Origin of the sequence: Mesorhizobium sp. M00.F.Ca.ET.216.01.1.1 (assembly GCF_004010325.2) — a bacterium.
In the GTDB taxonomy this organism is placed as follows: Bacteria; Pseudomonadota; Alphaproteobacteria; order Rhizobiales; family Rhizobiaceae; genus Mesorhizobium.
Genome location: NZ_SADR02000014.1, coordinates 1 through 57,671, shown reverse-complemented (window position 1 = coordinate 57,671; position 57,671 = coordinate 1). Strand labels below are relative to the sequence as shown.

The following is a 57,671-nucleotide window of genomic DNA, read 5'->3' as shown; positions in this document are numbered from 1 at the left end:
CCGCGACGGCGAGGCAATGCGCGAAGCGGTGGCGACCCTGCTGCCGATCGCAGCTGACAATGTCGCTGCCTCTGGTCCGGCTTTGGTCTCACTGATGATCGCCGTGGCGGCCCTGGGGCGGGAAGAGAGTCGAGGCGCGCACTGTCGGTCCGATTTCCCGCTCCACGATGCCGACGCGCGCCCATCACGGCTGACACTGCACAGCGCAATGCGGGCCGCGGCCGCACTCGATTGCCGGGCTACCATACGGAGCACCTGATATGATTTCATTCTCCCCCCTCCCCGCGACCCTGATCGAACCGATTGTGCGCGGTGCGCTCCTCGAAGACCTGGGCAGATGCGGCGACCTGACCAGCGATGCGGTTATCCCGCATGATTGCACTGCCACGTTGGTGCTCAAATCGAGGCAGGCGGGCGTCGTTGCCGGGCTCGATCTGGTCTCGTACGCCTTCCTGCTCGTGGAACCCGCGATCAACATCCAGATCTGGCGCCCTGATGGCAGCGATGTCGGGGCCGGGGAAACCATTGCAAAATTGTCCGGACCCGCGCGAGGCCTGCTCACGGCCGAACGCACTGCCCTCAATTTCTTATGCCGGCTGAGCGGCATTGCCACTGCCACAGCGGCGATGGTTGAGGCCGTGCGCGGTCACAAGGCGAGGATCGTATCGACGCGAAAGACGACGCCCGGCCTGCGGGTATTGGAAAAATACGCCGTGCGCGTCGGCGGCGGTGCCAATCACCGCTTCGGCCTCGATGACGGCGTGCTCATAAAGGACAACCACATCGCGATCGCCGGCGATATCCGCACAGCAATAGAGCGGGCGCGCGCCGCCGCAGGGCATATGGTGAAGGTCGAGGTTGAGGTCGACACGCTGAAGCAGCTCGATGCAGCGCTCGCGATTGGTGTTGACGCGGTGCTGCTCGACAATATGTCGGTCGAGGATCTTGCCCGCGCGGTTTCTATAGTGGGTGGCCGTACGATCACCGAGGCTTCCGGTCGGGTGACGCCGAAAACGGCGGCGGCGATTGCGGCGACCGGTGTCGATCTCATCTCCATGGGATGGCTGACGCACAGCGCCCCGATCCTCGACATCGGCCTGGACATGCCGGACCACCAGAACATCTGCAAGCATTTGAACTGAGGATTACGGCATGAGGAGCAACATCAGCTCGGCAGGCGTAGGAAGGCGGTGGGAAGACGTGCCGCAGCTCGCCTTTTAGCGAGTGCGCTCCAAAGCCAAGTCGGACCGGGCTTGCCGGTCGACAGACTCCTGAAGGCGTACCGGACTAGCAACAAAGGTTTGACGATGACGGTTGGAATGAACTCGGAGTTCGACGTGAACCAGACCATGCAATCGGTCGATGGAACGCCTCCGCGATGGAACCGCAAAGAGGCTGAGGCCATCTACGGCATGCCATTCAACGATCTGCTGTTCCTAGCTCAGACGATCCACCGCCAGAACTTCGATCGAAACCGAGTGCAGCTGTCGCGGCTCCTTAGCATCAAGACCGGCGGCTGCCCCGAAGATTGCGGCTATTGCAGCCAGTCTGCGCATTACGAAACCGGGGTGAAGGCGTCGAAGCTGATGAACGTCAAGCATGTCATCGACGAAGCGGCCAAGGCGCGTGATGGCGGCGCAACGCGCTATTGCATGGGCGCGGCGTGGCGAAGTCCCAAGGAGCGCGACATGGACGTCGTGGTCGCCATGATCGAGGGCGTCAAGGCGCTCGGCATGGAGACCTGCATGACACTCGGCATGCTCGATCTTGAGCAAGCTGCTCGCCTGAAGCAGGCCGGTCTCGACTACTATAACCACAACATCGATACCTCTGAGGGCTACTATGGCGAGGTTATTTCAACCAGGACTTTTGCCGACCGGCTGGAAACGCTTGGGCACGTGCGCGCGGTTGGGATGAAAGTCTGCTGCGGCGGCATCGTCGGGATGGGAGAAGAAAAGACCGATCGCATCGACATGCTGGTCACGCTGGCGAACCTGCCCGAGCCGCCGGAAAGCGTGCCGATCAACATGCTTATTCCCATCGAAGGCACGCCGCTTGCCGCGGCCGACGCCATCGATCCGATCGATTTCGTCCGCATCGTTGCGCTCGCGCGGGTGATGATGCCGAAATCCTGTGTAAGGCTGTCCGCCGGCAGGACGGCGATGAGCGACGAAACGCAGGCGTTGTGCTTCTTTGCCGGCGCTAACTCGATCTTTGTCGGCGACACGCTGCTGACGGCGGACAATCCCGGCGAGGACAAGGATAGCCTTCTGTTCCAGCGTCTCGGCATCGAGCCGATGGAACTCGCCACGCAATGAACGAGGCAATTCTTGCCCGCTATGACGCATCCTTGCGCGGACTGGCGCGCAAGGACCGGTTGCGGACGCTCGCACCGCGCGCCGGTCTCGACTTCTCGTCGAACGATTATCTCGGACTTGCCGCCTCCAAAAGACTTGGCGAAGCGGTTGCGGCGGCGATTGCGCGGGGCACGCCGGTTGGCGCCACCGGGTCGCGGCTGTTGCGCGGCAACGCACCGGAACATGAGCAACTGGAGGCGGACGCCGCGGCATTCTTCGGCGCCGACCGTGCGCTGTTCTTTGGCAGCGGCTACATCGCCAACTTCGCCCTGTTGACCGCGCTGCCGCAGAAAGGCGACCTGCTGGTCCTCGACGAACTCGCCCATGCCAGCATGCATGAGGGCGCGCAGGCCGGGCGCGCCGAGTTCAAGCTGGCCGCGCACAACGACGTCGACGCTGTCGAGGACGCAATCACCCGCTGGCGCGCCGAAGGCGGCATGGGGCGCGTGTGGATCGCCGTCGAAAGCCTTTACAGCATGGATGGCGACCGCGCGCCGATGGAGAGCCTGGTCGCGATGGCCGATCGGCACCAGGCATTCATCGTCGTCGATGAAGCGCATGCCACCGGCATCTGGGGACCGGACGGCCGGGGACTGGCCGCCGCGTGCCAAGGCCGCGACAACATCGTCACGCTCCACTCATGCGGCAAGGCGCTCGGCGCATCCGGTGCACTCGTCACCGGGCCGAGGACACTGTGCGATTATCTCGTCAATCGGTGCCGGCCGTTCATCTACGCCACCGCGCCCTCGCCGCTGATGGCGGTCGCGGCGCGCGAAGCGCTGACTATTCTGTCCGACGAGCCCATGCGCCGCGCTCAGCTGCAGGAACGCGTTGCCTGCGCCGGCCGCCAATTGGCCGAGCGCTGCGGCGTCGTACCCAGCGGCTCGCAGATCCAGCCATTTGTCATCGGCGACGTTGGGCGCACCATGGCGGTGGCGGCGGCCCTGCAGGCACGCGGCTTCGACATACGCGGCATACGTCCGCCGACGGTGCCCGAGGGCACATCGCGCCTGCGCATTTCGCTGACGCTCAACGTCGACGAGACCGACATTTCCGCCATGGTCGAGGCTCTCGTCGAGGTGTTGGCCACAGCATGACCAAACGCATCGTCGTCACCGGAACAGACACCGGAATTGGCAAGACAGTATTTTCGGCCGGGCTCGCCGGCCTGCTCGACGGCTTCTACTGGAAGCCGGTGCAATCGGGCCTCGACGAGGAGACTGACAGCGAGGTCGTTGCCCGGCTTTCCGGCTTGCCCGACGGACGCGTGCTGCCCGAAGTCTATCGACTGGCGATGCCGCTGTCGCCGCATCGATCAGCCGAAATCGACGGCGTCGCGATCGAGGCCGACGATCTTTCATTTCCGGTCCTGCCGACACCGCTCGTCATCGAAGGCGCCGGCGGGCTGATGGTGCCGCTCAATCGACAGACAAGGTTCATTGACATATTCGAACAATGGCGGCTGCCGGTCATACTGTGCGCCCGCACCGCGCTCGGCACCATCAATCATACGCTGTTGTCGATCGAGGCCCTGAGAGCCCGCTCCATCCCGCTCATCGGCATTGCCTTCATGGGCGAAGAGGTGGCCGATACGCAAAGGACAATCGTGGAATTCGGCGGCGTGCCGCAGCTCGGCAGGCTGCCGCACCTCGGTCCGCTGACGGGTGAAACGTTGAGAGATGCAATGATTTCCGGCTTCGACCTGGCCATGATTGCCGGAGGCGACTGATGGCGCAGTCTCGAGTCTGGCATCCGTTCACGCAGCACGCGCTAGAGCCCTCGATCCCTGAAATCGTGCTGACTGAAGGCGCCTATCTCCACAAGGCCGACGGCTCCCGCATCCTGGATGCGATTTCTTCCTGGTGGGTCGTCACTCATGGCCACCGCCACCCCCGCATCATGAAGGCCATCGAGACGACCGCGTCGAGCCTCGACCAGATCATCTTCGCGGGCTTCACCCACGAGCCGGCCGAGCGCCTGGCCGAGGCGCTTGTCGGCCTCGCACCCGCCGGCCTCGACCGGGTGTTCTATTCCGACAGTGGCTCGACCTCAATCGAAGTCGCGCTGAAGATGGCGCTCGGCTATTTCCGCAACATCGGCGCGCCGCGTTCGCGCATCGTCGTCATGGAGCACGGCTATCATGGCGACACGATCGGGGCGATGAGCGTCGGCGCCCGTGGCGTGTTCAACGCCGCCTACGAGCCCTTGCTGTTCGAGGTCGACACCATCCCCTTCCCGGCCGCCGGGCGCGAGCAGGAAACGCTGGATCGGTTCGAGGCACTCTCCCGCGACCGGCGCGCCGCCGCGCTGATCGTCGAGCCGCTCGTGCTCGGCGCCGGCGGCATGCTCATGTATCCGGCCTGGGTTCTGACCGAATTGAAGAGGATCACTGAGGCCGCCGGCACGCTGTTGATCGCCGATGAAGTGATGACCGGCTGGGGGCGCACCGGAACCATGTTCGCCTGCGAACAGGCGTCCGTCTCGCCGGACATCCTGTGCACCTCGAAAGGTCTGACCGGTGGTACCATCCCGCTGGCCGCCACGATCGCCACCGATGCCATCTTCCAGGCTCACTATTCCGAGGATCGCAAGAAGACGTTTTTCCATTCGAGCTCCTACACCGCCAATCCGATTGCATGCGCGGCGGCACTTGCCAATGTCGAGATCTGGCACGACGAGCCGGTGGCCGAGCGGATCGCGGCCTCGAGCGCGATGCAGGCCGCTGGCCTCCAGCGCTTTCGCGACAACCCCCGCTTCACCGATTGCCGGGCAACCGGCACCATCGCGGCACTCGACCTACGCACCGGCTCAGCCGGTTATCTGGCCGAGATCGGGCCAAAACTGCGCGCTTTTTTTCTTGAGCGCGGCCTGCTCGTGCGCCCGCTCGGCAATGTCCTGTACCTTCTGCCGCCCTATTGCATTACCGGCAACGAGTTGGATGGGCTCTATGACGCCATCGAGGAGGCCGGCGAACGCTTCGGCTCAAAGCCATGAGCCGATCATCGCGCATTCTCGGGTTTGGCCATCATGCGCCCGCGCGCAAGGTGGAGAATCCGGAAATCGAAGATCGTCTCGGGCTTGAACCCGGCTGGATCGAGCAGCGCACCGGGATACGGTCGCGCTTCTGGGCAGCGGACGAAGACACGCTGTCGGCCCTTGCCGCGCACGCCGGCGACATGGCGCTGACCAATGCCGGTATCGACCGCGGCGACATCGGCCTACTGTTGCTCGCTACCTCCACACCCGATCATCTTCTGCCGCCAAGCGCGCCCCTGGTCGCACATCGGCTGGGACTAGGTCGCGCCGGCGCGATCGACCTGACCGGCGCCTGCGCCGGCTTCATCTATGCGCTGATGTTCGCCGACGGGTTCACCCGCCTGCACGGCAAAGCGAGCCTTGTCATCGCCGCCAACATCCTCAGCCGCCGCATCAATTCGGCCGAGCGCGCCAGCGCCGTGCTGTTTGCCGATGCCGCCGGCGCCGTGGTGATCGGCCCGTGCGAAGACACTGACCGGGGCATTCTTGGTGCTTCGGTGGATTCCGACGGTTCGGGCTACGGGCTGATCCAGATTCCCGCCGGCGGAAGCAACACGCCGTTCCATGGCGACCTCGACCTCGCGCAGACACGGATGACGATCACTGACGGCCGTGAAGTATTCAGCAAGGCCGTGGAGATGATGACCGCCTGCTCGAGAGATGCGCTCACTGCTGCCCGACTGAGGCCGCAAGACCTCGATCGTTTCGTGCCGCATCAGGCCAATGCTCGCATTTTCGACGCGGTCGGCAGGAACCTCGGCATCACAGATCACTCGATGGTCAAGACGATCGCCGAATATGGCAACTCTTCCGCCGCGACGATCCCGCTCTCATTGTCGCTCGCCCATCGGGCGCAGCCGTTTCGGCCTGGCGAGAAAGTCCTCTTGGCGGCAGCGGGTGCGGGTCTCAGCGGCGGCGCGCTTGTCGTGGGAATTTAGCAAAGCAACGCTTGCGCATAGGACTGCTCATTGAATGAGACTATGAGAATGGCTCAATACGTAAATAGTCGCCGGCAAGCTCCATAGAGCTGGTTCCGTGCGGTGCTCCGCGATGTCTAAGTACCGAACCGCTTGCTCAAATCGCAGCGCTCATCGAAGGCCAGCAAAACCTCATGCAGAGCGAAAATCCTCAACCGCCCGTTTCAAAGACGCTGGCTCCATTTCGAAACAAGGTGTTTCGCTCAATTTGGACGGCCACCCAGATTTCCAGCCTGGGTTGGCTAGTGCAAACGGTCGCCATCAGTTGGCTTATGGCAACGATTTCTGCGTCCGACCTTATGGTTGCACTCGTCCAGGCCGCATCTACATTGCCGGTGTTCTTCCTCTCAGTTTTCGCCGGAGCCATTGCCGACAACTTCAGCCGCCGGTGGGTGATGTTTGCGGGACACTGCCTGATAGCATCGGCGTCGATGACGCTGATGATTTCTGTGGGTCTGGGATTTGTCAGTCCTTGGCTGATTCTCGGGTTAGGTTTCCTGGCCGGCTGCGGCTTTGCCTTGAATGATCCGGCCTGGCACGCTTCGGTCGGCGATATCCTTCACAAACGCGACATTCCGGCCGCAGTGACGCTTATGTCCGTCGGATACAACATTGTGCGCAGCGTTGGTCCGGCCTTAGGGGGCGTGATCCTGGCCGTCTTTGGGCCGCTGGCCGCTTTCGCCTTGGCTGCGGTGAGTGATCTGGCGCCTATAAGCGCGATATGGCGCACCAAATGGGAGGTCCGCTCTTCGCCTCTCCCTCGTGAGAGAATGACGACGGCAATTCATGACGGAGTGCGCTTTACGGCGATGTCTTTGGAGATCAGGGCAGCGACCGCCCGAGCAGCTCTTTTCGGATTGGCAAGCATCTCCATTCTGGCGTTGCTCCCTCTCGTCGTCCGGGATCAGTTGAAGAGTGGGCCAATTGTCTACGGTATCTTATTGGCCGGCTTCGGCATGGGTGCTTTCATCGCGGGCATGGGCAACGGCTTCTTGAGGAAGGTCACGTCTCAAAACAGGCTGGTGGCCTTCGCCTCTGTGGCTTGTGCAGTCTGTTGCCTCTCCCTTGCCCTGACATCGTCGGTTCCTGTGGCGGCCATTTCGCTGGCGCTCGGCGGAGCGGGTTGGCTTATCACCTGGACGGGCATTGACGTGTCGGTGCAGTTGGCAAGCCCAAGGTGGGTTGTAGGCCGCACGCTCTCCATTTACTACGCCTTGAGCGCAGGCGGTATGGCTGCTGGCAGCTGGATCTGGGGTTCTGTCGCGCAAAACTATTCCTTGACCTCAGCATTGGAGGGCGCCGCGGGCGCTCTGTTGCTGGTTGCAGCAGCGGGGATCGTGTTGCCGGTCCGTCCCTGGGAAGAAACGGATCAAGAAAGTTCAGTTTTTCATCCGCCGGACGTGGCTCTCGATCTGAAACCCAGAAGTGGCCCTATCGTGGCCAAGGTCGAGTATTTGATATCGGAGGAAAATATCGAGGCCTTTCTGGGCTACATGCGCACGCGGCGACACGTCCAGAGCCGTGCCGGTGCACGAAACTGGACGCTCCAGCGAAATCTGCAAACACCGTCACTTTGGACGGAGACATTCCGCACCCCCACCTGGATGGACTTTCTCCGCCTAAATCATCGACTCACCGCAGCAGATAAGGAAGTCGGCCAGCATCTCCTGTCACTGCATGAAGGAGAGGTGCCTCCGCAGACAGTGCTTTCGATTGAACGAACGACCGAGGCAATTCGTACCCGTACCTCGACAATCTTTTCTCGTCCTCCAAGATGACGCCATCAAGCTGCTATCCAGGGACAGGGTGGATCACCGGTGCTTTGCAGAGCACAGCCTCACACCGAGAGCAGCGTGCTCCGAGTTGTGCGATCGAGCGCACCCAGGCGAGATGATGATGAACGCGGCGTCAAGTGGAAGTCCCCTGCATGCGCTTGCGGAGTCTTCTGCGAGAGCCCATGCCGACGAGCGCCAAACAAGGTCTGATGCCTTCGGAGTCGTGGCCTCAACTCATCGATTCGCGAGAAAAGCATCGAATGCAGCAGCAACGGCGCGAACAACAAAGCGGTGCTCCGGCCGCACGCGGATGAAGCCGTTTTCGACGTCCACGATCCCCTCCTCAGCCAGCGTCACCAAACGCTCAACTGAATCGAGAAAACGAGCTGGTTCGATTTCGTGGGCGGCACAGATGGTCGGCACGTCGGCCTCCAAATCGCACATCAGTCGCTCGATGATTGCTGCGCGCACCCGGTCATCGTCGGTCAGACGGTGGCCCTTTGATGTCGCCAGACGTCCACTTGCGATGTGCCGGGCGTAAGAATCCCGTGTTACTTCGTTCTGAACGTACCCCTCGCCGACTCGGCCAATAGCCGACGCGCCGAAGCCGATCACGGTTTTGCAAGTATCGGCCGAGTATCCCAGCGAATTACGCCGCAGGCGCCCGGTCTTCTGCGCTAGCGCGAGTTCGTCGTCCGGCAGAGCGAAATGATCGAGCCCGATCTCCCGGTAGCCGACGCCAACCAGTGTCTCGGCGACAGCTGCAGCCTGTTCGGCGCGAACATCGCCGTCCGGTAGACCTGCCTGCTCGATTAGGCGCTGATTCTTTATCACGGAAGGAATATGCGCGTAGCCGAACACCGCAAACCGGTTGGGGCGCATGGCGACCGCAGCCATCGCGGTCTGGATGCAGGACTGCACAGTCTGTTTCGGGAGACCGAAGATGAGATCGAAGTTGATATGGCCAACGCCATGCCGGCGGAGATTTTCGACGGCAGCGGCCGTCTGCACCTTACTCTGGATCCGATTGATCGCCTTTTGCACATCGGGATCAAAGCTCTGCACGCCGATGCTCGCGCGGTTGACACCGGTAGCTGCCAAGGCTTCGGCCATTTCCGGTGTGAACGTTCGGGGATCGACTCCACGGCGATCGCAGCAGTTTTGCTGAAAGCGAAGTGGCGTGTAGAAATTCCATCAGCGCTAAGTGCTCGGCTGGCCCGATAAGGTGAGGCGTTCCGCCGCCGAAATGCACATCGCTCACCGGCAGCCCTTGCCGCGCTTGCTCCGACACCAAACTGATCTCCTGACGCAGCACCGCCAAATAATTAAGGATCGGGCCGTTGCGACGGGTGACCGCGGTAGGGAAGCCGCAATACCAGCACATGGATCGGCGAAACGGAATGTGGAAATAGAGCGACACCGATTCGTCGGCCGGGAGGCCCCTCAGCCATTCCTCATAATCGTCAGCACCAACCGCCGCAGAGAAGTCTGGCACAGTCGGATAGATGGTATACCAAGGCGGCCGGGGGTCCCGGTACTTTGTCAGGATTGAGGTGTGCAAGGAGCTGTCGTCCCACGTCGCTGATCCATCATTGTTTCGTTGCGCGCTCGTCCTGTCTCTGACCTAAGTCAGTGCGTCCCGCTTTCTCCGCGTTTTCAAGGCGGAGGCGGCGATGTCGCAGTCTCGCTTGGACAGGACGGTATCAACCGAGCGCGCGTGCCATGGTCCGCCTGAGGTGATGGTGCGGTGCCGCATTCAACGTTTGAGTACGTGACGCCGATGCAGTGTGCTTGAGGCGTCTGCGGAAGAACTTTGCAATGCGAAATTCATGTCCGACGCCAAACGTCGCAACGCACCTGTCAAGCCTCGTTCAGACGCCATCCAGGTCCAGCCAGCGGCCTTCCCTGCCGGCCGAAAAACCATACCGGCTTTAGCCACCGAGACGCTCTAAAGCTGACGTCCGCTCATTTGATGAAAGGAAGGCGCCGCTAGGGGGTGCACAAGGCTCCCCAGCTTGACGTCGCTTCGAGCGATGAGCGGCGGTGTGGCTTGTCGTCAAGCGCCGGGCAGCGTGCCCCCTACCGATATCCCGAAAAGATCGACCAAGATCGCCATCCCGACGCCACACGCGGTCTGGATGAGGCCGACCATGAAAATGCGATTGGCGCGTTCGTAGATGGGGCGGCGCAAGGAACTCATGTCGAGCAGCATGGACAGCGCTCTCATCTGCAGTGCGATGCCGAGCAGGATCGGCACTACGGCGAACAGATCGTAGAGTTGCCATGGCAAGGGGTTCGCCGCCCAATGAGTGAGGAAGCCGAGCGAAAAGGCAAGCAGGATACCCACGGCAGTGATTGTGCCGTTGCGGAAAATGGTCTCGATCAGTTCTTCCTTCGGATCGTGCTCGTCCAAGCGGCTTCCTTTCGTTGCTCTTTCCGTCGAGACTAAGTTCTCGAGAATGCTGTTCATCGCCAATTACTCGAGGCGAGCCGTAGGCAACCGTTTCAGGGTGCGATCCCTTCTCGCTATCGGCCGCGCAATGTACCTGCACGGCGAACTTACAGCGGCGAAAAGGTGCTTCGGCCACCATGCGACACATCGGACGTGGACGCCCTCTGTTCCTGGCGCAGCCCTTGCGGACCGCACGCGCGCAGTAATCCTTCTCGGTAGCGCATGAAGCGGCCTCCGTTGCGGTCAGACGGGAAGCCGTCGCTGTTAAACGAGACTGTCACATATCGAACATGGCGAACCGTGTCGCACATTGCTTTTCGCAGTGACCCTCAAAAAAAGTGATTCCAGCGAGACGAAGGCGCGTCGGCCCAATTTTGGTGTCGGCCGCATCTACGCTTCAGGTTGGCATGTCGCTTGCTGCTCTATTCCGAGGCTGCAGCGGTCTGACCGGAGTGTTTCACATATAAACGATAATGAATCTCCTAGCAGAAAACACTATTCTAAGTACATGTGGCTTCTACGCTGGATAACCTCCCATGTCAAGCGCTTTTACGTCCACAAATTGGAGACAACACGCACAAAATTTAGAGTAAAGCTTTCTCTTACGCCTCTATCCTTTTTATTCCTTCATGGAGATCTAGACATGTACATCAAGAATCGTCTTCTCGGCTTAACTGCTCTGATCGCCGCCTCCGTCGTTCGAGCAGCTGGCGCCGAGCGGGAACCGGCCGAGTACATCAAGATCTGCGACGTCCTCGGCTCGGGGTATTTCTATATTCCCAACACCGACACCTGCCTGCGCATCGGCGGCTATGTCCGTTATGATATCGGCCTGGGTGATGTCCGATCCTATGACAGCGCAAGAACCTCGGATGTGAGAACTGGCGAGGACCAAGGCACTTGGCGAAACAACACACGCTTCACGTTCAAAACTTGGAGCGGCCAGCAGACCGAGCTCGGCGCGTTGACGACCTATACCGAAACCCACGTGAATTTTGGCAATAGCGCTAACTCGCGTGACAGTCCTCAGAACTATGATTTCAACAGCGGCCTCGCACTGGCTTCTGCCTGGGTCGAGCTGGGGGGCCTGCGAGTTGGCAAGGACGGGTCGGCCTTCGATACGTTTGTAAGCTACGCTGGCAACGTTCTCGATAGTATGCTCGTTCGGTCGGCCGGCTTCGACACCAACGTGGCTCAGTACTACTTCGACGCCGGCAACGGCATTTCGACCGTGATTTCGCTCGAACAAGGATCGGGCTCAGCCGGTACTATCGACAGCTATATTCCGCACGTTGTCGCCGGCTTGAAATACACGCAAGGCTGGGGCTCGATCACCGGCGTCGCGGCTTATGACAGCAACTACGAAGCTTTGGCCGGCAAGATCCGTGTCGACGTCGCTGTCACAAACCAGCTGTCGCTGTTTGGACTGTTCGGCTACGGTTCCAATGGCAGTCTCAACGAGGACTCAAACGGCGCAATCGCCAATCATGTGCGCGGCTCGTACAAAATCTGGAACGGCCAGTGGGCTTTCTGGGCGGGCGCCACCTACGAGTTTGACGAGAAAACTTCGTTCAACTTTCAGGTCTCGAGTGATCAGCTCAAGAATTCTGGTTTGGCTGCAAACGTCGTCTATATGGTCGTTCCTGGCTTCACGGTCACAGCCGAGGTCGATTACGACCACTACGGCAACTTTGGCGTCGGCCCTGCCGACCCTACCACCGTCAAGGGCACGAGCAAGCCGAACAGCGTCGGCGGCATTCTCCGCTTCCAACGCTCATTTTGAAATCTCTCCAGCCGCGAGCATCTCTGGCAAAGGCACTTGCCTCGACAACGCACGCATAGAGAGCTTCTTTCGCCATCCTTGAAGTCTGCATCGACCGTCCACGGCCCATCGTACCAACTTGAGACTGAAAGGGGTGAGCCCTGTGTAATACAGCCTAGCCCTTGACCTGCCCAATGAACCGGCCAGGGGTGGTCAGTTCAAATTCGGGGCCGTTTAGAGGGCAGTGTGAGGCCGTGTCAGGTAAGTGCCACTGCTATGTCGGGACCGCGACACGCCTGTCGCTGTGGATGGCTGGAATTGCCCTTCGCGGCGCCATTCATTCTCTCAACATTTACGTGATAATGCACGCTTAGTCCGATCCGCGTGGCAGCACCCATCCTAGGTCGCTATCGGGTGGCCTTAAACCTGAACAGCTCCATCGTCGCGGCTGCTGCCGAAGCAGGAGCAATCACAGGGACCCGCACTGGTGCTTGTCAGCCGTCTGACCCGCTACTTCGTCTTAGGAAGAGCATTGTCTTTGCCAAAAGCCGGCCAGTATTTCGAGATTGCCAGTGTGGCGCCGGCTGAAGAGAAATGACCATAGTCGAAATACATAAACTCTCCTCTGTCGGAATAGGGGCAGCGTCCTGCGCTGCACAGGAATTTCAGCGGATCGATGAATGTGGCGCCTTTGGTAAATGAGCGCACACGTTCGTTGATGCCGGGGTCCATCGCCATCGGCCAGGACGTATCGTCCAGATTTTGGCGCTTGGCGAAGAACGCAATTTTCCGGACGTCAGTTGGGAACTGCGGAGACTGGCCGATGACAAACACGCGCACGCCCAGGGCACGAAGCGTATCGATTGTTTGCTGAAGACCGTCGAAGCCTCTGACCTCATAGTCACTCCATTTACCGCTGAGGATAACCGTCTTGATGTCCGCTTCCAAGATGATGTCCAAGGCCTTGCGATTGAACCGGACACAATCAAGACGAGCGTAAGAGTAGTAAGAGAGTATCGGTGGGCAGCCGGCGTACGTATATTCCACGATGTTCGCCTGCAACCGATTTATGTTAGCACCCAGGCCGGAAACATAGTGCGCGGCGAAGGAGTCGCCCCACAAAAAAACCGTTGTTGGAAAACCGCGAGTGCGCGTGCAATCCTCCATATTCCAGCTTTCGATCCGGCTGGTGCCCTCGTTGAAACAGATGCCATTCCTCCAGTCCCCGACGGAAATGCGCCGCTGGACATAGTCCGGAAACCGTTGCGGAAAGCCGTTGCCGAGCGCCCCCGCCGCTCCGCCGGCACAAAGAACAACGATCGCGAGCGCTGAAAAGGCGAAGATAGGCCCCGGGGCGGTGAAGGCCCTCTTCTGTCGAAACGGCTGCTCTACAAACTTCCAGGAGAATGCAGCCAATGCGAGGCTTGCTACCAACATCGCACCGGTCATCAAAGGATCGAGTTTTTGGAACGAAAGATAATGCGCGAACGCATTGAGCGGCCAGTGAACAAGATACAAAGAATACGAGATGAGCCCAATCCAGACCAGCGGCCGGATTTCGAGCATGCGGCTGGCGACCGTCGAGGGGGAATTTTGGCCAACATAGATCAGAAGGGCCGTTCCGATGCATGGATACAAGGCGTTGTAGCCTGGGAACGGGTCGCTCTCCGAAAGCGCGAAGAACCCGATGGCGAGAAGGCCAAATCCGGCCAACCCCACCGACTCCATCAGGAATCTGTTGCCCAACGGCGGGGGGCGTTTGAGCATGAGCAGGGCGCCCAACATGAGTTCCCAGATTCGGGTCGGCAGCAGATAGAATCCGGCGGTGGGCGCCAGCGATGTCGCCATCACCGCCATTACGAAGCTGCAGAGAATTATCGGAAGAAGTGTCGTCAGCCAGCGCTTCCCGATGTAGCGATAGATTAGGAACATCAGGATTGGGGCGAAGATGTAGTACTGCTCCTCTACGGAAAGCGACCAGGTGTGCAACAGTGGTCGAAGCGCGGCATCGATCGAGAAGTAACTTGACGTTTTCCAGAAAAAAACGTTCGACCAGAAGGTCGAGGCAGCTATGATGCTAAGACCGAATTCGCGCAGATCCGATGGCAGAAGAATGAACAATGCGGCAATGCAGGTGAGAAGCATCACAAAGACGAGAGCCGGCAGAATGCGCCGGGCACGGCGCCAGTAGAAGTTGACGATCGAAAATTGGCCGCGTTCAAGGTCATCCAAGAGGCTTCCGCTGATCAGGTAGCCGGAGATGACGAAGAAGATATCGACCCCGCTAAAGCCACCCGGGATCGCCGAAATTCCGAAATGAAAGAGTACGACCGGAAGTACAGCAACAGCCCTAAGGCCCGCGATATCGCGCCTATATTGCATCCAGCGGTTCCTTTGATTTTAGATCAGGACGAGATTGGAAGCTTTCAATCTCCGGTAGGAGTGCTGCCAAGATAAGGGCCGGTATCAGCCACCTTTATCCGTCCCGAATGTTCTGTAAGTGGCAACTGGTACAGAAGCACGATCGCCATCGCCGGACTTGACGGCCTGATTGTCGAGCAGATCGCGCGGATCGTTGACCATCACGGCCAGGTTAAATCCTGTCGAACAACCAAGCGGCTGTTTGAAGGATTCTTCATTGGGTAAGGCACCATATGAGGGACAGACCGGCGGACGGGCGTGATAGACAATCGCCTCAATTCGCACTGAGCCGGCGTCGTGTTGATCGAGCAATTGAATGTTGTCTGCTTCGATTGCCAACTGCCTGGCCTGATGGGCTACCCCTGCGCTGAGCTGGGGCGAACCGCTGATGAGGAGGTGGAGGGCATCGAATCGGCCGCGACTGGCCTTGTTTAGGAAATCACGCAAACGCTGCCGTTCGGAAGCGCGCAGGCTTTGCAACGTCAGGAGGGTGGTCTCCTCTCGGACAAGCATTGATGCCGATGGTTCGACATCAACTGGCGTAGTGCTTGTGCAGCCACTTACGCTTGGTGCCAGAGCGACAAAGAGGACTATAAAACGCAACATCATTGGACGACACTATTCGATGATGAAGCCGAGACCGCCCTGGGCGCTTGGCGCGCCCGCACGGATAGCAGCGCGGTCTCGCGGGGGACTTGCCACGGAATTCGTCGGAGCGCCCCCTCCGTTCAAAGCCGGTGCCGCCCGCTCCGTAGGTGCGCTCATCTGGTTTGGGTTGGAGCCTGGTCTTACAATGTAAGGCGTAACTAGAATGACCAGTTCTGACTCCTCTTTTTGAAACGAGGACGAGCGAAAAAGCGGTCCCAGGATCGGCATTTCTCCGAGCCAGGGAAAGGCCCTGACATCATTGTTGACGTTCCGCCTGATTAGACCGCCGATTGCGAAGCTCTGCCCACTGGCGAGTTCGACGACCGTATCGGCTCGGCGCGTGGAAACTGCCGGCACGGAAATTCCGTTGATTTGCACGGCACCTTGCGTCGACAGTTCACTGACTTCGGGCGTTACGTGAATGTTGATTTGATTGTTGCTGAGAACTGTCGGCACAAATTCCAGACTGACGCCGAAGTGACGGAATTCAACCGATACCTGCCTGTTTTCCTGCAGGACAGGAATGGGAAATTCGCCGCCAGCTAGAAAGCTGGCTTTTTCACCCGACATAGCGGTGAGGTTCGGCTCAGCCAGGACGGAAGCTATATGCTCCTTGGCGAGCGCGTCGAGAACCGCGCTGACGTTGACGACACCGTTGTCGAATCCGATTTCTGCTGTACCGCCACCCTGGGTTGAACCAGATCCAGCGCTTGCACCGCTTCCGCTTAGAACGCCCACTTTGAAATTGCCGATTTGACCGAAGGCGGACAGGTTGACGCCAAGTGACTTCATGGCGCTGCGTGAGACTTCGGCTACGCGCACGCTGAGGTTAACTTGCAGGGATCCAGCGACCTTGATGTTGTTGACGACTTGCGCTCCGTCGCCCAGATATTGCTCAGTGACTCTTTTTGCGGTGTCGGCGACCTCTGCGTCGGGCGCCGTCCCGCTAAGGATTGCGCCGCGCGGCGTATAGTTGACGCGGATGGGATAGTCGCCGACCTGCTCCCGCAACATGGCGCGTAAATCCCCGATCGGTTGCGTGACAACGATACGCAATTCGGCGAGAGGCTCGCCGTTGCCGTCCAAGGCGAATAGGCTGGTCCGCCCCGATTTCTTGCCAAAGACGAAGATTGTTTTGCTCGATGGTGCCTGAAAATCCGCGATCGTCGGGTCAGCAACAAAGATGGTCGTGGCTGGCGCGGGCAGATGAACGGTCTCCCCGAGCGAAGAGGAAAGGGTCAGCGTGGCATTGATGCTATTCGAAGCCGCACGCGGCGCGCCTTTGTCCTGCTTGTTTTGCGCCGCGACACCAAGTGGGAAAGTCACAATAAGCGCGCAGAGGAGATGGCCCAGGTAACGGGGCACTGCAGGTCTCGGAACCTTGATGGCGATCGCCCGCCAATTGAGCGCAGGGCAAGGATGTTGAAGGATCAGCAAAATAGATCTTCTTTCGATTCGACAAACTATGCGGATGACGCGTCAGTCAATTCTAGAATGTAGCCAATGCCACGGATGGTCTTGATCCGTGGCGTTGCACCTGATCTGGTCAGATGTCCACGTAAACGATAGATTCCGACTTCAAGCGCGTTGGCAGACACGTCGTCGTTGAACGAATAGAGGTGATCTTCCAACTGCGCACGGGGCACGATGCGGCCTGCCCGGTTAAGCAGATGCTCTAGAATACAGAGTTCGCGACGTGCGATCATCATTGGGTGCCCAGCAACGAAAACCTGCCGGGCGACCGGATCGAAGTTGAGATTGCCAAATACGAGCCTCAGGTCGGTCATCTGTGACGCCCGGCGCAGAATGGCTCTCATTCTGGCGATAAGCTCATCGGTAGAGACGGGTTTGAGCAGAAAGTCGTCCGCACCACCGTTGAAGATCGCAATTCGCTTATCGAGATCGTTAAGGCTGCTCATAATGACGGCAGGAACTGAATGCCCGTGGGTCCTCAACTGCCTCAGCCAACCCAAGCCATCGCCATCTGGCAGAGCCAATTCCAGCAGGAGAATTTCGTAGCTGGCGCAAGAAAATGCACTCGAGGCCAGTTCCAGAGTACCAACGACATCAACGACGAAGCCGCCATCCCCGAGCGCAAGTCGCATGGCGCGCGCAAGATCCGCATGATGATCCACGAGCAGCGTTCGCATTTCATCTCCTATCGAAGAGAGACGCGTCACCGGCGGCCATCTGATCGGAGCACACGGCGCGCAACTCGTCGCATCTCTCGGAACAGGTCCGAGTTGGAGGGACATGCAAGTCGCTCGGTGGCAATAGGCGCGGGTGAGGACCAACTGACGGGCTCAAATACGCCGGTCGGCGAACCCACGACGCCAGCAACCCGCGTGCGATTTCTCGTTGCATCATCTCTCCTACGTGCAGCCCCTGCGCTCGCAAGGCAGCGTCGCGGCCCAGAGCCCGATTCCCACAGAGGGTAGGGTTAGCTTTCGAGAAACTGATTGAACAAATCGATTATTTGGATCGAATGCATCCACGGTATGGATGCAGCGCCGCATCTTCAACGACTGCGGCTTCCTGATGGATTGTTGTGTCTGTCGTGCTATGCTATTTTCGCTGTCCTTCAAGGCTGGCGAGTCTGGTGGAACCTGCGCGTCATTGGCTGTGGTAGCTTGATGCTCAAAAATGGAGCGCCCCGCGGAAAGCCGCTCTCAGATTTCCAAAAAGCCTTGCTGGTCCAAAAGAGCACTTCGCGTCTCGACACCAAAATGGGCGAGGAAAACTGACGTCTGACAGGGATGTGTATGCAACAGCCGATTTGCGGCACCAGGAAACGACCGCGTTCAGGCTGGAGATCGACGACCAACGGCTCCTCGATTTCCGCATTCAGGCCACGACGATCGACCGCTTTCCAAGCTCTTCCTGTGCGGGCGGATGCCGGCAAACAGCAGCACAGGGTCAGGGAAACCGCGAGCGGGCCTGCTTGATCGCCATGATCACATTGCCGCTGTTGCGCGTGCGGACCGGAATGCATTCGGTCCAGCCGGTGGCAATTTCGGTCAGCACCATCGTCTGCACGAAGCTCCCCGACCAAGACGTGCCCGAATGCGCTCAACAAAGCCGGGCGGCGGATCTTTCCAATCGCCGAAGGTGCGGGCTTGCACCGAGCGGCGAACTGCCGAACTCATTCCTGCCCGGCGGCGCTGGCCGCCGCGAGCGACGATGCGGACCTCAGCCGCTCCGAAGCCTCCCACAACACGATGAGCGCCTCGCGGGCATCGCTGCCGTAACAGCGGCTGCGGCTCTTGCCCGCAGACGGCCTCTGCTCACGACGGTTCATAAGACGGATCGCGCGCGCTTGCGATAATAGCCGATTACCGCCCCGAACTCATTCAGAATGCGCCGCTTGTCAACGCCGCGATAACGCTCCACGATCGCCGCTTCAGTTCCGACCGTGTCGCCATGCTGAGCCGCGCCATACTTCCCCCGAACCGGAATGGCACGACCTGTCCAATGCGGCTCGTTGCCTTCCTTAATTCGCTGACCGGAAAGGTACCGGAAGTCGTCTAACGCATCTTACCCGCTGAAACGGCGGCAACACCTCGACCTCAATCGCAGATCTTAGGAAATAGACGATCGCGTGGGGGCCTGTGAGCATCCGTTCACCGGGTTTCCGTCATCGGCTGAGGCGAATTGCCACCATCGACCGTTATCGGATGGGCCGCGATACGTCGCCGTATCATGATTAGGGGGCGCACCTAGCGGAGCCATAGCTCTCCACCCAGCCATGTTCCCCTCGTTGGAAGATGTCCGGCGGACCAGAGGGGTGCTGTCCCGTCAGCTTTTCCTGAAGAGCGGCCAAGGCAATCCCTACCAATCCATCACCACCTTCCCCGAATTGCCGCTCTTCATCGCCTCGAAACCGTCGAGGTAGTCATCGACCCCGATGCGGTGTGTGATCAGGCCCGATACGTCGAGAGGACCCTGCACCAGCGCGATCATCTTGTACCAGGTCTCGAACATCTCGCGGCCGTAGATGCCCTTGAGATGCAGCATCTTGAAGATGACCTTGTTCCAGTCGATCTCGAAGCCGGTCGGCGCAATGCCCAGAATGGCGATCTTGCCGCCATTGTTCATGGTATCGATCATGTCGCGGAAGGCGGGGGCTGCGCCCGACATTTCGAGGCCGACGTCAAACCCCTCGGTCATGCCGAGCGCCGGCATGACGTCGCGCAGCTTTTCCTTCGAGGCGTCGACGACATGCTGGACGCCGAGCTTTTTCGCCAGTGCCAGCCGCACCGGGTTGATGTCGGTGATGACCACTTTTCGCGCGCCGACGCACTGCGCCACCAGCGCACCCATGATGCCGATCGGCCCGGCGCCAGTCACCAGCACGTCCTCGCCGACCAGATCGAAGGACAGTGCGGTGTGAACGGCATTGCCCAAGGGATCGAAGATTGCGGCGATCTCGTCGGGCACATCGTCGGGAATCGGCACGACATTGTGCTGCGGGATCGCCAGATACTCGCCGAAGGCGCCCGGCCGGTTGACGCCGACGCCGAGTGTGTTGCGGCACAGATGCCCTCGCCCGGCGCGACAGTTGCGGCAATGGCCGCAGACGATGTGGCCTTCGCCCGATACACGCTGGCCGACCTTGTATTCGGTGACCGCTGCGCCGAAATCGGCAACGGTGCCGACGAATTCATGGCCCGTCACCATCTTCATGGCCCGTCACCATCGGCACCGGCACCGTCTTCTGCGCCCACTGGTCCCAATTGTAGATGTGCACGTCGGTGCCGCAGATCGCCGTCTTCTTGATCTTGATCAGCACGTCGTTGGGGCCGATTTCCGGCACCGGCACCTCTTCCATCCAGATGCCCGGTTCGGCCTTGGCCTTCACAAGCGCCTTCATCATGTTCGACATCAGGATTTCCCTATTCCGTGATTGCGCTTCTGGCGAGATAGCCTGCACAACGGGAAGGTAGGCCACTAACTCGTTTGAACGTCCGGAATGGTCAGCCCCGCCTGCTCGGCCTCGCGGCGCAAATTCTGACGGGGCCTGGGGCCGATCTGCTGGATCACCAATCCGGCTGCCAGTGAGCCAAGGTCGCCGCAGGTCTGCAAGTCACGGCCTTGCGTGTAGCCATGCAGGAAGCCGGCGGCATAGAGATCGCCGGCGCCCGTCGTGTCGATCAGCTCCTTGATGGCGGTCGCCTTGATCACCACGGTCTCGTCGCCGCGCACGATCACCGAGCCTTTTTCCGATCGGGTCACGGCGGCGATGCGGCAATCCTTGCGAATCTGCGCCAGCGCTTCGTCGAACGACGCCGTCTGGTAAAGCGATTTGATCTCGTGGCTGTTGGCAAAGACGATGTCGACGGTACCCGAACGCATCAGCTCGAGGAACTCGTCGCGGTAGCGGTCGACGCAGAACGAATCCGACAGGGTCATCGACACTTCGCGGCCTGCCGCGTGCGCCAGCATCGCCGTCTGGCGGATTGCTTCCTTGGCGCGCGGCGGATCCCACAGATAGCCTTCGAAATAGGTGACCTTGGCGCCAGAGGCCTTGTCCGCCTCGACATCCTCAGGCCCGAGCTCGACGCAGGCGCCGAGATAGGTGTTCATCGAGCGCTCGCCGTCGGGCGTGACGAAGATCATCGAGCGCGCCGTCGGCGGTTCACCCTTGAGCGGCGTGGTGTCGAAGGCGACGCCTTGCGCATGGATGTCGTGGGCGTAGATTTCGCCCAGCGCATCGTTGGAGACCTTGCCGAAGAAGGCGGCGCGGCCGCCAAAGCTGGCGACGCCGGCCGCCGTGTTGCCGGCGCTGCCGCCGGAGGCCTCGATCGCCGGACCCATGCGGCTGTAGAGCAGCTCGGCGCGCCTTGTGTCGATGAGGTTCATCGCTCCCTTGATGATGCCGTTGGTCTCGAGGAATGCCTCGTCGCACTGGGCGATGATGTCGACAATGGCATTACCGATGCAGAGCACGTCATAATCCGCATCAAAATCTCCGCCAAAAACCCGAGCCGGCTTCTTGCCATGCCGGCCGGGCGTGGTCTCGCGAGTTGAAATGGGTTGCCGCATGCGCTTGATCCAGCCGCCCTCACGCAGCTGCCGGTCCTGCTTCACGCAGCAAATCGTCAGCTTTGTCCGTCTTCTCCCAGGTGAACTCAGGCTCTTCACGCCCGAAGTGTCCGTATGTCGCCGTCTTGCGGTATATCGGGCGTAAGAGATCAAGCATCTTGATGATGCCTTTCGGTCGGAGATTGAAAACCTCGAGAACAAGGCGCTCGATCCTTTTTTCCTCGATCCTTGCGGTTCCGAAAGTATTGACCATGACAGAAACCGGACTGGCCACGCCGATCGCGTAGGCAAGCTGAACCTCGCAGACCTCCGCAAGGCCGCTGGCAACGATGTTCTTCGCGACATACCGGGCGGCATAGGCCGCCGAGCGGTCAACCTTGGATGGGTCCTTGCCCGAAAAGGCACCGCCGCCGTGACGCCCGGTCCCACCGTAGGAATCGACGATGATCTTCCGTCCTGTGAGGCCGCAGTCGCCGGCAGGCCCACCGACCACGAACCGCCCTGTTGGGTTGACCAGAAATCTGATCCCCGAAGTATCCAGGTGGGCCGGCAGGACCGGTTTTATGATCTCCTCAATGACGCCTTCGCGGACCGTGGCTTGTGAGACCGCTTCGTCATGCTGCGTCGACAGGACTATGGTATCCAGCGCCACCGGGCGGAGCCCTTCGTAGCGTACGGACACTTGAGATTTCACGTCCGGACGCAGCCAGCCAAGCTGTCCCGCTTTCCGGACCTCGGCCTGTCTTTTCGTCAAATGGTGAGCGAGTTGGATCGGCAGGGGCATCAATGTATCCGTCTCGTTGCATGCGAATCCAAACATGATGCCCTGATCCCCTGCCCCCTGCCCGAGATCCTGCCCTCGTCCTTCATCAACGCCCTGGCTTATGTCGGGCGACTGCTCGGTGAGGGCCAGAACGACGGCGCAACGTCGACCATCAAAGCCAATCGCATCATCGTCGTAGCCAATATCGAGTATCGTATCGCGGGCGACTTGGCTGTAATCGATGTGGGCATGGCTGGTGATCTCGCCAGCCACAACGACCATCCCCGTCTTCACCAACACTTCACAGGCGACGCGCGCCTTCGGATCGGTGCGCAGGACCGCATCGAGAATGGCATCGGAGATGTTGTCTGCCATCTTATCGGGGTGTCCCGCGCCGACGGATTCGGAAGAGAACACGAACTGCCTGGTCATAAAAATGCCCTCGCTTCAAGTGCTGGAGTTAGTGAGGAGTTTCTGGATTGGGGTGGCTTATCGGTCGGGGATGCCGGGAACATCGAACGCAGTGCAGAAGTCGGCAACGTCTCTTCGTACGCTCGCATGAACTTCCTGGTCATCGGGCTGGCGGCAGACCGAGTCGATGAAAGCGGCGATCTGCACCATCTCCGTTTCGCGCATGCCCATGGACGTCACCGCTGGTGTCCCTAAGCGGATGCCGCTTGTCAGCGCCGGATGCCGCCGGTCGCCCGGGACCATATTGAAATTCGCAATGATGCCTGCACGCGATAAGCGCTCCGCATAGGCTTTGCCTGACAGCGGCCGGTCCCGAAGATCAAGGATCAGCATGTGATTGTCAGTGCCCCCGGTGACGAGTTCATAACCTCGCTCCAGAAGCGCCTGGGCCAGAGCCTTGGCGTTGTGGACGATCTGCTGACCGTAGACACGAAAGGACGAGTTCGCTGCTTCCTGCAAAGCGACGGCAAGCGCGGCGATAGTATTCATATGCGGTCCGCCTTGCAGAAGAGGGAACACGGCGCGGTCTATACGTTTGGCCAGATTGTGTTTGCTCTTCGGATGATGGAGGGGCTGATAACGGTCTTCATTCCTTGATAAAATGAAGCCACCCCGGGGACCGCGGATCGACTTGTGAGAGGTGCTGGTGACCACATCGCAATGGGGCACGGGGTTCGGATGCACTCCTGCGACAACCAGGCCGCTGATGTGGGCGATGTCAGCCACCAGATACGAGTTCACCTCCGAAGCAATTTCGGCCATTGCCGCGTAGTCAAAAATACGCGGATAAGCAGTTCCGCCGACCCAAATTAGCTTCGGGCGTTCCCGCTTGGCGGTCTCGCGCAAGTGGTCATAGTCAATTTGCTGTGTCTTTTCGTGCAGCCTGTACGGGACGCGCTGATAATCGCTGCCGGAAAAATTGACGGACCAACCGTGAGTCAGATGGCCGCCTTCGGGTAAAGGCAAGCCCATCACTTTGTCACGGGGGCTCAAAAGCGCGCGATAGACAGCCTGGTTGGCTGGCGAGCCTGAATAAGGCTGGACGTTGGCGTGTTCACTGCCAAATAGCGCTTTCAGGCGCTCGATCGCGAGGGTCTCAAGCTCATCGACGATCTCGTTTCCGGCGTAGTAGCGCGCACCGGGGTATCCCTCGGCATACTTGTTGGTGAAAATCGACCCGGTCGCTTCCAACACCGCCGAGGAGGCAAAGTTCTCGGAGGCGATCAGTTTGAGAGTTGTCCGCTCCTGGCGCTCCTGTCTTAGAAGCAGTTCGCGAACGCGGGAGTCGACGGCGGCTAAGTGAGGCCGCCCGTAAGTGTCGGGCTGCGCGATGGCGCCGCCGGCGGAGTTATCCATGGTAGTCGCGCTCCATTTGGACTGATCTATTTCACGATCAAGCAGGCGGTCCCTTCAACCGCGCGTCTTGTATTGCTTCCAGGCGTTGTAGGTCTCTTTTATGATGACCATCATCGTGGGGCAGGAGATCGACCACCAATTGAGCCAGCCCGCCATCCTTGCCTCCTGCTTGCATATGGTACGAAGACTGCGGACGTTGTTCGTTGCAGCAAAGAAAGTTGGCTCTGACCAGCCGCCGGACGTGGCGTCGAACCTGCTCGCGAGGCAGACTGGTAATATCGGCCAGCTCGCCGACGGTTAGATCCGCATGCGCGCAAAGGCCCAGGATTCGAAGGCGATCAAGATGCGCTGCCGTCCTTACGCGATTTACCAGTGTCAACATTGGTTGGCATCAACCCGGACGGGATGCAGCAAGCCGCTAGCCCTTCTATCCCCATCAATCCGCATGAGATCTCTTCTCGTCATTTGCTGTAAATCCGCTGGTATGGATGCTAATGGAAGATGGATCACAGTCCTTTCTACGACTAAGACGCCAGATATTGGGGCTAATGTACCACCTGACAGGAGACTACGCTCACGAACATTATGTGAATTTTTTTTAACGTTGCTGAGAATCAAGGGTGAGGTTTGGCGAATGTCTCGCCGTCGACTGTCGAATCCTGCCCGACGGGATTATGGGGTGCGTAGCCTGCTTGTCCTTTCCACATGACCAGCGACGATGGGGCGAAGGCGGCAGACATAGCTCTGGAGCATGCTGCGGTGTCTTTGGCCTGAAGCCGAGGAAGGCGGACCGTGGCTTCCGCGCCGCTGCCGGGAGCCCCCGAACAGGCCAAGTGGATCAGCCGGGTGTTGCCGTCATAGAGCGTGAGACCCAAAGCTGGCCAGCCGCGCCCTGAGGCTGACGCACCGCTCAGCGTCCACCTTGCTCTCGAAGCCCATCGGCATAGCGCCGATAACGACTTGACCGCGTGCGTGTCGACGAGCGATCGGTGAGCGCAAGGATCGAGGGTGCAGTGCAGGATAATGCTGTTTTAAATCAGCGCTGTTTTCAGCCGACTGCCTTGAGCGTGGGCACAAGGATATAGGCCGCAGGAGATCATCGTCTGGCTGTTCGGGAGGCCGCCCTGGGCGCGCGACAGCCGTTCCTTCGGCTGCGCCAGCTCCGCCACCATCCGCGCCGTGCCTTCCGGAGACCATTCCCGCTGCCGGCCGGCGCCCGTGAAAACCTCGACCCGGCGCACCGGCTCGAGATGGCTGGGCTCAGCGTAACTCTGAAGTCGTCATATACCGAAGCCTTCACAGACTTCGGACATCTCCCTCACAGTCCGATCAAGATGGCGTCAGGAACACCGCTTGCGTTGATGCGGATGAACCCCTGCTTGTGCCACAATGACCCTTATCTCAGCGCGCGAGCCAAAGCTTCCGCGCAAGGCGACGGCTAGGATAAGGCAATGCCGACGAAGGGCACATTGCTTGCCACACTCTGGAATGATGGCATGCTCGGAAGGCCTAGGTTTTGCTCAGGGCCGCCTGCAAGGCGCGCTTGGAGGTTATTCACATAGCCTTCTGCGTAGTCCTGCGCCGTCGAGACCGAAAGATCAATGCCTGCCGCCAAGGCCTCTTCCATCAGGTGCTTTACGAGCCCATTTCGAATGGCCAGCTTGACCTCGGGGCCTGCGATAAGGCCGATCGCCTGCGCGGCCATATTGAGGCCAGCTTCCTCCAGCGCTCGCTTCATATCGCCTCCGTTAATGGCCGTACGCAGGAGATTGGCTGCTTGCGACTCAGCCTCGAGAACCATCGAGGCAAGATCGGCTACTTGTCCGAGGCCCGGAATGAAGCTGAGCAGTCCCACCGCCGTTGCCGCCAAGTCGAGCACTTTCGTCTCGATTTTGAGCACGGAGTCGACGACGTGCATGACGGCCCCGCCGTTCTTTTTGGCTGACTTAATGTCAGGCTGGTCCATCAGGCCCATCTTCATGTCCGCGACGGCATTCTGCTCTTCTGCGGTTTGGGCGCCGTGGGTGATTGGCTGCTGAACGTTGCGGTTCGCAGACGACATGTTTGTGCAAAAATGGGCAAAGTCTTTTTTGCTGATATTGCCGGAATCAACCGTATGCCCGCCGCCAAAGTCGAAGAATTTATGATGGGTCTTATAGCCCGTGATCGAATTGTTCAGGAGGCCAAACAAAAGAGGATCTGAAAGGAGCTGAGAGGCTGCTTCCCGCACTTTCGGATCAAGGCTCTTGTCGTCTTTCATTTTCGCCAGTTTGTCGCGAGTCAGAACACCGCTTCCAAAGAACGTGTCCTGATGGTCCTTGATCATCTCGACCGTATTCAGCTCAGTTTGCGTGAGGCTCATCGACGATGAGGCGACTTGCAGGAAATCCTCTTTGTGCATCTTCCCTTTCGAGCCACCGCACAACTGGTTCCAAGCATCGGGGTGATCGAGGAAATATTGCGCCGCCGCAATGACCTGGGGCGGAAATTTGCCGTTTTTCGATTCGCCGCCGACCATTTTCTTGAACTCATCCAGACTCAGGTCCTTGGACAGATTTTCGGAGTACCGGTAAAACTCCCGCAAGGCATCGCTCAAGGTCATGACCGAAGGCTGCAAACCTCCGCTGCCGTCGGATGGTATGTAGTTCTGCTCGTAGCTTTGCGCTTGGGCTTCCTGAAATGCAGCAACTTGTGGGTGGTGGTTTGAAAATCCGGCCAAGTCCTTGGCGTTGATCTTGCCTCCACAGCGGCCGTCGCCCTGCGAGCCAATCGCATAAAAAAGTCCCGAATCCTGCTGCAGTCCCTTGATCGCCGCTTTCAGATCCGGTGGCGTAGAGGGATCATTGGCTTTCTCGGTCAACGACTTCCAACTAAGCGGGCATTGGTCCTTGTGACGGTTGAGTACCGCAACAATCTGCAACTCAGCCGTGGTCAGCGACCCACCGTTCCACGTGATTCCGGGGCTCGGCCTGGGAGCCGGCTCGATCTTCGGGGTGACGCGGAGCAGATGTTGGGCTTCAGTCGCCTTGGAGCGTTGCGATTGGTCCTCCTTGAGAGCCGCCCTCATATGTGGCGGCAGCAGATCCAGTGGGTGTTGCTCCAAGCCCTTCAATGTCCATTCGACATCCGGTGCCAGATGGCCCAAAGGGTCCTGCCGCAATTTATCCATTGTCGAATCAAGATTCGACGTTGGCAGATCCCCTTGCGCGAAAGAGCCGGGCTTGTTTGCCAGCACACAAGTGGACAGCATCGCTTCGAAGCACGATGCACTTTGCTGATGCTGGGTCGCAAAATGGGAAACTTTCAGGCCCGGCCAACCCCTTGCGGACTGTAGCGAATTTGAGCGGTAGAAAGTTGAAAGATTGCTGGCCGACATTGTGCATCCTCAGACGTGACGTTGAAATCCCCACAAGAGACCCCGACAGAAGATCCCTTGCGTTTCACAAAATTCGACAATTCCAAGCGTCGGCAGGTCACGAATGCGCCTGCCCTGCCTTCAATTGCTGTGTTCCGGGCCGGCTCCAAGGTTCGGTCCAACACAATGGCCGGAGTCACCGCGAGAGCTGCCGGGACTCATCATGAGCGGATTAGCTTTCGAGAAACTGACGAGTTTGCGAAGAGTTCACAAAGGGGTAGCCGCAGTCATGTTCTTCAGAGCTGCGGCAAATCCTCAATGTTCATTTCTTGCCCAGCTCAGGCTTCCCGCCAACGCTATCCTGTTGTGGGATGTCAGAAGAATAAGAAGCATCCGGTCGTCCGTCGCGAACGACCGTAGTGGAGGAGCCGCGAAACAAGATCAGCACTGATTCCTTTGGCGTGGCCGCTATGTGAGTCTGCGCCTGCGCCTCCGCCACCAAGCCGTTAAAGGTCTGCTCCACGAGTGCGACGAAGCGCGGTGGACCGGAAACGAAGACGAGGCCATTGCCTGGCACGGGTTTGACCACATAGCGCTCGTCGGAGATATCAAGCTTGTCGAGAGCCCCCTTGAACGCATCGAAGCGAATCGACGTCATCAAAAGCATTCGAGTTTGCGATTCTTGTGCAGCAGACACATAGAGCACAAGGCCGTCATAGTACCATTGGAGACCGTAAAGGTTCGTCAAGCGGTCGAGGAACGCGCGCGGTGGCAAATCAGGCATACGTCCGCGAATTCGCCCCTTCACCGCAGGACTGATGTTGACCCTGATATTCAGGTTGTTGCCGAATTCCTGCAACGCTGCAGCGAGTTCCTGATCCAGAACCGTGTATCTATAGGGTGTCGCCGGAAGGGACAGCGGGACTGCGTGCGCCGGGTGAATCCCGGTGGACAGAAAAAACCCGGCACAGAGAAGTCTCAAAACATGCAGGGTGACGGGTTGGATAAGCGTTCTCGGCATGTCGCACTGATAAACCAAACGCTGAAATCATCACAAGTGACTAAATTGCCGAAGAGATTTTAGATGTCGAAATGACGCCGCCGTTAGTCAGCTTGTTGTCAGCTTGCCCCCCTAGGAGTGTTGCGCCGACACCGGGTGATGAATGGGCGGGGCTCGCCCGGTCAGAGAGAGCAACCGAGTCCTTACATGATGATGCCTGTCACGTCGATCTCTGCCACTCTAACGGCTGGCCTCCCCAGGGTCGGATCACCGTCGATTGTCGAGCAGGCCCAGTTTGAGCGCGCCTTAGGGCATGCAGCCGACTCGCTGAAAAACGATGCCGCCGCGGGGCCAGCGAGTGCGGCGCCAGTTGCTGCGGCGATGGATGTTCAGCGCGCGGCTGCGCCGACGAGCGGCATGGGCGATCGCGTGTTGCAGACGATTTCCTCCCTATATCCACACAACACTGTTTCCTTCCCCGCGCTCGACCATGACATAGCCCTTTCGAAGGGCGCTCTACCGGGACCGGCGCAGAAGCTTCCCGTCGCAGGTGAGGCGGGAACCGGAATCTCGGGCATTCCTCAACAAGGGCAAGACTTCGAAACGATGATGGCTGGTCTTCGGGATGTTTACAACGGCGTCACCCAGGTGGCGCTTATCTCCAAAGGCGTCAGCGGCGTCACATCATCCGTGAATAAACTTTTGAAGGAAGGCTGAACCGCGCGCATGATTGGCTTGGCCGAGGGCGAAATCATGCGTGGCCTGTCAGGGTGGCGGTCGGTTAGACTTGTCATGCTGCTAGTTCTCGTCGCCCTCAGTGCTTGCAAAACCGACCTCTACACGCAATTGCAAGAGCGTGAGGCAAATGAAATGCTCGCACTTCTTGAAGACAACGGGGTCGCCGCGATCCGGGTGGTCGCCAAGGATGGGACCAGCACGATCCAGGTTGACGAAAAGCTGCTCGCCTTCTCAATCAACCTTCTGAACGCCAAGGGGTTGCCGCGCCAATCCTTCAAGAACCTCGGTGAGATATTCCAAGGATCAGGCCTGATTGCCTCGCCGACCGAGGAGCGTGCCCGTTACGTGTATGCCCTGAGCGAAGAGTTGTCGCGGACGATCAGCGATATCGATGGCGTTTTTTCTGTACGTGTTCACGTCGTGCTGCCGCATAACGACCTTGTGCGAGCCGGCGCCACGCCATCCTCGGCCGCGGTGTTTATCAGGCACGACGCCAAAACAAATGTCGCGGCTCTGCTGCCAAAGATAAAGATGCTGGTAGCCGACAGCATCGAAGGCTTGTCCTACGATAAGGTGGAAGTGGTTTTGGTGCCGGTAGAACGGTCCGCACACGAGCAACGGCCCGATCCGACTGCTGTTTTGCCACAAGCATCAACACCTCTTCCTGCGCCAATTCTGGCGACCGTGACAGGTTTTGCCGCAGCCGTATTCGCAGTGGCCTGTTATCTCTTGGTCAGCGTTGCTACGCGTCGGCGCAAGCAATCAACCGGCGTTTCCAAGGTCGAGGGGCGCCGGGATGCTTCTGCTGTCGAGGCCATTCGCAAAAGAATGCCTGCAATTGGACGTGGGTGACATCTCATTGCCAATGCCTATACAGACCGCCCGACCTGATGGTCCGCACCAATTGCGTTTTCCGGGCGCGAGCGAGCTTGCGGCTTCGGCCCATCCGACCCGTCTAGCGGCGCGTCTTGATCCAGCGTTATCGGCAGAAACGTTAGTGAAGTTGCAGAAGTGTTCCAGACTGCATCCAAGGCTGGCAGAATTGCTGGGCAACTATGACGTGGATCTGAACCACATCGGCTGCAGGCCGGACCTTCTACGCGGGCACGATCCATATCGAGCTGCCCTTCTTGCTGGTAGTATCTGGCATGCCCGTTCGCTGGTCGCGTTTGTCTCTCAGCCTGAGCTTGCCATCCTTGTTAAACGCATCGGCGTGGATGCACACGCATTCGGAATCCGACACCTGCTGCATGCCGTTGAGAACAGACTGATCGCGGACCCAGAAAAACTCGCTCAGCAAATCGAATACGATGGACATGCATGTCTTGGGGCTTGGCTCCAGGACAGTTCAGCGACCGAGCGTAACCGCGTGCTTCTTCGGTTGCCCGAGGGGACTGCCGCGGAGACTCCAGCACCTGAGCATTGGACCGCCGCCGGCCAATTGCTTTCACTTGTACTAGCTCATTTTGAGACAGAGACCCCGGTGAAATGACAGCCGAACTTTCCGAGGGGCCAATAGCGCCGCAGATGCGTCCAATCGGACCACTGATACCCGCGAGCGAGCTCGAAACCTGGCACAGCGCCGCGCAAGCGCTTGCCGCGGCAGAACGGCATCGGCAGCGCGTTCGAAACTGGGCACGCGCCGTTTACCAGCGGGCGTGGGTGCGCGGCCACATGGAGGGCTCGAATGCAGGCACCGAGGAGATGGCAGGGCTGATTGCGGAGACAATCTCCGAAATCGCGCGACGAAAGGCGGCTCTGGAGCAGGAATTGCCGCAGCTCGTGATGGAAATATTGAGCGATCTTATCGGCGCTTTCGATCCGGGCGAGCTACTGGTGAGGGCTGTTCGTCACGCCATAGAGTGTCAATACAGCGGCGCCGAAGTTTGCCTTCATGTTTCTCCCATGCAAGTCGACATGCTTGCACGAGAGTTTGCTCGATGCGACGGCCAGGATGGTCGACCAAGGGTGCGGATCGAGCCCGACCCGACGTTGTCGCCGCAACGGTGCGTGCTGTGGAGCGAGTACGGCAATGTCGACCTGGGACTTGACGCCCAGATGCGCGCGCTGCGCCTTGGTTTCGGGACGCTATGTGAAAAAGGCGAGCTATGAGAAAGCCCGTCCCAGAACATAACGCTGACGCCGACACTCGAGCTCTCGTTCCAGCAATCTCGTCTTTGAGGGCTGCGGCCAAGCGAATTGACACGCGTGCGGTGCGCGGTCGGATCACGCGGGCTATCGGCACACTGGTTCATGCCGTCTTGCCAGATACTCGTATTGGGGAACTTTGCCTCCTAGAGGACCCGCGAACCGGGCTGTCGCTCGAGGCCGAGGTGATCGGCCTGTCGGGTGATGGTGTATTGCTGACACCGATCGGGGACTTGGTGGGCCTATCCAGCCGCGCAGAGGTCGTGGCCACTGGCCGAATGCGTGAGGTGCCCGTCGGCGGCGATTTGCTCGGTCGCGTGATCGACAGTCGTTGCCGCCCATTGGACGGCAAAGGCGAAATCAAGACCGTCGAAACTCGGCCCCTGCATGGCAGAGCCCCCAATCCGATGACGAGGCGCATGATTGAGCGGCCATTCCCGCTTGGGGTCCGTGTCCTCGATGGTCTGCTGACGTGCGGCGAGGGCCAGCGGATCGGGATTTATGGCGAGCCAGGTGGTGGCAAGTCGACGCTGTTGTCACAGATCGTAAAGGGTGCCGCCGCTGACGTCGTCATAGTGGCGCTCATAGGCGAACGTGGACGGGAAGTTCGTGAATTCATCGAAAGGAATCTTGGTGAAGAGGGCCTTCTCCGTACGGTCGTCGTGGTTGAAACCTCCGACCGCTCGGCGGTGGAGCGTGCGCAATGCGCTCCAATGGCGACTGCGCTCGCGGAATATTTTCGCGATCAGGGCCTACGCGTTGCTCTCATGCTGGATTCGCTGACGCGCTTCTGCCGCGCTATGCGCGAAATAGGCCTTGCTGCGGGTGAGCCGCCGACGCGACGGGGCTTTCCTCCTTCCGTTTTTGGCATGCTGCCAGGCCTGCTCGAGCGCGCCGGCATGGGTGAGCGGGGCTCAATCACGGCCTTCTATACGGTGCTTGTAGAGGGTGATGGCACGGGTGATCCAATCGCCGAGGAATCGCGTGGTATTCTCGATGGCCATGTCATCCTCTCACGCGCTATTGCGGCGCGATCGCATTTCCCCGCTATTGATGTGCTGCAGAGTCGCAGCCGCGTCATGGATGCAGTCGTTTCGGGGACACATCGCAAGGCAGCATCCATTTTCCGCGAGCTCCTATCGCGCTATGCCGAGACCGAGTTCTTGATCAATGTTGGCGAATACAAGCCAGGTGGAGATCCCCTGACTGACCGGGCCGTCGCGTCAATCGACGAACTGAGGGAGTTTCTGCGCCAGAGCGAAGATGACGCGTCAGATTTCGAGGAGACGGTCGCATGGATGTCGCGTCTGACCGCGTGAACTGGGTTCAGTCTTCGAGGTTACGGCTTCTGAAGGAAATGCAAGAGCGTCGTGCCCTTGGCGAGCTGTCCAAGAAGGAAGCCCAGCGCGATGTGGCCGCCTCAGCCGTACAAAATGCCGCTAGGGAGCTTGCAATGATACAGCAACATTGTTCAAGAACAGAAGCAGCGCTCTATCAGCATCTGATGTCACTCGACAACTTGTCTAGCGCAGCGCTCGACCGTCACCGCCTTCACACTGAACAGCTTGCCGCTGAGATCACTTCCAGGCGGCAGATGCTTGATGATGCCCAAATCGCTCAAGAGGAGGCTGAGATGGCGGCGTCCAGGACGAGGGAGCTATGGGTCATATGTTCGGCGGCAAGGGACAAATGGCAACAAATCGAGGACGACGTGCGGCGCGCCGTCGAAACTCATTCGGAGGCCGCAGCCGAGATCGAGGCCGACGACGAGATACTGCTGAAATATGCGAGGGGGTCGCTTGCCTAAATGCCGCGCAACCGGATCCGACAGTCGCAAGAGGTCGTCCGAATGACACGACCGTGCAGTCTTTGATAGCCGCTGCGGTCACACCCGCCATGTTCGAACCAGTTCTGAAACTGTCCCGCACGGTTGTCTCGTGGCTCAATGATACAGCAGCGCCCCGCACGCCGTTTCAAAGCCGGATCAACGAGGTGCCGCTATCGGTGCGAACGGCAGGGCTTGTCTGGCAGCAGGAACCTGCTGCCATTCCGATGCTTGACTGCGTCTGGAGAGTGGGAGCCGAAACGGTCATCTTGTCGCTGTCGCGCCCGCTCGTAGAGGAGTTCATCACGACAGTGCAGAACGGCTTGGCCTTCCCTTCCGAGCCAACTGCTTCGCTTATTCTCGAACTCGCTCTTGAGCCGCTTGTCACTCGACTGGAGGAGACGACGCGTCTGAACGTGCAACTCGTGCGCGTATGCGAAGCCACGATGCTGGCTCCTCATCTTGAACTCGACATCATTTTCGGCGCGGTCAAGGGCAAGGGCCGTCTATTCCTGTTCACGCCTCTTGACGGCTTAGTACCGCCTGCGTTTCGCGCGCTAGGCGAACTGCTTGCCCAGTTGCCGCGGCAGCTGGGCGGGCTGCCTCCAGAGCTCCCGCTCATTGTTGCAGGAGAGGTCGGCACGCTTCGCCTTCCTGCGGCGCTTCTTCGAAGCGCATGTGTCGGTGATGCATTGTTGCCCGATATTGCGCCGTTCGGCCGCGGCCAGATCACCCTAGCTGTCGGCCAGTTGTGCGCCGGGGCGGATCTTGACGGCGATGAATTAATCTTGCGGGGGCCTTTCCGCCCGCGACCGTGTCCTTTGGAGAATGCGCATATGACACAACCCGGATCGCAACTGGAGCTTACTAAGGATCTCGACGATGTCGAGATCGTGCTTGTCTTTGAATGCGGCCGCTGGCCTATTTCTCTTGGGGAATTAAGAAGTGCCGGCGAAGGGCATATTTTTGAACTTGGATGGCCGATCGACGGCCCGGTCGACATAGTGGCCAATGGTCAGCGTATCGGGCGTGGCGACATTGTCCGCATCGGAGAAGAGCTGGGCATCAGGCTCCGTGGCGGGTTTGCATGCAATGAGTGAAGCTCAGCCGACAATCCTGGCGCTTCTTGCGGTTACCGCCGGACTCGGTCTGCTGGTTTTAGCAGTTGCCACGACAACGGCCTTTGTAAAGGTATCAATTGTTCTTTTCCTCGTCCGCAATGCGCTCGGGACCCAGACCATACCACCCAATGTGGTGCTGTACGCCGCGGCGATGATCCTCACTATGTTCGTTAGTGCGCCCGTTGCTGAGCAGACCTATGACCGCATGTCGGATCCCAAGCTCCACTATCAGACATTCGACGACTGGGTAAGCGCCGCTAAAGCCGGAAGTGAGCCCTTGCGCGAGCATCTCAAGAAATTCACAAATGAAGAGCAGCGGCGATTTTTCCTATCTTCGACAGAAAAGGTCTGGCCAGAGGAAATGCACGCTGCAGCCACGCCTGATGACTTTGCAATACTTGTACCGTCTTTCTTGCTATCAGAATTGAAGCGCGGATTTGAGATAGGATTTCTACTTTATCTGCCTTTTATTGTTATAGATCTGATAGTGACAACTATCTTGATGGCAATGGGTATGTCGATGGTCTCACCAACTGTTATATCTGTCCCGTTCAAGATCTTTTTGTTTGTTGCCATTGATGGTTGGTCAAAATTGATGCATGGGCTTGTGCTGAGTTATACGTTACCGGGAGGCTGATCATCACTGAATCCAGCATCATTACTCTTATGAGCCAATCACTGGTGGTTTTCATGATCTGGATTCTACCGCCGCTCATTGCATCAGTGGTTGTCGGCCTCGTCATCGGCATCCTCCAGGCGGCGACGCAGATCCAGGATGAAAGCTTGCCGCTCACCGTGAAGCTTCTGGTCGTTGTCGCGGTGATTGGGCTGTTTGCTCCTGTGCTAAGCGCCCCGCTCATAGAGCTAGCCGATCAGATCTTCACCGAGTTTCCCGCAATGACACTTAGCTACTAGTCCGCCCCATGGACGCGCCATCGGCCGATATTCAAATTCTGATCCAGACGGCTCTCGAACTCGTCGTTGCGGCAGGTCTTGGGGCAGCCCGCGCGATGGGCATCATGCTGATCTTTCCCGTATTCACACGCTCGCAGATCAGTGGGCTGATCCGGGGCTGTTTGGCTGTTGGCTTCGCACTACCATGCCTGGCACACGTCAGCGGCGGATTGCCGGCGCTGGATTCTGATACACGCCTGATCCAGCTAACCCTGCTCGGATTCAAGGAAGTTTTTGTCGGTGTACTCCTTGGCACTTTTCTTGGCATTCCGCTTTGGGGCCTTCAGGCTGCCGGGGAGCTTATCGACAACCAACGCGGCATCAGCAGCCCGACCGCTTCGGCCGATCCCGCGACGAACAGTCAGGCTTCCGCGATGGGCGTTTTTCTGGGGATCACTGCGATTGCCATATTCGTCGGATCAGGAGGCCTGGAAACTTTGATCAGTGTCCTGTACCGCAGCTACTTGATCTGGCCGGTGTATCAGTTTCACCCGACACTGAGCGGGCCAGGAGCAATGGAGTTGTTGGGGCTTCTCGACCGCATAATGCGCACGGCATTATTGGTATCGGGGCCTGTCGTGTTCTTCCTGATACTGATTGATATATCGATGATGCTGCTGCGTCGCTTTGCCCCGCAATTTAAGGCGAGCCAACTGTCTCCGGCAATCAAGAACATTGTCTTTCCAGTTCTCATGGTCACCTACGCTGCCTATCTGGTGGAGAGCATGAAACTGGAGGTCACACAAGCCAACGGCGCGCTGGAGTGGTTCGACAAATTGCTGCCATGAGCGACACAAGTGAAGAGAAGACACACGCCGCCAGCCCGAAGAAGTTAAGTGAAGCGCGCAAAAAAGGACAGCTGCCACGTAGCTCCGATTTCGTCCGCGCGGTCGGGACTTGCGCTGGGCTCGGCTACCTTTGGCTAAGAGGCAGCGTGATCGAGGACAAATGCCGGGAAGCGCTCCTATTAGCCACCAAGTTGCAGAGCCTACCTTTCGATACCGCGGTGCCGCAGGCATTGGTTGTGCTCGTCCAACTCACCGTCGCGGCTGTTGGCCCGCTGCTTGGAACCCTCGTCGCCGCGGTGATTTTGGCCAGCCTGCTAGCCAATGGTGGATTTGTCTTCTCTCTGGAGCCGATGAAGCTCAGCTTTAAGAAAATTGACCCCTTTGAAGGGCTGAAGCGCTTGGGGTCTGCTCGTTCCATGGTCGAAGTCTGCAAGACCATGTTCAAGGTATTGGTTCTCAGCGCAACCTTTTCCATTGTCCTTCTCGGGATGTGGAAGACAATGGTCCCTCTGCCGATCTGCGGCATGGGCTGTGTTGGCCTCATCTTTATGGAGACAAAATTGCTGATGGGAATTGGCGCCGGCGCACTGCTGGTCGGCGGACTGATCGATCTCCTGCTCCAGCGCGCGTTGTATCTGCGCGAAATGCGCATGACCAATACCGAAGTGACGCGCGAGTCGAAGGATCAGCAAGGAGCGCCAGAGTTGAAAGGTGAACAGCGTCGCATCCGCGAGGAGGCGGCCGACGAGCCTGCGCTTGGCGTGCATCGCGCCACGCTGGTCTTAACAGGAAGGGCGGTCCTGATCGGTCTGCGTTACGTTCGCGGTGAAACCGGGGTGCCGTTCTTAGTTTGCCGTGCCGAAGGTGAGCGCGTTTCACATGTGTTGAGTGAGGCGCGGGCACTACGCCTGACGATCGTCCATGACCATGTCTTAGCGCGTCAGCTGATAAGCACTACAAAACTCGGCCACGCGGTTCCTATGCAATATTTCCAGCCTGTCGCGAAAGCATTCTTTGCCGCAGGCTTGGCCTAGTCATTGGAAGTCCACGACTGCCCAGTTCAAAACTGACCTGGTTCCATGCTAGTGGCAAATGTCGGCTGGCCATCCGTGCCCAAGTGTCTCTGTCAGGCCAACCGCGCAACCGCGGGCCTGGGGCAATCACTCCCCTCGGATCTGCCACCCAGCAACTACGGCAAGTCCTCCGGGCATGACCTTTCAGCCTCTGCTGGCCGGTGCGTGGCGCAGTCCGAGGTTTTGAGGCCGGCAGTGCGGATTTGATTCGTGCAGCCGTTGGAATGCCCTCGTCAGCTAGTCGTCAACTAAGCGACCTATGTTGAACAGCCGTGCTAACTTGAGCTCGGTTGCGAAACATAGGAGTACGAATCGTCATGTATGGTCGAATTGGTGGCTCATCCGATAGTTACCGCGCGCATAATGCCGGCGAGCAATCGGATGCAGGAAGCGAAGGGTTCGCGGACACATTTGCCCGAATGCACTTATCCGGATCGGAAGGTAGCGGCGCCTCATCATCGGCGGCTCCCCAAGCATACTCCCTCAATTCCCGACCTCCTGTGGTGGAGATCAACAGGACTTCCTTCAGGAGACAGGTGAGGCAATTTCATGGTGATGAAATCACGCACATCGCCGACAATCCTCAAGAGTATTCGGAGTTCGTATCGTCACGAGCCAGGCGCACCGCGGACGTTGCTCAGCAATATGGCATCCGTCGAGATACGGAGCACGCGCGATATTTCAGTTACCAATTGGGAGACCGGAGTGCCGGACTGCTGAGAATGGAAGGCGGATTCAGCATGAACGAGTTCGAATCGGAAAGTTGGCGGGAACAATTTCCTGGTCGAACTGAGGTCACTTCCATAGTGGATCTTCAAGTCGCCCATCCGCTCGTCGAAAATGCGGGCGATATTCTGCTGGAGCATCAACTTCGGATAGACGGCGACCGACCGTTGCTGAATTGGCGTGCGGCTAATCCGGAAGCACAAGCGCGCGCGCAGACGATGGGGTTTGTTGAAGTGGATCATGGCGACCTGGTGCTTGACCCTACGCAGCATCCCGACAAATGGACGAAGAACAGTGCCGGTGAGTGGCAGCGTGCAGGCAAACCTCCACTCTATCTCCACAAAACCGAGGACAGCGACAGCAGCGATAGCGGGTCTGACGACGATTTCATGTGATTTGTCGACCCGCCGCCGAGCCTTGCAACTGGTGACGGTTGCAAGGCTGTTGGCAGTGAATGCTAATTGTCCGGCGACAGCCCCGCCTTAGCGCCAGCGCCGCCGAGCGATCCAGCCCATCTCCCAGACAATAAACTGCGGATGCGCATCGTGGGTGCTTGCGAGCGGATTGTATTCGGGCCGGAACTCCGCCTCTTGGATACGAGCTCTCCCGAATCCAATTTTCTCCACCACACCGTTGGGTCGTTGCGATGCGCCGATCCCGATCGGATCGGCTATGCCTGCTCCGCGCTCGCAGGAAGACCTTCCGCCTCGATCTTGGCGGCGCGATCTCGGCGATAAGTTGGATGGGAGGCAAGATACGCCGCCACGTCAACAGCAGGTAACGCGACATCGCAAATCGGCCCTGACGGTAGCCGATCGACTCCAATCGCCGGACCGCGACTCGCGCAGCGGCATTCGCGGTTTGGCCAGGAGAAATGCTCGCTGACTCACAGCGTGGCCGGCCGCATTCTGCCCTAGACCCCAAAGTACGTGCCCTGTCATGCAGCCTGCGCCGACGGGAGCTCGGCACGCGAATGGCGTGGTTGGCGGCCAAGCCCCGAGGTCAACAAGGACTTACAGAAAGCGGGGGTGAGTTTGCCGCGATGAATTATGACCTTCTCGCGACCGGACCTAGCATCGGCTTCCTCTCGCTCTCGATTGTAGCCGCGCTGTTCGTTGGATTTAACGTGGCAAGCGGTGAATTCGGAATCAGCCAGCCCTTCCAAGTTTCTGGCCATGACGGGGCGACTCGTGTGGATGTGCACCCACATCGGGCTCGGCATCGCACCATTGACCAGCATCTTGGGCTGCAGCTTCATCTCAAACAGCTTTCCTGGCTCGCCACGCAGCGCGACCGGTGCCTCCGGCGGCATCAATTCGTCGGCATTGCACAAATGTTCCAGGTATTTTTGCGCCGGAAATGCGTAGGTCTTCATGCAATCAGTCGTAATGCCGGCTTTTCCTTCATTCAATGCGTTGGCCTGTCCCAGCACCATGTTCAGCAACCCTTTGAGCTGGTCTGTGCGTTCGTGCACTTTGGGTAGCTGGGTGGAGGTGAGTAGCAGGCGTACATTACGCCCCTGCAACCCGGCGAGACAGGTTTGCATCTCAATGGCCTGGGCTCGCAGGTACTGGGCCACATCGTCCACGACCTTACCGGCCTCCTCAGGCTTCATCTGGCGCACTTGGGAGACGACGCTTTGCTGACCGGCCAGATCGAACTGCAAAAGTTCGTCCAATCGTTTGAGCCGCTCCGTCAATACCTCCATTGACAACGCGGCGCCCCCGATTGTCGAGCCTGCCCCCGACGAACTCGCAGCCACCTCTTGCGCTCTCACCTGTGTACTCGCAACTTGATCCGAGCGCGCGAGAACCTTGGCTGCTGGCACTGTGCCGGCGTTCGCAGCGACTGGTGTTGATGGCTGCCCGGCGGCAGAAGTCCCGGCGCGAGCTGCCGACTTATGCTTTGACTTCCCTTTCCTTCGCGCTGTAGTGCCTTCTGACACTGCAGCCGTACCAGCAGTGTCAGCCGGTATCGCAGCGCCTGCCCTGGCCGGCATCGCAGCGCCCGCCTGGGCCTGTGGCGCCATGATGGCTGACGGCGGAGACTGCAGGTTCAACAAGTGCATGGCATCGTGCGCAGTGATCCATGCATCGTCCACGATCCGTTCGAACAGTTTCAATGGGAGGCCGGCATCTGGGTAGGTATGGCTTAGCTTGGTATGCACCTCGTGCAACGCCAATCCAAAATCCGAAAGCCGCTCCATGATTTTTTCTACAACCGCGCAATCATGAGCGTTGAGTGCTTTGCCATCATCCATTATGCCCTTCGCCAAAGAGAGGGCGCGAAGAGCTTCTTGAACGGCGCTTGCCATCAGCTGCACCACTCCATTTCGACCGACGAGGAGTTCCTTCAAATCTGGCTCGAACCTGCTCGCCCGCAGTTCAATCTTGGCCCGCGCAAGACCGATCCGCTCACGGACCAGCCAGATCCTGACACTCAGTACCGAGCCGGCACGCAGCCGCAGTGCGCACCGCTCGGCTTCCCGCATCACGGGCGTTCCACTGGATAGGCTAGCGGTGGCAGCGCAGGCGGATCGCTGCCGTTCGGAGCGCCATGCCTTTTTTTCCCACCACTTAATTGCCGCCGTATGGTGGTTCTCCACATTTAAAATCAACAGCTCCTGCCGGTCCGCCTGGGAGTAGGAGTAGAGTTTATCGACCATACCTGCCGCTTTCTTGGTCTTTTTGTCCAATTTCGTGATCGTCGACAGGCCAAGTTTGTCTACTTCATTCGCGGCGTCGCACACGATCTGGCAACATCTACGCACCTTGTCGTCTGGCATAATTGTCTGCGCCTCAGCCGCAGGCAGGCTAGCGCGGTACTCCAGAATTGCTGAGGCTGCATCGACGACCCGACTGATCAGCTCCACCGCCTCCTCGGGGACGTCGGTTTTCCTGGCCGCAGCCTCGCAATCAGTCAGTTGTTGAACAAGACTGTTCATTCTGAGCTGTGTCGGACTGATATCTTCATTTGACGATGAGCTGGTGCCTTCCACCTGCGCGGTTGATAGTTGGCTACCGACCGGCGCCATGGCTTCGCCCTCAGACATGGAGGGAGAACCGCGCCGCCTTGCGGCTGCGCCACGTGGCGCTACGGTTCCGCGTGGTGGCGCAGCGGCTCCACGTGGCGGTGCGTTCAGGATTTGATCTTCGCCAATCGAGGCGCCTGGCAGACTTTCGCGGGCATCGCCTGGACCGCGCGCAACTGGAAGGGAGGAGGGCCTCCTATCGGCGTCCCCAGAGCGCATCTGCTCCACAACGGAATCGAATGACTGTCCACCTTCTCCCGCAGCAAGACTTGATTGCGAAAGGGAACTGCTCGCCCGCCCCGCGCGGCTGGCTCCAGTTTCAGCCTGCGATTTCCGTGGTCGGCCAATGCCCTTCATATTGCGTCTCCGTAGTAGGCGAGAATGTGCTGCTATTGTGCTGGCGGCTGACGAGACCAGCGGCATCTTTCGGTTAACGTCACGGTCAGCCAGACCCGCGACGGCGTAATGTTCCCGCCAAAGTGCTTCTCAGTAGCAGGCCAAGATTGGCCCGAGCTCACAGGACTTTCGCAACGTTGCCATCGATGTCCTGAGATTATCAGCGCTTCAGTCCGCCGATTTCCAGGAACAGCGAATGAAATCAGACCAACTCGGCTAGCTCCCCTTCCTAGACACGTGCCTGACGATTTTATTGAGGCGTCACTCCTCTCGTTCGCCACCGACAAAGTCACACATTTGCTTCAGAGAAGCGTGTGCGTTGCGTATCGCGCGGGAAACCATTTCGATCTATAGTTACAAAAAGTGTCGAGACGGGACCTTTGGATCCGAAGGTCAGGCACGGCCGGCCTAGATAGACCGCTTGGCTGACGATTAGCTGACGATGGGAGTTCTCACGAACAGGGCAAGAAAATCCGACCGCTTCAAGCTTTCGATATGGTGAGAAGAGGATCCGCACCGGCCTCCCAAAGCCGGCAGACCATCCCATGTTCGTACGGTCGCCGACCTTCTCGAAGCCAATGAGCTCACCGCGCCGGGCCGTGATGTGCAGGCGAGAGAATGGTGATGCAAAGACCGAGTTCCTGCTCGTTGCGTGCGCCCGTGGAGCCAGCAAGAATACGGTCATTGCGGTCATGCAGCACGTGGACCGTGTCTCCTGTTCGACACCACAGCATCGAGGATGCAAACGAGCTGCTGCGGCTGCCATTCGGTCGCGGCATGCGTGGACGGCGGGATTGGCCGAACAGCCGAGATCGTGGTCGACTTTTCGATGCGAGAGCAACATCCTGCAGAGCATACGTTTTTGCGCTGGCCGGTTTTTGTCAAAAGCCGTCAGGTTCTCGAAAGCTCCCGCCCTTAGCTTGATCGAGGTTAACCTTTAACACGTCGCCGCCAATGGCAAATGCCGGAGTACCTGATGATAGCAGCAATTGGGAGTGGAGTTGGCAACCTCGGGACTTCCTTGATCCGAAAGGGCCATGGGGATTCGAAATCCGAGCATTCTGGTGATGGCAAGCCGGCTGGTGGCAATGATGGCAAGCCAGCTGGTGGGAATGATGGCAAGCCAGCTGGCGGGAACGATCGGGCGGATAACCGGACCGTTTCAAATGATCAACTTCAAGACAACTCACAGTCTGCAGCACAAAGTGAAGCCTTCCAAAGTATCCTGCGATCGTTCGCGTTCCAATTCGCGAACGATGCGATGGCTGAGGCCGATGAAGCTTTGGATGACACAGAAGATGCCTGACGCGGGAAAATCCGGCGTGAGGTCATACAGGCCGTTATTGACGGCACAACTCCAACAGAAAAAGGAATGACCATGGCTGCAGTTGATAATAATAAGAAATCAGGCAATACCAATACCAGTAGCGCCGGCAATACCGATAAAACTAACAGTGGCACTCCCGGCAATACAAGCGGAGCTGATGCTACTGCTTTTCAGGCGCAAGTGCAAGAACTAACCAATGTTAGCTTGGAGGCGACGAAAAGGAGTGTCCAGTTGCGCACTCTAACGACCAATCTCCAGACCATCAAGAAGGCCGCCGACGAACGCGTTTCGTAATGTCGGAAGCGGCTTTTAGACTGCCCCTAGCGCGTCTCCTTATTGACGCGACGTAGTCCCGAAATGAGCCGCATGGCAATTGCCGTGCGGCTTCTATCCTGTTTGAGAGATGCTCTGTGGATGACGCCGTTTCCCTCCGTTTCGAAGTGCTTTCGGGGCTCTATTGCGGACTGACCGGCAAGACGGATCTTCAAACGTGTTTAATCGGCAGCGGCTTCGATGCCGATTTGGTCTTTGTCGAGCAAGGACTGGCACCGCATCATCTTCGTGTAACTCTTCTTGGCAAGTCGATCGAACTCGAGGCGCTTGCACCCGGACTCAGTATCGAGGGCAACCGGAATATCGCCGCAGGCCAGTCCGTTGTTGTGCCCCTTCCTGCCGTCCTGCTCGTAGGCGAGATGTCCATTGCTTGGTCCGTGCAGGATGCAGAGCCGCCTGGTTCGACCGGCATACCGCGCCTACCGATCGGTGTGCTCGCCATGGTCATAATCAGCTCACTCGGGATCGGCGCGCTTTCGGGCATGTTCTCCTATCTTGGCAATGCAAGTGGATCGAGCCCCAATTCACTTCGGGCTGAAGTCGCGTCCAGAACGATCAGTCACCGCGCTGACAATGAACTTACGGGGGCAGCGGCCAAAGAGCTGCAGGAGGAAGTCGATCGAGCGGGTCTTCTCGACGTCAAGATTGGCTCCGCAAAGGGTGTTGTGACCGCCGAGGGCACCGTCACGTCTGAATCGGTCATCAGCTGGCAGAAGCTTCAGCAATCGTTCGATCGTCGCACCAAGGGTACTCTAACACTGGTGAACGGAGTGCTCATCAAAGAGGAGAAGGCGCCATCCGCAATCGCGGTCGAAGCTGTGTGGCATGGGGCCCAACCGTATCTTGTCATCGACAGCGAGAAGTATTTTGTCGGGGCCATTTTAGCTGATGGATGGGTAGTCGATCGTATTGAGGACAGCCGTGTGCTGCTGAGCAGGAATGGCCGCATTGCTGCTCTCCCATATTGAAAGCTCGCAGGCCCCATCAAGCAGCACTCTATGGCCAGCCAAACATCCTGTGGCGCTCGGTGCTGACAAGCTGGCTGCGTGGAAACATTTGCTGCCCAGCCATTTCGCGCCTGTTTGTGGCTCTCATGCAGGGTCACGCGCTGGCCAAGGCCGAGGCGCCTTCGGAGTTCGAAAGCTACGTTTCAGGGCGTAACAGCAGAGTAAGTCTCAACCGATTGCAAAGGTGTCTCGATGGCCAACGTCCTGCGTGACTTCATCAAGCGTGCGCCGGCCAGCCCGGATTTAATGGTTGCGTTGATGCTGCTTCTGGCTGTCGCGATGATGGTCATGCCTATCCCGGTCGTGGTGGTCGACGCACTGATAGGATTCAATATGGGGTTGGCCATACTGCTGATGATGGTTGCCCTGTATGTCAGTACTCCACTTGATTTTTCCTCTTTGCCCGGCGTTATTTTGATTTCCACTGTATTCCGTCTCGCGCTGACGGTCGCAACGACGCGACTGATCCTGGCCGAGGGGGAGGCCGGCAGCATTATTCATACCTTTGGCGATTTCGTCATCTCAGGCAATATCGTGGTGGGTTTCGTCATATTTCTGGTCGTCACCATGGTGCAATTCATGGTCCTCGCGAAGGGTGCCGAACGGGTGGCAGAAGTGGCGGCGCGTTTCACGCTGGATGCTCTGCCGGGCAAGCAAATGGCGGTCGACGCAGAGCTACGCAACGGCCACATCGATGCCAACGAATCCCGCCGGCGGCGCGCCGAATTGGAGAAGGAAAGCCAACTATATGGCGCGATGGACGGCGCGATGAAATTTGTGAAGGGCGATTCCATCGCCGGGCTGGTGGTTATCTGCATCAACATGCTGGGTGGAATTTCGATCGGTCTGCTCTCCAAGGGCATGTCCTTCGGCGAGGTGCTGCATCACTATACTCTGCTGACGATAGGCGATGCATTGATATCGCAGATTCCGGCCCTTCTGCTCTCCATTACTGCGGCGACCATCGTCACCCGTGTGACTGGGACGGCGAGGATCAACCTCGGTACCGAAATGGTCAGTCAGCTCACGGCCAGTACTCGAGCCTTGCGGCTGGCGGCCGGCGTCCTGGTCGTGATGGGGTTCGTTCCTGGGTTTCCCCTCCCCGTCTTTCTGATGCTGGCCGCAGTGTTCGCTGCGGTAAGCATTGTCAAGGCTGATGTGCTGGGCGCCGGCACTGCCGATGCGAAAGATGGAACTGCAGCGGAGCCTAAGCAAGCCGCGCCTGCGAAGGAATTCCCGATCGCATTTTTTTTAGCGCCAAATCTTATGCAGGCGATCGATCAAGCCGAATTGCAAAAACATATTGGGCGCGTTTCGCTCCTGGTCACAGCCGATCTGGGCATTATCGTTCCCCGCATCCCTGTCTTGGTTGACGAGCAGCTGCCTACATCGCAATTCCGGATAGATGTCGAGGGCGTGCCAGTCGAACAGGACGCGATAGATCCAAGCCAGATGACGCTCCGAGCCGATGTAGCGCACGTCGACTCGAGCGGTATCCCCCTTAGGCGTGAGCCGAAAACGGACAGACTCCCGGTCGAACATACCCCTGCACAGGCCCTTACGGGCGCCGGCACGGAGCATTGGGCTCCCGGCGAACTCCTCGCCTTGCGCGTCCATGCAACGTTGACCCGCTACGCACCGCGATTGGTGGGCATCCAAGAGACCCGACATTTCCTGGGCCGAATGGAGCAGGAATATTCTGATCTTGTGAAAGAGGTGCTGCGCACGACGCCGATTCCTCGGATTGCCGATGTTCTGCGCCGCCTCCTGGAGGAAGGTATCCCAATCCGCCACACCCGTCTCGTGTTGGAGGCATTGGCCGAATGGAGCGAGCGTGAGCAAAACGTTGCCCTGCTGACGGAATATGTCCGTTCTGGTTTGAAGCGACAGATCTGCCACCGCTATGCCAACACCGAGGGCATCGTGTCCGCCCTGGTCGTCGAACGCGAGAGCGAGGATGTGATGCGTGGCGCGGTTCGAGATTCGGATGCAGGCCCCTATCTCGCACTGGAGGATCGGCAAAGCGAAGCGATGCTATCACAGATACGTCAGGTCCTTTCGAACACAGAACCGGGTCAAACCCGCCCTATTCTGTTGACGTCAATGGATGTCCGACGTTTCGTCCGCGGCTTTCTGACGCGAAACGGGATCGATCTCGCCGTGCTGTCTTATCAAGACCTCGCCTCCGACTTTACAATTCGCCCGGCAGGATCCGTCAAACTCCCGCACGGATCGAACAGCGGATTGTTAGAGTAGTTCCACCTTTCCTAACTGAACGCGACCCGCCTCCCTGATAACCGAGAGATAATATGAAATTTGTTAGAAATACAGTTTCTCCATCGCCTATGTTTCTGCGCCGGAGCTCACTTCTTTTTGCCGTACTCGCCATTCTGCCTTTGGGCGGTTGCGCCAGCTGGCAAAAGCCCGCTCTTTCCGTGCAGGAGACATCTTCCCCAGAGTTGCTCAGCGCCGATCAAATCGATCCGGCTATGCGCGAACGCATTTTGCGCGAAGTTGGTCAGGATGTTCAAGAGCGGGCTTTGCGGGATGAGGTGAAGCAGCACCCGGACAATGTTGATGCGGCGATACGGCTTACAAAAGCCTTGGTGGCCCAGAAGCGCCCGCACGAAGCGGTTGAGGTGCTCGACAGCGTCTTGGTTGCAGCCCCAGCAAACGTACGTGCATTGAATGCGAAGGGCGTGATCTTGGACATTGAGGGGCGGCATGACGCGGCACAGGCCCTGTATCGGCGAGCTCTCGAAACCGAGCCAGGGAATCAGATGGTGCAGCATAACTTCAATCTGTCGCTTGCCTTAACGGCAAGTCCGAACAGCCAAGGTTAGCACGATCGCAATAGGTGGGCACAGCGCATGTGCAGCCTATTCCCCGGCTCGAGACGCGCTCGGCTCCCATCATAGATGGCCTCTGAAGAGAGCCATATCTGCGCAAAGCTGTTGCTCCAGATCTGGCCGGCAGAGGTCGGCAGGAGAGCCGGATGACATCTCTCGGCCACCCGCAAGGCCATCCGCCTCGCTTCGTTGCCAGAGCGCCTTCGTGGTTGCCACGCGAGATACGCTCAGGATGGATTTGATTAATTCACGCGCGAATGCCTGCCTCTAACTTGGGGCAGGCGCGACCGCTCCCATAATGCAATACGCTGCCTCTAGGCCGATGGACGATGACGGGATACTTCCCCGAGACTTCAATGGTGGGGAGCAGCGCACCCGTCGATCCATTTGCTTTCAGCGTCAACCGCCACTATGTAGCGACACTTCGCCCGACTGTGTTTCAAGCTGCCCGGAGAAGTTTATGACAGAAGAAGCCCACAACACCGACATCCTCATCGAGCTCACTGCCGAGGTTGTATCAGCCTACGTCTCCAACAACCCCGTCCCGGCGGGGGAGCTTCCTGCCCTGATCGCCCAAGTGCACGGGGCTCTAAAAGGCACGGCCGGACTAATACCGGCAGAAGAGCCTGTGCCTGTGAAAAAACCTGCTGTCCCGATCAAAAAGTCGATCGAACCGGACTACATCATTAGCCTTGAAGACGGCAAGAAATTCAAATCGCTAAAGCGCCATCTGTCGACGCACTATGGTCTGACCCCGGACGAATATCGCGCCAAATGGGGTCTGCCGTCGGATTATCCGATGGTGGCGCCGAATTACGCCGCTACGCGCTCCGCCTTGGCCAAGACCATCGGACTCGGCCGCAAACCGAAAGAGCCGGAAGCCCCGGTGCCGGCGCCGGCGAAACGGACCCGCAAAAAGGTCGCAGCCTAAATCCGTATCAACAGTCGTTCGGGACGCGCGGCAGCCGTAGGCCCAATCTGCGCGGAATCAAAAGGCGGGGACGAGCCCCGCCTTTCCCGTCCAAGAGCCTCATTCCAGAGGAATTCGCGACGGCTCCAGCAATCGCTGCCGCGGCATTACCTGGTTGCATGCTCCGGCCGGGTTTCGAGCCGGTCAATGCGTTCGGAGTATGCCGCATCCTTGCCGCACGCGTTAGCCAGCCTTGCTGAGGCTGCCTGCAGAGGACTTGCCGGTGCGGCGATCCTGTTCGACCTCGTAGTTTATCTTCTGGCCCTCATTAAGGGTCGACAGGCCCGCTCGTTCAACAGCGGAAATGTGGACAAAGACATCCTGACCGCCGTTGTCGGGCTGAATAAAACCAAAACCCTTGGTGCTGTTGAACCACTTCACCGTTCCAGTCGCCATATATCCATTCCTTTGTAACAAGTCGCAACTTAGGCAGGCCATTCACGCCAGCCTGATTTGTACACGAGACTTTAGGCGCAGCAAAATCGGAAAATTGCAAGGCCCACTCGACCGCCTGATCTCCAGCAGCACCTGCCACACATGCGAGGCGCGTGCCAGACGAGGCGTATGCCAGACGTTTCGTCGTGCGCTGTCGCTCAAACGTCGACAGAAACAATGACCCAACCCTGCAAACTCGGCACATCTTGTGGACGTGCTTGGGTCGCTGCTCGACCGCAATACCCGCTCCTGACCGATATCGTCGGCCAAAATGACGATGTTTTTGTCATCAGACCGAAAGATCAGGCGCGCAGCGACACTGCACACTCAAACCGAGACCCGCGAACCTCGATTAGCTTCGGCCTGCTACGAAGCGCGGTTGCCTGCTTCTGAGGCGGGCCATTGTCGGTTTGAATCAACTGTCGGGTTCGGAACCCCAGACTGTCGGCAAGTTGACAATGCGCGTTCAGACGGCACAAACCACCCGATCGCTTGTGAGCGAGATGGTTTGGCAGATTGAGCAAGGGCGGGACTCAGCTATGCCGCCCAGGCTGCTGACAAGGCCAAAGCAGCGTAGGTGCGGAGTGAAATCCAAGGTCCACATGGGTCGTCGCGCGTCCCGTGCGCCTGGGAAGGCGCCGGCCCGGCCAAGCTTTTCCCAGATCGTCCGGATGACGCAAGCTTCGCTGAGCGTCAATGAACGTTCGGGCGATGACCAGGCGTCGTGCGTTGCAATCTGGACGGTCCAGGATATCCCAGCCCGCTTGGCTGGCCACACTTGAAGCTCCAGCATACCGGCTGGCACAGGCCAATTGGACTCTGCGCTGCCCTCAATGCGCTGGTGGCACGGTCAATGCTTGTCTATCGATCCGGCCGCCCATGCGTGATGCTGTCGGTCGACGTTCGCAAACCAGACCCTCGGCGAACCCAGCGAAGGGGCTCGCCGGTACGACGAGGGACCTTACCTCTTTATGCGCGGCATCATTGTCGAGGATGACATGTTGCCTTACACGTCGTCCCCTCGCGCTCGGGGCTTTGAGGGGCGGATGAAGTCCTGATGGCGGTGGCACTGCTGCATGTTTGCGTAAGACCCATCAGTCACGATCGCGTTGTCCTTCGATGTCGCGGTGCTGATAGGCGGGCAGATCGGTGTGCGCGGCGCCCGCCAAAGGATCGTCGTCACGCCGGAGGAGGCGAGCGCCGTAGCCGGCGCGCCGGCGAAAGGCGCTTTCTGTCGGATGCCCGACAATGTCGGATATCGCAAGTATCAAGGTTGGATCAAACCTTGCAAATCGGGGCTTTCTTACTTGGCACGGCGCATGCTCAGGTATCCGCAAACACCCAATGGATAACGAGCAGACTTCCCATGGCCCCACCAAAATACTGCCGAACGTTCCCCGGACGCATCCAAAGATGAGGCCCGCGTCAGGCCCGGCAACACGCTGACGGCTCATCTGGCTCGGCGTCGCGTGCCGATCCACTTTCTCCCAATAGGCGTCGGGAGACATAGAGCCTTCAAAATGAGGAACAAATCACTTTGCCAGGAACCCAGCCCATAATCCCACTCTCCCTATCAGAACTACCAAGCAAGCCCCGCACTCACGGGCTTCGCAGGACGTCCGTTGCGACCGAGTTGGGCGGCGCGAGGACGGCTCCGGTCCCCGTCGCATGGGAGGACGGCAAGGCGACGGATTTCGTGCTCGACAACGGCATGGAGGTGGTCGTCATTCCCAACCACCGGGCGCCGATCGTCAGCCACATGGTGTGGTACAAGATCGGCAGCGCCGACGAGCCGCCGGGCAAATCCGGCATTGCCCATTTTTTTCGAGCATCTGATGTTCAAGGCGACGACCAACCATGCGGCCGGCGAATTCGACCGCGCAGTGTTCGAGATCGGCGGCTCGCAAAATGCCTTCACCTCCTCCGACTACACCGCCTTCTATCAGACAGTGGCGCCGTCGGCGCTCGAGCTGATGATGAGCTTCGAGGCCGACCGAATGCGAAACCTCATCCTCACCGACGATGTCGTCAAGACCGAGCGCGACGTGGTCATCGAGGAGCGCCGCTCAAGCACCGACACCAACCCGCAGGACGTGCTCCATGAGGAGATCGACGCGACGCTGTGGCAGAACCAGCCCTATCGCATCCCGATCATCGGCTGGATGCAGGAGATCGAGCAGCTGAACCGCGTCGACGCCACCGCCTTCTATGAAAAATACTACTGGCCCAACAACTCCGTGCTGATCGTGGCCGGCGATGTCGAGCCGGAGACGGTGAAGGTGCTGGCCGAGAAGACCTATGGCAAGGTGGCGCGCGGGCCCGACCTGCCGCCGCGCATCCGGCCGGTTGAGCCCGAGCAGAACACCAGGCGCACCGTCACGCTCTCCGACGCCCGCGTCAGCGTGCCCAGTTTTTCGACGCAGTGGGTGGTGCCGTCTTACCATACCGCCAAGCCGGGCGAGGCCGAAGCGCTCGACCTGCTGTCCGAAATCCTCGGCGGCGGTAACCGCAGCCGGCTCTACCAGGCGCTCGCTGTCCAGCAAGGTATCGCTTCCAGCGCCTGCGCCTATTTCCAGGGCACCATGCTCGACGACACCAGGTTCGCCATCTATGGCGCGCCGCGCGGCGATGCCAAGCTGGCCGATCTCGAAGCGGCGGCCGCTGCCGAAGTCGCTCGCATTGCCAAGGATGGTGTCAGCAGCGAGGAACTGGGCAAGGCCAAGGAGCGCTTTGTGCGCGATATGATCTTTGCCGAAGACGACCAGGACGACCTCGCCTGCATATACGGCTCGACGCTGGCCACCGGCGGCACCGTGAAAGATGTCGAGGAACGGCCGTCTCGCATCCGCAGGGTTACCGCCGCGCAAATCAAAGCAGTTGCCGCCCGCTATCTCGCGTTCGACCGTTCGACCACGGGCTATCTCTTGCCCAAGACGGAGAATGAAGAGATGACGCTCGGCGCTCAGCCCCATGCTGCGATGAACATCCAGGAGGTGAAGTCCGAAAAGGGCATGATCGCCTGGCTGGTGGAGGACCACACAGTGGAAATCGTCAACATCGGCTTTGCCTTCAACGGCGGCATCACGCAGGACCCGGTCGGGAAGGAGGGGATGGCCAATCTGATGGCCGGCCTGTTCATCGAAGGCGCCGGTAATTACGACAGCGATGCCTTCCAGATGAAGCTCGACGATGCCGGCGCCGAGATGGGTTTGGAGGCGCAAAGACACTACATCTGCGGATCGGTGTGCATGCTTCCCAAACAGCAGGACGCCGCGTTCGGCCTGCTTCGGCTCGCACTCAACGCGCCGCGCTTCGACCAGGGGCCGATCGATCGCGTCCGCGCCGAGATTGTCTCCGACATCGTCGGCAGCGAGCGCGACCCTGACGCAATCGCTCAGCGCAAATGGCTGCGCGCGATCTATGGCACGCATCCTTTTTCGAGGCCGGGAGAAGGCACAAAAGAGAGCCTGGCCGGCATCACGCCGTCCGACCTCCTCGCCTTCCACAAGGCGATTTTCGCTCGCGACGGGCTCCATATTGCCGTGGTCGGTGACATTGATGCAAACACGCTGAGGGAAAGGCTCGACCAGCTGTTTGGTGACTTGCCTGAGCAACAAACCCTCGCCCCCGTCGCCGATGTCGTACCGAAGCTCGGCCAACTGGTGGAGGAGAACTGCGACCTGCCGCAGACTTCGCTGCGATTGGCCTGGCCTGGCGTGAAGCGTAGCGCGCCGGATCACTTCGCCACCGTGCTGATGAATGACATCCTCGGCGGCTCGGGCATGACTTCCCGCCTTTTCGAGGAGGTGCGCGAAAAACGCGGCCTTGCCTATCACGTCAGCTCTGAACTGACCCTTGACAAGCTTCTGGTTACGACAGAGACACGCTCGGACTGCGCCGCCCAAACGCTGAGCATCGTGCGAGATGTGGTAAAGCAGATGGCGCAGCAAGGACCGACCGGGGCCGAGCTCAAGGCGGCGAAGAAGCACCTGATCGGCACCTATGCCATTGACCGTCTGGGCTCGACCAGCTCGATTGCAGACCGGCTCCTGGATTTGCAGATTCACAAGGCCGACGTCGACTACAACCAGCGTCGCGCCCGCAGCATCGGTCGGGTGACGCTCAAACAGGTCAAGGCGGCGGCCAAGAAGCTGCTTTCGGCCGAGCCCGCCATTTTGGTGGTCGGCCCGCCGCTGGGCGGCAAGGATGAGTAAAGAAACTCATCTCGCCTTCCTTCTTCCTTGGGGCTTCTCGTGGGAAGAGCGAATATGGAGGCCGGTGGGCCAAGCAGATCATGCAGACCCGCGGAGTCGTTTCGCGGGCCTTGCGCGGCATTGGCGGTCCAGGCGGCACTCAAACTAACGGAACTGTTGTCGTATGTTTGGTCTACCAGCTGCTTTGCCGAGGCCCTAGGACGAACCCGCTGGTGCAGAATACACACCGACGGCCTGTCGACCTGGATGTTCGCTGCGTTGAGGAGGAATCCGGTATTGCCCCTGTGCCTGCCGATGATCCGCCGTCTGAAATCCCCGCACCTGTTTGGAGCCATCGACCGCCTGCCGGCACTCGGCAGACCGGTTGGCAATAAGACGTTCGAGGTCGTCAATCCGTCGACCGGCGAAGTTTTGGCAGAGCTTCCCGATATGGGCGTGGAGGAGACACGTGCTGCGGTAGACAAGGCCTATGTTGCGCAGTCGGGATGGGCCGCGTTGACTGCCCGAGAGCGTAGCGACGTTCTTTGGCGATGGCATCAGCTGATCATCGACCATGCAGGCGATCTCGCCGCGATTCTGACTGCGGAAATGGGCAAGCCGCTTGCCGAAGCCATGTCAGAGGTATCGCATGCGGCGGCGTATCTGCAATGGTATGCCGAGGAGGCCAATCGCGTCTATGGCGAGACGATCTCGGCACCCTCGACAGACCGCCGAATGCTAGTGATCAAGCAGCCCATCGGCGTTGTTGGCACGATCACGCCATGGAATTTCCCGGCCTCCATGGTGGCGCGCAAAATCTCGCCGGCCTTGGCTGCGGGCTGCACGATCGTGCTCAAGCCCGCTGAACAGACGCCGCTCGTGGCTGGCGCAATGTTCGCCCTTGCCCATCAGGCCGGCTTTCCCGATGGCGTGGTCAACCTGATCTATGCGTCCGAAGGTGATCGCGTCGGCCGTGAACTCTGCACCAATTCCAAGATCCGCAAGATCAGCTTCACCGGTTCGACCGAGGTCGGGCGGCTGCTGATGCGTCAGTGCTCTGACCAGATCAAGAAGGTTAGCCTTGAGCTCGGCGGCAACGCACCTTTCATCATCTTCGATGATGCCGACATCGACGCTGCTGTTGACGGTGCGATCCAGGCGAAGTTTCGCAATGCCGGCCAGACCTGCGTTTCGGCGAACCGTATTTACGTCCAATCGAGCGTTCACGATGAGTTCGTCAAGAAATTCGTGGAGAAAGTCCGGCACTTGTCGGTTGGCGACGGATTCGATGCCGGAGTGGACATCGGACCGCTCATCGACAGGCATGCTCTGGCCAAGATAGAGTCTCACATCGCAGATGCCATTGCGAAAGGCGGCACAATACGATGCGGGGGCCAACGTATCGGCAAGAATGGCACGTTTTTCAAACCCACGGTCCTCACCGAGATTTCCAGCGTCATGGCAGTCGCGCAAGAGGAGACATTCGGGCCGCTGGCGCCGATCATTCGCTTCAACGATGCGGATCAGGTCGTGCGCGAGGCCAATGACACGATTTACGGCCTCGCCGCATACTTCTATGCCTCCAACATGAAGCGGGTCTGGCGTGTGGCAGAGGCTCTGGAATATGGCATGGTTGGCATAAACACGGGACGCATGTCCTCGGAGGCGGCACCGTTTGGCGGCATGAAGCAATCCGGCATCGGGCGGGAGGGTTCCCGCCATGGCCTCGAGGACTATCTGGAAATGAAATATCTCTGCATGGGCGGGATTTGAAACCTGCTGCACTGTCTCTCCGCCCACCGGCCGCCCACCGGGGGCGGCCTGCGGTCAATGCCGCCACCTAATTTGAAGTTCCAAACGCCGTTGACCTGAAACACGGATGCCCGGCAGGAGACTGAGCTCGCTGCCGGGCCGGACATGCCTTGGGAGGGCATAAGTCAGCGCTCCTAGGGCCGATGGGGCCACTCAGTTCGTGCGCCTTTTGCCGATTGCGTTGCATGTGCCGTGCCAAGCCAAAAAGCATTGATAAACCGCCGATGGATCAGCTTTTGCCCTGTTGCGCACTCTACATTGTGGGATATGCGACAATGCCCAAGCGGTTGGATCGTCGTGTTGCAGACCCCCAGACGGGTCATGATTGCTATTCTTAGGACAGTGCGCAGCAAGCGCTACCCGCTGTACTACAGGCACACCATTTCCATAATCAAGCGGTGAGTGCGATGTCTGACCGAGCTGTCGGTCCAGGGGACAGTGTGAGGTCTCAAATCCCTCCATATTGTTGCACCCGCCGGTCCAACAGGACTGCAGGTCCGGACTCAAAGGATCTTGGCTGCTATGGCGACATTGCGGTGCACGCCGCTTTCCGACCACTGATGTGGGTTTAGGTCGAGGCCGGCCCTAATGAACCACCGCCTTGGCAACTTCACCGATGTCATTGTGGCGTCGGCCGACGCCTGACCAGAGCGTACCCGCAAGGCGCCATGCAGATCTGTCGGCGGGCGAACTGTTGGTGACGGGTCAGCTGCGAGCGAACGTTCATCCACTGACGCACAGCGCGGACTGTCGCATTTCAAATTAGGAAATCTCTGTAGCCACCATTCATGAGCGCGCGGCCACGCGAGACGGCCCGACGGATGCGGTCGCGCAGATGATCGCGAGGATCCGCCCAGTCGGCATGGACGCGCCGTTGACCGATGAGAACTTCGGCGAGCTCGCGATGTGGTGCTCCGGCGAGCGAACCGTCGAGCGCACGAAGAACGAAGGACAAACGGACGCCGCGCTTTTCCGGCGCAAACAAGCGGGGGGGCAAATGTTGCCCTAGACTGAGAGCATTGAGGCACTCCAGTCCCCTCAGTCGATGCTTTAAAAGCACCGCGGGCCAGATGGCTTGCGTATGCAGGCAAACAGGGTGGAGGATATTCGCGCCCGAGACGGCGAGCTGCAGCGCGTGGTCCGCATTGCGAAGAAGAACATGCTGGCTCTTGTCGGGCGCCTGCAGGACGGTTGCACGACAGGGCAATGCCGAGAGTTCGAACGGCGGTGTCGGCGACGAGGCAGGCAACCGTTCCGCAATGAGCGGCAGCACATGGACGCACCAGAGCGGACACCAGAATACGACCGAAGCGCGGCCACAAGACTCCGCGAAACAGAACACCCCAGCGTGACAGGTCGCCGGCCGACGCGACCATATCGAGAAAGGGTCGGAGAGACCAAGTCTTGCAATGCTGGCGCGCAGCGGTCAGATCGCGCTGGAACGCCGGGTTGCGGCGTAAGAACTCCCAAGCCCACTCCCGCAGCGTCAGGCCAGCGGTGTAGTCGTATGATCTTTCATCCCGCCAATCGGCCTGATCCGCGCCAGTCAGGAGATTCATGACTGACACCCCCTGCCCGCGCCTGCGTGCGTCGAAACATTATGCCACTTCGCAAAGCACCGGCGAAGGCAGCAGACGTCGAAGGCACCTTTTTGTTGAAGCGTGCGGCATTGGCACTGGCGACGACACAAGATGTGCCCAAATTGCCACCAGACCGTCGAACGGGCACAGCGACGGCCAGCGCGACCTGAGCACGCCAAGGGAATTGATTCCTTAACGGTCATCGGCTCCTGCGTCGCGATCCAGACGTCCCTTGAAGGCGCAGTAGCGCGGCAGTGGATCGCACGCTGCTTGTCGGCAAGTTGTCGTAGCGGCGGCGCCATAGGCACGGTCATCGGAGGGTCTCCTGCGGCAAGTTTTCGCCATTGGAGGCCAATCTCCCCGCTATGGCAGCCTGTGCAGTTGCACAGGTGAAGCGGACCAATCAGGGGGGAGCTATGGCGGAAACTGGGTGATGACGGTTTGAGGAGAGCGGCGTATCGAGGCGGGTGATGAAGCCTGCCAGTACCTCTCAAGGAGAGCGATACGCCATGAACGAGACTATCAACATTGTTCGCCTTCGTCAGCCCGACGAAATCGGTGATACCTGACGGATGTACTTCGCAGCGGCGCGCGCAAATTGCTTGCGCAGGCGATCGAGATGGAAGCCGAGGCGTATGCTAAGGCGGTCGACTGCCTGACGAAGGATCAGAATGCGTTCCTGGCGTTTTACGATTTCCCCGCCGAACACCGGGATCATCTGCGAAGGTCCAATCCCATCGAAAGCGTCTTTGCGACCGTTCGCCACCGCACGGTGCGTACCAAGGGCTCGCTATCCTCGACAACCGCCCAGCTGATGGTCTTCAAGCTGGTCATGGCCGCGGCCAGGACGTGGCGACGATTGAAAGGACAAAATCAGTTGCCGAAACTCATCGCAGGTGCCAGGTTCCTGGACGGAATCGAGGTCATCGAAACGAAGCCGCAGAGCGCCGCTTGATCAGCCTCGTCACCCAAATTCCAGCATAGCTCCATCGGAACTGCCAGCCTTCCTTGCCGATCAGGCGCAGATCAGCGCTGACGATACCGAGGACGGCGACGGCGATCACCTCCAGGCCGCCAAGTAACGACCCTCAAAACACCGCCCTGGGCCGGCCGTCCCATCGGGCCTTTCTGTTTCTGGACAAAGAGCAAACATATGTCCGCAAGCGACATTTACGAGAATGCCCCACTCGGGAAGCTGATCAACTATGGTGATCGTGCCCCCAAACCGCTCGCCCGACAGGACCGTCTCATGAACGCCCTTCCCGCACGAGCCGCCGGCATTCCGGCTGGCTTCCTCGATCAGACCGCGTCCAACCGGACCAGCCGCGCCACCCGGATTCTGCATGCCGCCGACCATATCACGCCCTTTCTCGAACGGGGTCGGCCGATCGGCGCGAATGCAAGGGAGCGGGCTTTGCAAAGACCGGCAAGGCAGAATGGGATTCCTGGGGAACTGGTCGAGGCCAGCCTGAACCGGTATCTTGTGCCTGCCCTCGGGAGTCGCTCTATCCACCATGTGACCGACACCGACATTGCTAACATCACCAATAAGATCGTCGCCGGGGGTCACCCGCAAGCGGCTAACACGGCCTTCTGGTATATGCGGGCATTTTCAACTGGTGTCGCAAACCGCCGCAACGGCTCATCGCGGTTTCCCCGCGAGGAATTGGAAAATCCGGCCCCGATCGTCAAGCGCAAGCGAGTGGTGAACGATGCCGAACTGGCGGCTATATGGACGGGCTGTGAGCCCGAACCGGGCGATATCGGCTATTCGTTCGGCTCCATCGTCAAGCTGCTCATGCTGACCGGACAGAGGCGTACGGAAGTTGCCGCGATGCGTTGGTCTGAACTCAACCTTGAAGCCGGAACATGGGAACTATCGGGTGACCGCACGAAGAACGAAGAGCCTACGCTTATTCCGCTGTCCACACTGGCGGTGTCGGTCCCCCA

Annotated in this window: 47 protein-coding genes and 3 pseudogenes (1 of these 50 running past the window's edge); 33 read left to right on the top strand and 17 right to left on the bottom strand. The window is 59.1% G+C overall.

Annotation, left to right across the window (positions count from 1 at the left end; all coding sequences use genetic code 11):
- From EN859_RS18945 to EN859_RS18910, 8 genes are all read left to right on the top strand, one after another.
- Positions 1-259: the 3' portion of an L-aspartate oxidase gene (locus EN859_RS18945; RefSeq protein ID WP_029354892.1), read on the top strand. The gene continues 1,283 nt to the left of window position 1, outside the view; only the last 259 of its 1,542 coding nucleotides appear in the window; its start codon lies beyond the left edge, outside the window; it ends in the stop codon at positions 257-259.
- Between the two features lies 1 nt (position 260).
- Positions 261-1,142: a carboxylating nicotinate-nucleotide diphosphorylase gene (gene nadC, locus EN859_RS18940; RefSeq protein WP_185928335.1), complete on the top strand. Its 882-nt coding sequence runs from the start codon at positions 261-263 to the stop codon at positions 1,140-1,142.
- Between the two features lie 207 nt (positions 1,143-1,349).
- A complete protein-coding gene (gene bioB, locus EN859_RS18935) occupies positions 1,350-2,318 on the top strand; it encodes a biotin synthase BioB (protein ID WP_245456833.1) in 969 nt (322 codons plus the stop codon).
- Complete coding sequence (locus EN859_RS18930) at positions 2,315-3,454, top strand: 8-amino-7-oxononanoate synthase (RefSeq protein WP_126089908.1); 1,140 nt, start codon at positions 2,315-2,317, stop codon at positions 3,452-3,454. The genes bioB and EN859_RS18930 overlap by 4 nt, the downstream gene beginning before the upstream one ends.
- On the top strand, positions 3,451-4,086 hold the full coding sequence (bioD, locus tag EN859_RS18925; protein WP_126089909.1) for a dethiobiotin synthase: 636 nt from the start codon (positions 3,451-3,453) through the stop codon (positions 4,084-4,086). The genes EN859_RS18930 and bioD overlap by 4 nt, the downstream gene beginning before the upstream one ends.
- Positions 4,086-5,351, top strand: a complete 1,266-nt coding sequence (locus EN859_RS18920) for an adenosylmethionine--8-amino-7-oxononanoate transaminase (protein ID WP_126089910.1) — start codon at positions 4,086-4,088, stop codon at positions 5,349-5,351. Before bioD ends, EN859_RS18920 begins: the two co-directional genes overlap by 1 nt.
- Positions 5,348-6,331: a beta-ketoacyl-ACP synthase III gene (locus EN859_RS18915; protein ID WP_126089911.1), complete on the top strand. Its 984-nt coding sequence runs from the start codon at positions 5,348-5,350 to the stop codon at positions 6,329-6,331. The genes EN859_RS18920 and EN859_RS18915 overlap by 4 nt, the downstream gene beginning before the upstream one ends.
- A 173-nt stretch (positions 6,332-6,504) precedes the next feature.
- The gene (locus EN859_RS18910) at positions 6,505-8,148 is read left to right on the top strand and encodes an MFS transporter (RefSeq protein WP_029354881.1); all 1,644 of its coding nucleotides are present in this window, start codon (positions 6,505-6,507) and stop codon (positions 8,146-8,148) included.
- A gap of 231 nt (positions 8,149-8,379) precedes the next feature.
- Here EN859_RS18910 and hemN read toward each other — a convergent pair.
- Together hemN and EN859_RS18900 are read right to left on the bottom strand one after the other, a co-directional pair.
- Positions 8,380-9,706: pseudogene (gene hemN / locus EN859_RS18905) on the bottom strand (oxygen-independent coproporphyrinogen III oxidase).
- Between the two features lie 495 nt (positions 9,707-10,201).
- Positions 10,202-10,558, bottom strand: a complete 357-nt coding sequence (locus EN859_RS18900; RefSeq protein ID WP_091595902.1) for a hypothetical protein — start codon at positions 10,556-10,558, stop codon at positions 10,202-10,204.
- Positions 10,559-11,240: 682 nt separating this feature from the next.
- Between EN859_RS18900 and EN859_RS18895 the strand changes: the two genes are divergently transcribed.
- A complete protein-coding gene (locus EN859_RS18895; RefSeq protein WP_126089912.1) occupies positions 11,241-12,380 on the top strand; it encodes a porin in 1,140 nt (379 codons plus the stop codon).
- Between the two features lie 489 nt (positions 12,381-12,869).
- Here EN859_RS18895 and EN859_RS18890 read toward each other — a convergent pair whose 3' ends face one another.
- The 4 genes from EN859_RS18890 to EN859_RS18875 form a co-directional block, all read right to left on the bottom strand.
- Positions 12,870-14,741, bottom strand: a complete 1,872-nt coding sequence (locus tag EN859_RS18890) for an acyltransferase family protein (RefSeq protein ID WP_126089913.1) — start codon at positions 14,739-14,741, stop codon at positions 12,870-12,872.
- 84 nt (positions 14,742-14,825) lie between these two features.
- On the bottom strand, positions 14,826-15,386 hold the full coding sequence (locus tag EN859_RS18885; protein WP_236473720.1) for a CpaD family pilus assembly lipoprotein: 561 nt from the start codon (positions 15,384-15,386) through the stop codon (positions 14,826-14,828).
- A gap of 12 nt (positions 15,387-15,398) precedes the next feature.
- Positions 15,399-16,820 (bottom strand): type II and III secretion system protein family protein, encoded by a 1,422-nt coding sequence (locus EN859_RS18880; RefSeq protein ID WP_051695798.1) that lies wholly within the window; start codon positions 16,818-16,820, stop codon positions 15,399-15,401.
- 71 nt (positions 16,821-16,891) lie between these two features.
- Positions 16,892-17,578, bottom strand: a complete 687-nt coding sequence (locus EN859_RS18875) for a response regulator transcription factor (RefSeq protein ID WP_029354874.1) — start codon at positions 17,576-17,578, stop codon at positions 16,892-16,894.
- 309 nt (positions 17,579-17,887) lie between these two features.
- Between EN859_RS18875 and EN859_RS18870 the strand changes: the two genes are divergently transcribed.
- On the top strand, positions 17,888-18,172 hold the full coding sequence (locus EN859_RS18870; RefSeq protein ID WP_126089914.1) for a hypothetical protein: 285 nt from the start codon (positions 17,888-17,890) through the stop codon (positions 18,170-18,172).
- Positions 18,173-18,570: 398 nt separating this feature from the next.
- On the opposite strand, the gene EN859_RS39310 is transcribed toward EN859_RS18870, so the two are convergent.
- From EN859_RS39310 to EN859_RS18825, 8 genes and pseudogenes are all read right to left on the bottom strand, one after another.
- Positions 18,571-18,726 carry a hypothetical protein gene (locus EN859_RS39310; RefSeq protein ID WP_245464778.1) on the bottom strand — a complete coding sequence of 52 codons (156 nt, stop codon included), beginning with the start codon at positions 18,724-18,726 and terminating at the stop codon, positions 18,571-18,573.
- Positions 18,727-19,256: 530 nt separating this feature from the next.
- Positions 19,257-20,310, bottom strand: a pseudogene (gene tdh / locus EN859_RS18860) (L-threonine 3-dehydrogenase).
- Positions 20,311-20,375: 65 nt separating this feature from the next.
- Entirely contained in the window at positions 20,376-21,515 is a 1,140-nt protein-coding gene (locus tag EN859_RS18855; protein WP_236370636.1) for an adenosine kinase, read from the bottom strand.
- On the bottom strand, positions 21,490-22,665 hold the full coding sequence (metK, locus tag EN859_RS18850; protein WP_063169265.1) for a methionine adenosyltransferase: 1,176 nt from the start codon (positions 22,663-22,665) through the stop codon (positions 21,490-21,492). Before metK ends, EN859_RS18855 begins: the two co-directional genes overlap by 26 nt.
- 57 nt (positions 22,666-22,722) lie before the next feature.
- Positions 22,723-24,060, bottom strand: a complete 1,338-nt coding sequence (glyA, locus tag EN859_RS18845; protein ID WP_091595829.1) for a serine hydroxymethyltransferase — start codon at positions 24,058-24,060, stop codon at positions 22,723-22,725.
- A gap of 37 nt (positions 24,061-24,097) precedes the next feature.
- Positions 24,098-24,442, bottom strand: coding sequence for a helix-turn-helix domain-containing protein (locus EN859_RS18840; protein WP_091595831.1), 345 nt, complete (start codon positions 24,440-24,442; stop codon positions 24,098-24,100).
- Between the two features lie 1,056 nt (positions 24,443-25,498).
- Entirely contained in the window at positions 25,499-27,310 is a 1,812-nt protein-coding gene (locus tag EN859_RS18830) for an HrpF/NolX family T3SS translocon protein (protein WP_245464983.1), read from the bottom strand.
- A 427-nt stretch (positions 27,311-27,737) separates the two neighbouring features.
- Entirely contained in the window at positions 27,738-28,436 is a 699-nt protein-coding gene (locus EN859_RS18825) for a secretin N-terminal domain-containing protein (protein WP_091595837.1), read from the bottom strand.
- Between the two features lie 186 nt (positions 28,437-28,622).
- Here EN859_RS18825 and EN859_RS18820 point away from each other — a divergent pair, with 186 nt between their 5' ends.
- The 12 genes from EN859_RS18820 to EN859_RS18765 all read left to right on the top strand — a co-directional run bounded on the left by EN859_RS18820 (position 28,623) and on the right by EN859_RS18765 (position 38,183).
- The gene (locus EN859_RS18820; RefSeq protein ID WP_126089916.1) at positions 28,623-29,132 is read left to right on the top strand and encodes a nodulation protein NolB; all 510 of its coding nucleotides are present in this window, start codon (positions 28,623-28,625) and stop codon (positions 29,130-29,132) included.
- Between the two features lie 9 nt (positions 29,133-29,141).
- A complete protein-coding gene (gene sctJ / locus EN859_RS18815; RefSeq protein ID WP_091595839.1) occupies positions 29,142-30,005 on the top strand; it encodes a type III secretion inner membrane ring lipoprotein SctJ in 864 nt (287 codons plus the stop codon).
- A complete protein-coding gene (locus EN859_RS18810; protein WP_268931536.1) occupies positions 29,950-30,645 on the top strand; it encodes a nodulation protein NolU in 696 nt (231 codons plus the stop codon). The genes sctJ and EN859_RS18810 overlap by 56 nt, the downstream gene beginning before the upstream one ends.
- Positions 30,642-31,265 carry a type III secretion system stator protein SctL gene (gene sctL, locus EN859_RS18805; RefSeq protein ID WP_091595841.1) on the top strand — a complete coding sequence of 208 codons (624 nt, stop codon included), beginning with the start codon at positions 30,642-30,644 and terminating at the stop codon, positions 31,263-31,265. Before EN859_RS18810 ends, sctL begins: the two co-directional genes overlap by 4 nt.
- Positions 31,262-32,620, top strand: coding sequence for a type III secretion system ATPase SctN (sctN, locus tag EN859_RS18800; RefSeq protein WP_024505372.1), 1,359 nt, complete (start codon positions 31,262-31,264; stop codon positions 32,618-32,620). The genes sctL and sctN overlap by 4 nt, the downstream gene beginning before the upstream one ends.
- On the top strand, positions 32,596-33,108 hold the full coding sequence (locus tag EN859_RS18795) for a hypothetical protein (RefSeq protein WP_091595843.1): 513 nt from the start codon (positions 32,596-32,598) through the stop codon (positions 33,106-33,108). Before sctN ends, EN859_RS18795 begins: the two co-directional genes overlap by 25 nt.
- 89 nt (positions 33,109-33,197) lie before the next feature.
- Complete coding sequence (gene sctQ, locus EN859_RS18790; protein WP_187331393.1) at positions 33,198-34,226, top strand: type III secretion system cytoplasmic ring protein SctQ; 1,029 nt, start codon at positions 33,198-33,200, stop codon at positions 34,224-34,226.
- Complete coding sequence (gene sctR, locus EN859_RS18785; RefSeq protein ID WP_029354851.1) at positions 34,219-34,884, top strand: type III secretion system export apparatus subunit SctR; 666 nt, start codon at positions 34,219-34,221, stop codon at positions 34,882-34,884. Before sctQ ends, sctR begins: the two co-directional genes overlap by 8 nt.
- A gap of 29 nt (positions 34,885-34,913) precedes the next feature.
- Complete coding sequence (locus EN859_RS18780) at positions 34,914-35,162, top strand: EscS/YscS/HrcS family type III secretion system export apparatus protein (RefSeq protein WP_081714428.1); 249 nt, start codon at positions 34,914-34,916, stop codon at positions 35,160-35,162.
- 8 nt (positions 35,163-35,170) lie between these two features.
- Positions 35,171-35,989: a type III secretion system export apparatus subunit SctT gene (gene sctT / locus EN859_RS18775; protein WP_091595845.1), complete on the top strand. Its 819-nt coding sequence runs from the start codon at positions 35,171-35,173 to the stop codon at positions 35,987-35,989.
- Positions 35,986-37,023: an EscU/YscU/HrcU family type III secretion system export apparatus switch protein gene (locus EN859_RS18770; RefSeq protein ID WP_029354843.1), complete on the top strand. Its 1,038-nt coding sequence runs from the start codon at positions 35,986-35,988 to the stop codon at positions 37,021-37,023. Before sctT ends, EN859_RS18770 begins: the two co-directional genes overlap by 4 nt.
- Positions 37,024-37,379: 356 nt before the next feature.
- Positions 37,380-38,183 carry a hypothetical protein gene (locus EN859_RS18765; protein WP_024505378.1) on the top strand — a complete coding sequence of 268 codons (804 nt, stop codon included), beginning with the start codon at positions 37,380-37,382 and terminating at the stop codon, positions 38,181-38,183.
- A gap of 542 nt (positions 38,184-38,725) precedes the next feature.
- On the opposite strand, the gene EN859_RS18760 is transcribed toward EN859_RS18765, so the two are convergent.
- Positions 38,726-40,840, bottom strand: coding sequence for a hypothetical protein (locus tag EN859_RS18760; protein WP_029354840.1), 2,115 nt, complete (start codon positions 40,838-40,840; stop codon positions 38,726-38,728).
- 1,351 nt (positions 40,841-42,191) lie between these two features.
- Between EN859_RS18760 and EN859_RS38145 the strand changes: the two genes are divergently transcribed.
- The 6 genes from EN859_RS38145 to EN859_RS18730 all read left to right on the top strand — a co-directional run bounded on the left by EN859_RS38145 (position 42,192) and on the right by EN859_RS18730 (position 47,662).
- Complete coding sequence (locus EN859_RS38145) at positions 42,192-42,521, top strand: hypothetical protein (protein ID WP_091595908.1); 330 nt, start codon at positions 42,192-42,194, stop codon at positions 42,519-42,521.
- Positions 42,522-42,593: 72 nt separating this feature from the next.
- The gene (locus EN859_RS39305; protein ID WP_224570034.1) at positions 42,594-42,836 is read left to right on the top strand and encodes a nodulation protein NopA; all 243 of its coding nucleotides are present in this window, start codon (positions 42,594-42,596) and stop codon (positions 42,834-42,836) included.
- Positions 42,837-42,952: 116 nt separating this feature from the next.
- Complete coding sequence (locus tag EN859_RS18745; RefSeq protein ID WP_029354836.1) at positions 42,953-43,843, top strand: EscD/YscD/HrpQ family type III secretion system periplasmic domain-containing protein; 891 nt, start codon at positions 42,953-42,955, stop codon at positions 43,841-43,843.
- A gap of 231 nt (positions 43,844-44,074) precedes the next feature.
- On the top strand, positions 44,075-46,138 hold the full coding sequence (gene sctV, locus EN859_RS18740; RefSeq protein WP_029354834.1) for a type III secretion system export apparatus subunit SctV: 2,064 nt from the start codon (positions 44,075-44,077) through the stop codon (positions 46,136-46,138).
- A gap of 53 nt (positions 46,139-46,191) precedes the next feature.
- Entirely contained in the window at positions 46,192-46,725 is a 534-nt protein-coding gene (locus tag EN859_RS18735; RefSeq protein WP_101918715.1) for a tetratricopeptide repeat protein, read from the top strand.
- A gap of 466 nt (positions 46,726-47,191) precedes the next feature.
- Positions 47,192-47,662, top strand: coding sequence for a MucR family transcriptional regulator (locus tag EN859_RS18730; RefSeq protein ID WP_091595855.1), 471 nt, complete (start codon positions 47,192-47,194; stop codon positions 47,660-47,662).
- 222 nt (positions 47,663-47,884) lie between these two features.
- Here the strand turns inward: EN859_RS18730 and EN859_RS18725 are convergent, their stop codons facing one another.
- Positions 47,885-48,097: a cold-shock protein gene (locus tag EN859_RS18725; RefSeq protein ID WP_008874821.1), complete on the bottom strand. Its 213-nt coding sequence runs from the start codon at positions 48,095-48,097 to the stop codon at positions 47,885-47,887.
- 1,672 nt (positions 48,098-49,769) lie between these two features.
- On the opposite strand from EN859_RS18725, the pseudogene EN859_RS18720 reads away from it, so the two are divergent.
- The 3 genes and pseudogenes from EN859_RS18720 to EN859_RS18710 all read left to right on the top strand — a co-directional run.
- A pseudogene (locus EN859_RS18720) lies at positions 49,770-51,075 on the top strand (pitrilysin family protein); the annotation flags it as partial.
- Between the two features lie 9 nt (positions 51,076-51,084).
- Positions 51,085-52,350, top strand: coding sequence for a pitrilysin family protein (locus EN859_RS18715; protein WP_292202060.1), 1,266 nt, complete (start codon positions 51,085-51,087; stop codon positions 52,348-52,350).
- Positions 52,351-52,626: 276 nt separating this feature from the next.
- Positions 52,627-54,102, top strand: coding sequence for an NAD-dependent succinate-semialdehyde dehydrogenase (locus tag EN859_RS18710; RefSeq protein WP_091595859.1), 1,476 nt, complete (start codon positions 52,627-52,629; stop codon positions 54,100-54,102).
- Positions 54,103-54,898: 796 nt separating this feature from the next.
- On the opposite strand, the gene EN859_RS18705 is transcribed toward EN859_RS18710, so the two are convergent.
- Positions 54,899-55,414 (bottom strand): DUF2285 domain-containing protein, encoded by a 516-nt coding sequence (locus tag EN859_RS18705; protein WP_236370644.1) that lies wholly within the window; start codon positions 55,412-55,414, stop codon positions 54,899-54,901.
- 872 nt (positions 55,415-56,286) lie between these two features.
- Here EN859_RS18705 and EN859_RS18700 point away from each other — a divergent pair.
- Both EN859_RS18700 and EN859_RS18695 read left to right on the top strand, forming a co-directional pair.
- The gene (locus EN859_RS18700) at positions 56,287-56,676 is read left to right on the top strand and encodes a transposase (RefSeq protein WP_281015618.1); all 390 of its coding nucleotides are present in this window, start codon (positions 56,287-56,289) and stop codon (positions 56,674-56,676) included.
- Between the two features lie 294 nt (positions 56,677-56,970).
- A partial coding sequence (locus EN859_RS18695) for a site-specific integrase (RefSeq protein ID WP_189502087.1) occupies positions 56,971-57,671 on the top strand: 701 nt, incomplete at its 3' end.

Coding starts and splice junctions, on each gene's coding strand:
- EN859_RS18820 (WP_126089916.1), top strand. CDS start 28,623: ATGATGATGCCTGTCACGTCGATCTCTGCCACTCTAACGGCTGGCCTC.
- EN859_RS18910 (WP_029354881.1), top strand. CDS start 6,505: ATGCAGAGCGAAAATCCTCAACCGCCCGTTTCAAAGACGCTGGCTCCA.
- EN859_RS18770 (WP_029354843.1), top strand. CDS start 35,986: ATGAGCGACACAAGTGAAGAGAAGACACACGCCGCCAGCCCGAAGAAG.
- EN859_RS38145 (WP_091595908.1), top strand. CDS start 42,192: ATGATAGCAGCAATTGGGAGTGGAGTTGGCAACCTCGGGACTTCCTTG.
- EN859_RS18730 (WP_091595855.1), top strand. CDS start 47,192: ATGACAGAAGAAGCCCACAACACCGACATCCTCATCGAGCTCACTGCC.
- EN859_RS39310 (WP_245464778.1), bottom strand. CDS start 18,726: ATGAACCGTCGTGAGCAGAGGCCGTCTGCGGGCAAGAGCCGCAGCCGC.
- bioD (WP_126089909.1), top strand. CDS start 3,451: ATGACCAAACGCATCGTCGTCACCGGAACAGACACCGGAATTGGCAAG.
- EN859_RS18725 (WP_008874821.1), bottom strand. CDS start 48,097: ATGGCGACTGGAACGGTGAAGTGGTTCAACAGCACCAAGGGTTTTGGT.
- EN859_RS18915 (WP_126089911.1), top strand. CDS start 5,348: ATGAGCCGATCATCGCGCATTCTCGGGTTTGGCCATCATGCGCCCGCG.
- EN859_RS18760 (WP_029354840.1), bottom strand. CDS start 40,840: ATGTCTGAGGGCGAAGCCATGGCGCCGGTCGGTAGCCAACTATCAACC.
- sctT (WP_091595845.1), top strand. CDS start 35,171: ATGGACGCGCCATCGGCCGATATTCAAATTCTGATCCAGACGGCTCTC.
- metK (WP_063169265.1), bottom strand. CDS start 22,665: ATGACCAGGCAGTTCGTGTTCTCTTCCGAATCCGTCGGCGCGGGACAC.
- EN859_RS18830 (WP_245464983.1), bottom strand. CDS start 27,310: ATGCTGTCCACTTGTGTGCTGGCAAACAAGCCCGGCTCTTTCGCGCAA.
- sctJ (WP_091595839.1), top strand. CDS start 29,142: ATGATTGGCTTGGCCGAGGGCGAAATCATGCGTGGCCTGTCAGGGTGG.
- EN859_RS18885 (WP_236473720.1), bottom strand. CDS start 15,386: ATGTTGCGTTTTATAGTCCTCTTTGTCGCTCTGGCACCAAGCGTAAGT.
- bioB (WP_245456833.1), top strand. CDS start 1,350: ATGCAATCGGTCGATGGAACGCCTCCGCGATGGAACCGCAAAGAGGCT.
- EN859_RS18890 (WP_126089913.1), bottom strand. CDS start 14,741: ATGCAATATAGGCGCGATATCGCGGGCCTTAGGGCTGTTGCTGTACTT.
- sctV (WP_029354834.1), top strand. CDS start 44,075: ATGGCCAACGTCCTGCGTGACTTCATCAAGCGTGCGCCGGCCAGCCCG.
- EN859_RS18765 (WP_024505378.1), top strand. CDS start 37,380: ATGTATGGTCGAATTGGTGGCTCATCCGATAGTTACCGCGCGCATAAT.
- EN859_RS18895 (WP_126089912.1), top strand. CDS start 11,241: ATGTACATCAAGAATCGTCTTCTCGGCTTAACTGCTCTGATCGCCGCC.
- EN859_RS18810 (WP_268931536.1), top strand. CDS start 29,950: ATGCTTCTGCTGTCGAGGCCATTCGCAAAAGAATGCCTGCAATTGGAC.
- EN859_RS18825 (WP_091595837.1), bottom strand. CDS start 28,436: ATGCCGAGAACGCTTATCCAACCCGTCACCCTGCATGTTTTGAGACTT.
- EN859_RS18715 (WP_292202060.1), top strand. CDS start 51,085: ATGACGCTCGGCGCTCAGCCCCATGCTGCGATGAACATCCAGGAGGTG.
- EN859_RS18920 (WP_126089910.1), top strand. CDS start 4,086: ATGGCGCAGTCTCGAGTCTGGCATCCGTTCACGCAGCACGCGCTAGAG.
- EN859_RS39305 (WP_224570034.1), top strand. CDS start 42,594: ATGGCTGCAGTTGATAATAATAAGAAATCAGGCAATACCAATACCAGT.
- glyA (WP_091595829.1), bottom strand. CDS start 24,060: ATGGATAACTCCGCCGGCGGCGCCATCGCGCAGCCCGACACTTACGGG.
- EN859_RS18795 (WP_091595843.1), top strand. CDS start 32,596: ATGGATGTCGCGTCTGACCGCGTGAACTGGGTTCAGTCTTCGAGGTTA.
- sctQ (WP_187331393.1), top strand. CDS start 33,198: ATGTTCGAACCAGTTCTGAAACTGTCCCGCACGGTTGTCTCGTGGCTC.
- EN859_RS18930 (WP_126089908.1), top strand. CDS start 2,315: ATGAACGAGGCAATTCTTGCCCGCTATGACGCATCCTTGCGCGGACTG.
- sctR (WP_029354851.1), top strand. CDS start 34,219: ATGAGTGAAGCTCAGCCGACAATCCTGGCGCTTCTTGCGGTTACCGCC.
- EN859_RS18735 (WP_101918715.1), top strand. CDS start 46,192: ATGAAATTTGTTAGAAATACAGTTTCTCCATCGCCTATGTTTCTGCGC.
- nadC (WP_185928335.1), top strand. CDS start 261: ATGATTTCATTCTCCCCCCTCCCCGCGACCCTGATCGAACCGATTGTG.
- sctL (WP_091595841.1), top strand. CDS start 30,642: ATGACAGCCGAACTTTCCGAGGGGCCAATAGCGCCGCAGATGCGTCCA.
- sctN (WP_024505372.1), top strand. CDS start 31,262: ATGAGAAAGCCCGTCCCAGAACATAACGCTGACGCCGACACTCGAGCT.
- EN859_RS18875 (WP_029354874.1), bottom strand. CDS start 17,578: ATGCGAACGCTGCTCGTGGATCATCATGCGGATCTTGCGCGCGCCATG.
- EN859_RS18780 (WP_081714428.1), top strand. CDS start 34,914: ATGAGCCAATCACTGGTGGTTTTCATGATCTGGATTCTACCGCCGCTC.
- EN859_RS18840 (WP_091595831.1), bottom strand. CDS start 24,442: ATGTTGACACTGGTAAATCGCGTAAGGACGGCAGCGCATCTTGATCGC.